The following is a 57,671-nucleotide window of genomic DNA, read 5'->3' on the forward strand; positions in this document are numbered from 1 at the left end:
CCGGCATGAATGAAGTGTGGGATGACTGGGTCGCGCCCGGCCATACGCCGCCACGCGCCACGGTGGAAGCGAAACTGGCCAATCCGGCTTGCTTGGTAGAGATCGTCATCATCGCTGCAGAGCGCTAAGTTATTCAGTTATTCAGCTATTGAGTTGTTAAGTTTATAAGGTATCACATGGTTTCCATCTCGGCCCCGAATAGCGCTACATCGGAACAACTGGTAGAGGGCTTGAGTGCGCCGGACAGCGCGCGCGTGCTGGACGCGCTTGCGTATGCCACCGACGCGTATGGCGACAAGCTGACCTTTGCCGGCCGCTCCGCGCTGGACTTCGCCATCGGCGTGGCCACCACCCTGGCTTTCCTGCGCAGCGATGCGGAAACGCGCATCGCCGGCCTGATGTTCGAGCTGACCCTGCTGGAGCCGGACACCGCGGCCGATATCGAGCCGCGCTTCGGCAAGCAGGTGTGCGACCTGGCCACGGGCGTGCGCCAGCTGATCCGCTTGCGCGCGCTGACCCAGGCGCAGCATGGCGGCAGCGCAGGCCGGGGCAAGAATGCGGCGCAGCAAGCCGTGGCCCAGGTGGAAACCTTGCGCAAGATGCTGCTGGCGATGGCCTCCGACATGCGTGTCGTGCTGGTGCGCCTGGCGGCGTGCGTGACGACCTTGCGCTACTTCGCTGAATTAAAGCTGTTCAACGAAATGACGCGCGAATACGGCAAGGAAACACTGGATCTGTACGCGCCGCTGGCCAACCGCCTCGGCATCTGGCAGCTGAAGTGGGAACTGGAAGACTTGTCGTTCCGCTTCATCGAGCCGGAAGCGTACAAACGCATCGCCAAGATGCTGGAAGAAAAGCGCATGATGCGCGAGGGTTTTGTTTCCTCGGCGATCCTGCGCCTGCAGACGGAACTGGCTTCGGCCGGCATCCAGGCGGAAGTGTTTGGCCGCCCGAAACACATCTACAGCATCTGGAACAAGATGCGCGGCAAGGAACTCGATTTCACGGCCCTGTACGACGTGCGCGCCTTCCGCGTCATCGTTGCCGACGTGAAAACCTGCTACACGGTGCTGGGTGTGGTGCACAATATCTGGACCCCCATTCCGAAGGAATTCGACGATTACATTTCGCGGCCGAAACCCAACGGTTACCAGTCGCTGCACACGGTGGTGACGGCCGAGGATGGCCGGCCGCTGGAAGTGCAAATCCGCACCAATGAAATGCACAGCTTTGCCGAATACGGCGTGGCCGCGCACTGGCGCTACAAGGAAGAGGGCGGCTCGAACTTTGCCGGCCAGAAGTACGATGAAAAGATCGCCTGGCTGCGCCAGTTGCTGGCGTGGAAAACCGAGGTGGCCGACGCCGTCGTGGGCCAGGAAGAAATCCAGCGCGAATGGGTGGAAAAGCTCAAATCCGCCACCCTGGACGACCGCATCTTCGTCATGACGCCGCAGGCGCGGGTGCTGGAATTGCCCGTGGGTGCCACGCCCGTCGATTTTGCGTATCACCTGCACACGGATGTGGGCCACCGCTGCCGCGGCGCCAAGGTCGACGGCATCATGGTGCCCCTGAATACCCAGCTGAAAAACGGCCAGACCTGCGAAATCATCACGGCCAAGGGTGCGCCGGGTACGGCCGGGCCGTCGCGCGACTGGCTCAGCGCCGGCTACGCCGTCAGCACGCGCACGCGCTCGAAAATCCGCGCCTGGTTCCATGCCATCGACATGCAGGAAACCCTGGCCCATGGCCGCGCGCTGGTGGAAAAATCGTTGCAGCGCGAAGGCAAGACGGCCGTCAACCTCGAAGCGCTGGCGCAAAAGCTGGGCTTTGCGAAAGTCGACGAACTGTTCCTGTCCGTGGGCAAGGATGAATTCAGCCTGCGCCACGTGGAGCAGGCGCTGCACGACAATGGCGAAGTGGTGGTGCCAGAAGACGCCGTGCTGGTGGGAAAAAGCCGTGCCTCCAGCGTGGAGCAGGGCGCCAAGTCCGGCGTGCTGGTGGTGGGTACCGAGGGTTTGATGACGGTGCTGGCCAAGTGCTGCAAGCCGGCGCCGCCGGACAGCATCGTGGGCTTCGTCACGCGGGGCAAGGGCGTTTCCATCCACCGCGCCACGTGCAAGAATTTCGAGGAAATGCGCGCCAAGGCGCCCGAGCGCGTGATCTTCACGGAGTGGGGCAGCACGGGCGGCCACGATACCGTGTATCCGGTCGACATTTTCATTCTCGCCGGCGACCGCCAGGGTTTGCTGCGCGACATCTCCGAAATTTTCTCGCGCGAAAAGATCAACGTGATCGGCGTCAACACCCAGAGCGCCAAGGGCCAGGCCCGCATGACCTTTACGGCCGAGATCAGCTCGACGGCGCAGTTGTTAAAAGCCTTGAATGTGATCAAGGATGTCAGTGGCGTGCTGGAGGCACGGCGTAGCTGACGCCTGACCAAACCTACTGCGCGTCGGTATAGGCGGCCTGCGATGCTCACCGTACTAGAGTACGGTTGCGCTTCTCGACCACCTCTACCTTCCGCTCGCTACGGTTTTGTCAGGCGTTGTGACGCTTGTTGAACTTGGTGTTAATGCGTCTTGTCGCCTTCATGCAAGCCCGCCATTGCGGCCGTCTCCGGCTGCAGGGTGATGTGGTCGATACCGTGCTTGCTCAATAACATCTTCTTGATCGCGCGCAAGACCTTCGGCCAATGGTCGAGGTGCTCGATTTCCACGTGGCCGATCAGGGCCGGCTGGCCCGGCGACATGTCCCACACATGCAGGTCGTGCACGGCAATCACGCCGTCCACCTGTTCCACGTCCGTGCCCACGGCGATGTAATCGATATGCATGGGCACGCCTTCCATCAGGAAATGGTAGGACTCGCGCAGCACGCCGAACGTGGATTTCAGGATCAGCAGGGACACGAGCACGGACAGCAGCGGGTCGATCTGCATCCAGCCCGTAAAGTAAATGACGGCGCCGGCGACGATGGCGGCGACGGAACCGAGCAAGTCGCCCATCACGTGCACGAGGGCGGCGCGCGTGTTGACGCTTTGCTTGTCTTTCGACAATACCCACGCCACCACCACATTGATCGCCAGGCCGATGAAGGCGACGATGAAGACCATGCCGCCCTTGACGGGTTGCGGGGAGGAAAAGCGCAGCACGGCTTCATAGCAGATCCAGCCCACCACGCACAGCATGGCCAGGCCGTTGACGAAGGCGGCCAGCGCCTCGGCGCGGCCAAAGCCGAACGAGTGGCGCGGCGAGGGCGGGCGGCGCGCGATCAGTTGCGCCAGCAGGGCCAGGCCCAGCGCGGCCGCGTCCGTGACCATGTGGCCCGCATCGGAAATCAGGGCCAGCGAGTTGGACAGGAAGCCCGCCGCCACCTCGATGCCGGCAAACGACAGGGTCAGGCCCAGCGCCCACGCGAGGATGCTCTGGCTGCGCCCCTCGAACGAATGGGTGTGCTTGGCGTCGCCTTTCAGGTGGGCGTGCAAATGGGTGGCGTCGTGTTCGGTGTGCGTGGGCTGCATGGAATGCTTTGTGGAATTATGTTGCCGTCAGTGTAATTGAAAAGCAACAATATAGTCGGCACGAAAAAAAACCTGCAGGCCCGGAGGGCCGCAGGTTTTTAATGAAGCAGGCAACTTTATTGCGCTGCCGTCTCGCCAAACTTGCCTTCGCGGAAGTCCTGCACGGCCTGGAACACTTCCGCCTGGGTATTCATGACGAACGGGCCGTATTGCGCGATGGGCTCGTTCAAGGGCTGGCCGGCGACGAGAATCACGCGGCCGCCTTGCGGCGCCTCGATGCGCACGCCGTCGCTGCCCGGCGTGTTGGCGAAGATCGCCATGCGCAGGGCGGGCACGGCCTTGCCGTCCACCTGCACTTCGCCGCGGAAGGTGTACAGGAAGGCATTATGGCCTTCCGGCAGCGGCTGCTCGAAGCTGGTGCCCGCCGGCAAGTCGATGTCGAGGTACAGCGGTTCCGTCAGCTCGCGCTGCACGGCGCCCGTCACGCCATGGCTGGCGCCGGCGATCACTTGCACGGTCACGCCCGCGTCTGTCGTGTAGCGGGGGATTTCGCTGCTGTCGAAATCGCGGTACCACGGCGTGCGCATCTTGTCGCGCGCAGGCAGGTTCAGCCACAGCTGAAAACCTTCCATCACGCCTTCTTCCTGTTCCGGCATTTCCGAGTGGATCACGCCGCTGCCGGCCGTCATCCATTGCACGCCGCCCGACGTCAGCAAGCCTTCGTGGCCCGCGCTGTCCTTGTGGCGCATGCGTCCCGTGATCATGTACGAGACCGTTTCAAAGCCCCGGTGCGGATGCTCGGGAAAGCCGGCGATATAGTCGTTCGGCTTGTCGCTGGCAAAGTTATCGAGCATCAAGAACGGGTCGAGACGGCGCTGCAGCTGCTGCGTCAGCACGCGGTTGATCTTCACGCCGGCGCCATCCATGACGGCCTGGCCGGCGATCACGCGCTCGACGGCGCGTGCTTTCGTGACGGTGGTGATGTCGCTCATTGTTCTCTCCTCTAGGCCAGGACGGCGCCAGTGCGCCGTCCCTTTCACTGCTGGGGATTACACCAGGATCGCGTTGATCTCGGCGTCCGCTTGCGCCTGTGCCTTGGCCACGGCTTCCGGGCCCATGCCCATGCCTTCCGAATACACATACTGCACGTCGGTCATGCCCAGGAAGCCGAACATGGTGTTCAGGTAAGGCACCTGGCTGTCGTGCGCGCTGTCGCGGTGCAAGCCGCCGCGGGACAGGCCCACATAGACTTTCTTGCCGGTCAGCAGGCCAACGGGGCCGTTTTCCGTGTACTTGAAGGTGACGTTGGCGCGGGCAATCGCGTCGAACCAGCTTTTCAGTTGCACGGTGATGCCGAAGTTGTACATGGGGGCGCCGATGACGATCACGTCGGCTGCTTGCACTTGCGCAATCAGCGCATCATCGAGGGCGATGCGGGCCGCTTGTTCCGGCGTACGCTTGTCCGCTGGCGTGAACAGCGCTTGCAGGGTCGGCTCGTCGAGCACGGGGTGCGGGGCGGCGGCCAGGTCGCGGCGCACCAGGGCAGCACCCGGGTTGGCGGCTTGTACGCGGGTAACGATGGCGTCAGCCAGGCGGGTCGAGGCGGAACCGGTGCTGCGGGCGCTGGAATTGATTTGCAGGATGTTCATCTTGTTTCTCCGTTGTGAGGTGTCTTGCGATGGATGAACTATAGCAATTCCAAAATTGATGCGGAAGCCGTTAAAATGGATAACATTAGTCCACTAATGGAACAATTGAGTGTAAAGGTCAGTGATGGATATCGATCCCGGAGATTTGCTGCTGTTCGCGCGCGTCGTCGAATGCGGCAGTTTCAGCCGTGCCGCCCAGCGCGTGGACTTGCCCAAGTCGACATTGTCGCGCCGTATCTCGCTGCTGGAAGCGAAATTGGGCGAACGGCTGCTGCTGCGCACCACGCGCAAGCTGGTGTTGACGGAGTTTGGCGCCAGCCTGCTCGAGCATGCGCGCAAGGTGGTCGAGGAAACGGAGGCGGCCGGCGCGCTGGCCCAGCACCGCCAGGCGGGGCCCAGCGGCTTGCTGCGCATTTCCATGCCGGCCGATTTCGGCGATGCGCTGATGCGCCAGGTGCTGGCCGAGTTCGTGCGCCGCTATCCGGCCATCTCGCTGGAACTGGACTTGTCGGCGCGCCGCGTGGATTTGCTGGAAGAAAATTTTGATCTGGCCATCCGCATGGGCAACTTGCCCGATGACGCCAGCCTGGCGGCGCGCCGCGTGGCCTTCAGTACCCTGGCCCTGTATGCCTCGCCGCAATACACGAGCGTGCACGGCTTGCCCGAGCATCCCGACGATCTGTATGGCCACGATTTGCTCAGTCTGCCACGGGCCGTGCATGGCCTCGTGCATTGGACTCTGATCCGCGGCAAGACGACGTGGGAGCGCGACTTGCCCGTGCGCCTGCTGGCGAACTCGCCGGAACTGCTGGTGCGCATGGCCTGCACGGGCGTGGGCATCGCGGCCAGCACGGACCGCTTTGCCAAGGCCTATGTGGCGACGGGGGAACTGGTGCGCGTGCTGCCGGAATGGAGCTTTCCGCTGGTTACGGGCTGGGCCGTGTTTCCCGGCCGGCGATTGATGCCGGCCAAGACGCGCGCGTTTCTGGACTTGATGGAGGAAATGTACCGGACCGACGCGCCCGTATAGGCGCGCGTCGTGCCGCCTTACCTGGGCAGCTTGCCCATGACTTCGCCCAGCTGCACGGGGCCGGCCGGTTGCCAGTTGGCATTGAAATTGACTGTGCCTTGCGGGAACAGCATGACGACGGTGGAGCCCAGCAGGAAGCGGCCCAGCTCTTCGCCTTGCTTGAGCACCACGTTGTCGTTGACATAGCTCCAGTCGCGCACCTGGCCCGTGCGGGGCGGGTTGACGACGCCGTGCCAGACGGTGGCCATGCTGCCGACGATGGTGGCGCCCACCAGGGTCATGACGAAGGGGCCGTTGGCCGTCTCGAACACGCAGACGACGCGCTCGTTGCGGGCGAACAGGCCGGGAATGCCGCGCGCCGTCGTCGGGTTGACGGAAAACAGTTCACCGGGAACATAAATCATGCGCGTCAAGCGGCCATCGCAGGGCATGTGGATGCGGTGGTAGTCGCGCGGGCTCAGGTACAGATTGGCGAAGCTGCCGTGTTCGAACCGGGCCGCCAGGGCCGCATCGCCGCCCACCAGGGCCGTGGTGCTGAAATGGTGGCCCTTGGCCTGGAAGATCTGGTCCTTGTCGATCGTGCCGAACTGGCTGATGCGGCCATCGACGGGGCACACGTAATCGGCCTTGGCCAGCGGACGGGCATCGGGGCGCAGCGCGCGCGTGAAAAAGTCGTTGAAGCTGGCGTAGTGCGTGATGTCCGGGTCCAGCGCCTCATCCATGTTGACGTTGTAGCGGCCGACGAACCAGCGGATCAACCGCGTGGTCATGGCGCCGCCCTTGGCACCGGCGATGCGGCCGGCAAAGTTGGTCAACGCTCCCTTGGGCAGCAGATATTGAGGCAAAACGGCAAGACGGTCAGACACGATGGGAAGCCTTTGACGGGGTGATGGGAATCATGATGAAAACGCATTATAGCGGCGATGTGGCGCGCAATGATATGCGCCGTATGCAAGGGTGCGTATCGCAGTCTGCCACCGAATTTAATTTGCTGTAGGAAATATTTTCAGGAAACTGTGCCAGTCAGAAAAAATTGCAGCACAATACGGCGGCCTGTTTTTTAGCTTTTAGCCATTTTTATTCAGCCAACTTTTTCAGCCAGGTCATGATGCCACGCCGTTGCCTACGCCTTACCGTTCTTTGTTCCGCTATGTTACTCGCCTGGGATGCCCAGGCCCAGCAATCCGAAACGCCAGCCGATACCGATGCTGCCGCTGTTGCCCCTTCTGCGCCGCTGAAGGCCGAAAAGGCCGAGAAGGCCGCCGCGCCCGCCATGCAAAAGGTCGAAGTCAAGGGCAGCGGCTACGATCCCCGCCGCGACGATACGGCCAGCAAGATGATCGTGAGCAGCGAGGAAATCCTCAAGTATGGCGACAGCAATGTCACCGACGTGCTCAAGCGCCTGCCCGGCATTACCGTGTCCGGCGCGGCCGGGCGCTCGGGCGGCGAAATCCGCATGCGGGGCCTGGGCAGCGGCTACACGCAGATTTTGCTCAACGGCGAACGGGCGCCGGCCGGTTTTTCGCTCGACACCCTGTCGCCCGACGTGATCGAGCGCATCGAGATCTTGCACGCGGCCAGCGCCGAGTACAGCACGCAGTCGATCGCCGGCACCATCAACGTGGTGCTGAAAAAGGCCGTGAAAACGGCACAGCGCGAGCTCAAGCTGGGCGTGCAGGGCAGCGACGTGAGCTTTTCGCCCAGCGTCAACGTGCAATTGTCCGACCGCGACGGCAATTTCTCGTATTCGCTGGCCGGCTCGCTGTATCGCTACGACTATCATTACGACAATCCCGGGCTGGAACTGGGCTACGCGCCCGACGGCCGGCAAAACCTGCTGCGCCGTACCAGCGGCACGGGCGATGGCCGCCCGGAAGGCATCAACCTGTCGCCGCGCCTGAACTGGGTGCTGGCCGGCGGCGACAGCCTGACGGCGCAATTCTTCTTCAACGGGGGGCGCTCGAACCACCGCAATATCAGCCGCGCCGAGACGGAACTGGGCTTGCGCCCCGATTACGATACCAACACGGGCAGCTCCAGCAACCACAATGCCTTCGGCCGCAGCGACCTGACGTGGGTGCACAAGCTGGACGGCGGCGCCAGGCTGGAACTGAAAATTGGCGCCTCGGCTGCCCGCAATACCTCCGACAGCCTGCAGCAGGGCTTTATCGATGGCAGCGGCCTGGCGCTCGAACGCAAGGTGGGCGTGAAGGCGACGGAAAACGGCATCAGCTCGACCGGCAAGTATTCCGCGCCCTTGCTGCCCGGCCATGCCTTGTCCATGGGCTGGAATGGCGCCTACACGGAGCGCGAGGAAGCGCGCCGGCAGCGCGAAGCGGCCCTGGACGCGCCGGGCGCGCGTCCGCCCGTCAACAGCGATGAAGGCTTCGACGCCACCATCCAGCGCCTGGCCCTGTACGTGCAGGACGACTGGGAAATCACGCCGCGCTGGTCCATGTATGCGGGCGTGCGCTGGGAAGGCATCGATACGCGCAGCGCGGGCGATACCTACGACGAAGTAAATCAGCGTACCAGCGTGTGGAGCCCGCTGCTGCAAACCCTGTGGAAGTTGCCCGATACCAAGGGCGACCAGGTGCGCCTGGCCTTGACGCGCACCTACAAGGCGCAGCCCACGTCCAGCCTGATTCCGCGCCGTAATACCTCGACCAACAATAGCCAGACGGACCCTGACCGCGAAGGCAATCCGTATCTGAAACCGGAGCTGGCGCTGGGCATCGACGCCTCGTACGAGCATTACTGGGCCGAAGGCGCCTTGCTCAGCGCGCGCGCCTCGGCCCGCCGCATCGATGGCTACACGCGGCAGGGCTTGCTGTTCATCAATGAGCGCTGGGTGTCCACGCCCGTCAACGATGGCCGCGCGAATACGCAGACACTGGAACTGGAAGCGAAGTTCCCGCTGCGCGCCGTGCTGGCCGCGCCCGTGCCGGCCATCGACTTGCGCGCCAGCGTCAGCCGCAACTGGTCGCAGGTGGAGCAGGTGCCGGGGCCGGACAACCGGCTCGACCAGCAAACGCCCGTCAGCGGCAACTTTGGCCTCGACTACAAGACGCCCGATGGCATGCTCACCACGGGCGGCAGCTTCAATTTCCGCAATGGCGGCCCCGTGCGCATCACCGAACGCCAGAGCGCCTACACGTCGCCGCGGCGCGACCTCGACATCTATGCGCTGTGGAAATTCGATGCGAAGAACCAGCTGCGCCTGGCCGTCTCCAACCTGCTGGCGCAGGACTTCGAAAGCACCACCTCGTATGCGGACGCCAGCGGCACGATCATCCGCAACAGTATTTCGCCCAGCTCGCCCCAGGCGCGCGCCACCCTGGAAATGAAGTTCTGACGGCGCTGCCTGCTTGCGGCGTACTTGCCGCTTGCTTGGCACTCTCGTGCTGAAAACCCCGGCCGGCATCCCCGCTGGCCTATAATCTCGGCAATCGCGCGCACGGCCAGTCCGTGCGCGCCACCTTTTACTTTGCCAAGATTGCTTTCCCCATGACGTTTTCCTCCCTCGGCCTGATCGATCCCCTGGTCCGCAAACTTGACGAGCTCGGCTATGCCAAGCCCACGCCCGTGCAGGCGCAAGCGATTCCTGCCGTGCTGGCCGGACGCGACCTGATGGCCGCCGCCCAGACGGGCACGGGCAAGACGGCCGGCTTTGCCGTGCCGCTGCTGCAGCGCCTGACATTGGCTGGCGTGGTGGCGCCCCAGTGCGTGCGCGTGCTGGTGCTGGTGCCCACGCGCGAACTGGCCGAGCAAGTCTATGCCAGCTTCCGCAGCTATGGCGGCAACTTGCCGCTGCGCAGCTTTGTCGCCTATGGCGGCGTGCCCATCGAGCCGCAGATCAGCAAATTGCGCAAGGGCCTCGACGTGCTGGTGGCCACGCCGGGCCGCTTGCTGGACTTGCAGACGCAGGGCGCCGTCAAGTTCGAGCAGGTGCAGACCCTGGTGCTGGATGAAGCGGACCGCATGCTGGACCTGGGCTTCGAGCGCGAACTCGATCTGCTGCTGATGACCATGCCCAAGCAGCGCCAGACCCTGCTGTTCTCGGCCACCTTCTCGGACGCCATCCGCGCCATGGCCAAGACCATGCTGAAGGATCCCGTCTCGGTGGAAGTGAGCGCGCGCAACAGCACGGTCAAGGCCGTGAAGCAGTCGGTGATCGTGTGCGACAAGAAACGCAAGCCGGAACTCTTCCTGCACCTGCTGAAGAAAAAGCGCTGGGGCCAGATCCTGGTCTTCGTCAAGACGCGCAAGGGCGTCGAGCAATTGGTCGCTACCTTGCTGGAGCAGGGCGTGCGCGCCGATTCGATTCACGGCGACAAGACCCAGCCGAACCGTTTGCGCGCGCTGGCCCGCTTCAAATCTGCCGAGGTGCAGGTGCTGGTGGCAACCGACGTGGCCGCCCGTGGCCTGGACATCGATCAACTGCCCGTCGTCGTCAATTTCGACTTGCCCACCGTGGCGGAAGATTATATCCACCGCATCGGCCGCACGGGCCGCGCGGGCGCCTCGGGTGAAGCGATCTCGCTCGTCTGCGCCGACGAGGTGGAACTGCTGTCGGCCGTGGAAGCGCTGACGCGCCAAACCCTCAAACGCAGCGAAGAGCCCGGTTACGAGGCGGAACACCGCGTGCCGGGCACGTCCGCCGGCGGCGCCATCCAGAAAAAGCTCGTCAAGGTGCTGGCGCCGAAGGCGGCCGAACGGGCGAAAAAACGCCGCTTCTACAAGTAAGCGGGGAAGTTGGCCAGGCAGGGCAAGGCGCGCTGCACGGATATGCCATTCGTGCCATCATGCGCCTATGACCTCGATACCTTTGTTCCCGCTCAATACGGTGCTGTATCCCGATGGCTATCTGCCCCTGCAGATCTTCGAGGTACGCTATCTGGACATGATACGCCAGTGCATCATGGGCGAGCAGCCGTTCGGCGTGGTGCAACTGCTGGACGGCGCGGAAGTGCGCAAGCCGGGCCAGCAGGAAACCCTGGCGCCCGTGGGGACGCTGGCGCGTGTCATCGACTGGTCCGCGCCCCTGTCTGGCTTGCTGCAAATCAAATGCATGGGCATGCAGCGCTTCCACATCGTCTCCAGCGGACAGCTCAAGCATGGCTTGTGGATGGCGCAGGTTGAAACCTTGCCGCCCGATAAAGCCATTCCCATCCCGCAAGAGCAGCAAAACGTGGCCGACGCGCTGGGCGCACTGATACGCACCTTGCAGGAGCAAAAGATTCCCCCCGACCAAATGCCCCTGCAAGCCCCATACCGGCTGGACGAATGCGGCTGGGTGGCGAACCGCTGGTGCGAGCTGCTGTCCCTGAACGCCATGCAAAAACAACTCTTGCTGAGCCAGGACAATCCCGTGCTGCGCCTGGAACTGGTGCAGGACATGCTTACGGAAAACGGCTTGCTGGAAGAGTAAAACAGCGGAAGCCGCATGTTTGCACACGGTTCCGTTGTGCAATTGCAATTTCTATTGAGAAATACTTTACGCTTTGCCGCCGCTGGCATAAGATGATGCCCCTGGGCAAGATAGTCCCAGATGACCCTGAGTAACATTCAAGAGCACACGACAATGGCAAAAGTAAGCGCGGAACAGATCAATGCGGCAATGGAAGCGATGGCGGGCGAAGGCCAGGCCATTACGGTGCGCGCCTTGCGCGAACGGCTGGGCAACGGCGCCTGCCTGGGCACCATCAGCAAGCTGCTGCAGCGCCGCAAGGCGGGCGCGCAGCGCCAGATCGCGGCCGCCGCCGAACTGTCGCCCGTGCTGCAGCAAGCCATCCTCGATTATGTAGGACAGGAATTAAGCGCCAGCCACAGCGCGCATGAAGCCGAGATGAACGACAATCAACAGGAATTGATGGACCTGGCCAGCGAGAACGAGCGCCAGCAAGAGTTGCTCGACCTGCAGGCGGGCGAGCTGGAAACCTTGCGCGAAGAACTCGAACGCGAGCGGCAAGTAGCGAACCAGGCCCGCACGGACCTGGCCAAGGCGCAGCTGCGCCTGGAAGGCTTGCCGCGCCTGGAAGAGGCGGCCGAGCAGGCGCGCATGGACCTGGCCAAGGCGCAGTTCAAGCTCGAAGGCATCCCACGCCTGGAAGAGGCTGCCGAAGCGGCGCGCGCCGAATTGATCCAGGCCCAGCTGAAGCTGGAAAGCCTGACGCGCGTGGAAACGGAACTGGCCACGGTGCGCCTGGAACTGGAAGCGGAACGCGAAGAGCTGGGCGAAACGCGCGCCGAGCTGGACGAAGAGCGTACCTTGCGCATCAAGGCGCAGCAGTTCATCGTCGATCCCATCTTCAAAACACCGGTCTGAGGACGCCTGAGCAAACCTGCTGCGCGTCGCGCTTTGCGGCCTGCGATGCTCACCGGCTAGACGCCCCCGGCTCGGCGCTTCCGTACTAAAGTACGGGGGCGCTTCTCGGCCACCTCTACATTCCGCTCGTGACGGTTTTGTCAGGCGTCGATGCGTCGTGGAGTGTCATGCTTTCATGGGGCCCAGTGTTAGACGGCGCACGGAATTGCGATTCAGGGCGCAGCAGAATGGCTGCTGGACCTGGCGCGAAAGGGGCTGGCATGCAGGCCTTGATACTCATCGGTGCTTCCGCGGGCGGCGTGGAAGCGCTGTCTGCCATCTTTGCCGCCTTGCCTGCCAGTCTGCCGGCGCCCGTGCTGGTGGTTGCGCATGTGGGGGCGCGCAAGAGCCTTTTACCCGACATTCTCGGCAAGACTTCCGCCTTGCCCGTGCGCTTTGCCGAAGAGCGCGAACCCGTGCACGCCGGACGCATCCTGCTGGCGCCGCCGGACCGGCACATGCTCGTTGCCAACCTGGCCGGCCGGGCGATGGTCGAACTGACCCGCGGTCCCAAGGAAAACCATACGCGTCCCGCCATCGATCCCCTGTTTCGCAGTGCCGCCGCCGCTTTCGGAGCGAAAGTGGTGGGCGTGATCCTCAGCGGCCACCTCGACGATGGCACGGCGGGCTTGCAGGCCATCAAGGCTTGCGGCGGCAAGGCGCTGGTGCAGGAACCGCAGGACGCGGCGGCGCCGTCGATGCCGCAAAGCGCGATCGACCATGTCGAGGTGGACTGGCGCCTGCCAGCCGCCGAGATCGGCCCAGCCCTGCTGGCGCTGGCCAGCGGCAAGCCGGCGGCGCTCAAGGCAGTACCGCCCCTGCAGCCTGCGCCCCAGTGGATCGCTGTGGAAAACCGTTTTGCCCGTGGAGTGGGGAACATGGAACAACTGGAAAAAATTGCCGCACCATCCACTTTCACCTGTCCTGAATGCCAGGGCACCTTGTGGGAATTGCACGGCCAGCAGCCGCAGCGTTTCCGCTGCCACACAGGCCACAGTTTCACGGCGCACGTGCTCGGCGAGTTACAGCATGACAAGGCGGAAGACGCTATCTGGGCCGCCGTCAGGGCCTTGCAGGAAAAGGAAAAGTTGTACCTGAACCTGGCCGCCAAGGCCCAGGCCTGGCTGCATCCGGGCATGGCCGGCGACTACGCGGAGAAGGCGCGTCAGGCGGGAGAGCAGGCCGAGGTGCTGAAACGGGCCTTGCTGGCTTAAAATGGCGCATTGCCGCGCCATGCCGCGCGGCGTCCGATCGCAAAGAAGGTTTATGTCTGTAGAGAAAAAAGTGCCGCCCCAGCGTGCGGCCAGCCCCATCGTGCCCCGCGCGCTGCCGCCCAGGCCGCCAGCCGAATTCAGCTCGCCCGAAGCGGCCCTGGCGCGCGAACACAAGGATGCGCAGGTGCGCGGTGTCGCGTCCATCGACGCCATGCGCGTAGCCATCAAGCAGGCGGCGCGCGGTTTGCCGACCATCAGCGCCGTGCCGCGCCTGGGCATGCTGGACGCCGCCGCCTTCCGCGCGCGCGCCGCGCAAGGCCTGCCCTTCCTGATGCGGGGGCTGGTGCAGCGCTGGCCCCTGTCTGCGCTGGGGCCCGAGGTCTTGCGCGAGCAGTTCAGCCACGTGCCCGTGCGTGCGCGGGTGGGCGACTACATCAACACGGCGTTTGCGCCCGACCGCGCCATGCAGGACATGTCGATGGGGCAATACCTGGACCTGGTGGAAGGGGGGAACCATGCGTTGCCGCCCTACCTGGGCAACCTGGAATTGCGCGAATTGAACCGCCTGTGCCACTGGCCCACCTATTTCGACAAGATGGGCCCGCCGCGCTTCTGGGTGGGGCCGGCCGGCACGGTCACGCCTTTGCATTGCGATTACGACGACAATATCTTCGCGCAAGTGTGGGGCCGCAAGCGCATCATCCTGTCACCGCCGCACCACGACGCCTTCCTGTATCCCAGCGAGGCGAACGCCATCCTGTTCGGTTCCCCCTTCGACCCGGAAGCGCCCGATTTCGAGCGCTTTCCCCTGGCGCGCCAGGCCAGCATGATCGAATGCATCGTCGAACCGGGCGATATGCTGTACGTGCCCGCCGGCTGGTATCACCAGGTGCGCGCGCTGACGTTCTCGCTGTCCTCGAACCGCTGGGCCAGGGCCGTGCCGTTTGCCCTGCATGGGGATGCGGCGCTGCGGCGCACCGAGGCGCAATCCTAGGGCTCGATGACCTTGCCGTCGGCGCGCAGGCGCTTCGGCCGCCACTCGCTGAGGATGCCCGCGCCAATGATCAGAACCGCGCCCACGATGGCCAGGGCCGGCAGGCGCTCGCCGGCGATGCGCCCGATGACGCCGGCCCACACGGGTTCGCCCGCATAGATCAAGGTGGCTTTCGTCGCGGAAATGCGCTTTTGCGCCCAGTTCATCACATATTGAATCAGTGCGCTGGCGCAGCCCAGCGCCAGCACGCTGAGGATGAAGGTCCGGCTCAGGGCCGGCGGCGCTTCGCCCATCACGGGCATCAGCAGCATGGCGATCAGCGATGCCGTGGCCAGCTGCACGATGGTCACGCGCAGGATGTTCAGCTGCGGCGAGACGCGGCTGATCAGGATGATTTCCAGCGAGATGGCGATGGCGCCCACGGCCGTGATCAGCTCGCCGCTGCCAAATGCCATGCTCAAGCCACCCGTGCCCGTCAGCAGTACCAATCCCGCGAAAGCCAGCGCCACGGCCGCCCACACGGCAGGGCGGGGCCGCTGCTTGAACGCCAGCCATTGCACCAGCGGCACGATGGGCACATAGAAGGCCGTGATGAAGGCCGACTTGCTGCTCGTGATATGCATCAAGCCATAGGTTTGCAGCGCGTAGCCGCCGAAGATGCTCACGCCGATGGCCATGCCCGTGAGTAACTCGGCCTTGCTCAACTGCTTCAGCTGGCCGCGGCAGATCAGGGCGCCGATGCTGGCGGCCACGGCAAAGCGGGCCGCCACGAAGGCCAGCGGACCGCTGGCCGTCACGGCATGTTGCACGACAAGAAAAGTGCCGCCCCAGATGAAGGTGATGGCGATCAGGGCCAGTTCGGGCAGGCCGAGGGCGGGCGGGGGACTTGCGTGTGTTTTCATGGGGCGCTATGCTATGAGCAAAATATTTCCCATCATCATAGGAGCAATATATTGCGCAGTCAAGCCGAGGCCGGTGGTGTGCTGGAACACCTGGCCAAAAATCTGCGGCGCTTGCGCCTGGCCGCCGGCCTCAGCCAGGACGAGCTGGCGCGTCAGTCGGGCCTGAGCCGGCGCATGGTCAACGGCGTGGAGGCGGGCGGCACCAACATCAGCCTGGCCAATCTCGACCACGTGGCGGCCGCGCTGAACGTGGCCTTTGTCGACCTGGTGCAACCGCCGCGGCAGCCGCACGACAGCCTGCGCGTGCTGATGTGGCAAAGCGCATCGCAGGCCAGCCAGGCCGTGCTGCTGGGCGCCGCGCCCGCCAGCCGCCAGGTGGAGCTGTGGTCGTGGACCCTGGCGCCGGGTGAACGCTACGATGCGCAAGCGGACCCGGCCGGATTCAGCGAAATGCTCTACGTGCTGGAAGGCGAGCTGCAGCTGGAGCTGGCGGCCGGGACGAGAACGCTGGCCACGGGCGATTTTTTCGTGTTCAGCAGCGCGCAAGCGTACGCCTACGTGAATGCGGGGGCGTCCGCCTTGCGGTTTACCCGCAACGTGGCCAGCTGAAGGGGGCTACGCCAGGCCGCAGCCGATGAGCAGCAGCATCGGCCGCTCGCGTTCCTCCGCCAGCGCCGGCTGCAGGGCGACCTGGTCATCGCTGGGGCCCCATTCCGCCACGTGCTCCAGCTGGAAACCCGCTTGCAGCAGCGCATTGATGGTCGTGCCCATGGTGCGGTGCTGCTTGATCACGCCGGGCGCCAGCCAGTCCGACACGCGGGGGCCTTGCTGCTGGTAGCTGTCGACGGGCCAGCGCTTGCGGCCTTGCGCATCCGTCAGCCAGCCGGGCTGGCGCGGCGCCATGAAGATCGGGTGCTCGATGGAAAACACCAGCTTGCCGCCCCGTTTCAAGCCATGGCGGATGGCGGCCAGCAAGGCCGCGAAATTGTCGATGTAATGGAATGCCAGCGAGCTGTAGACGAGGTCGTAGCTGGCCGGCGGCAAGGCAAGCTGTTCCAGGTCCATCCTGGCATAGCTGACGGCCGGGTGTTCGCCCATGCCGACTGCCTGCGCCAGCATCTTTTCCGACACGTCCACGCCCACTACCCGGGCCGCGCCCGCCTCCGCAGCCCAGCGGCAGAACCAGCCATAGCCGCAGCCCAGGTCGAGCACGCTTTTGCCGGGTAGCGCAGGCAGCATGGCGCGCAGGGCCGGCCATTCGGGTGCCGCTTCCAGGCCGCCGACGGAGCGGGGCAGCTGGCTGTAGGCCGTGAAGAAGGCGTCGTTGTCGTAGATGTTCTGGGTCATGGCTAGGGTTCCTTGTGGGGCGTGCGCTTGGCGTGGCCGCTGCGTTGCGCCCGGTAAATGCCCGCATGGCCGGAAAACAGGTAAGCCACCACGCAGGCGATGGCCGCATAGACGCCGATCTCGGCGCCGAACAGTTCCATGGCCATCAGGGTCGAAGCGATGGGCGTGTTGGCCGCGCCCGCAAACACGGCAACGAAGCCGATGGCGGCCAGCAGGACGGCGGGCTGGTGCAGCAGCGGTCCCAGCGCGTTGCCCAGGGTCGCGCCGATGAAGAACAATGGCGTCACTTCGCCGCCCTTGAAACCGGTGCCCAGCGAGACGATGGTAAACGCCATCTTGCCCAGGAAATCCCAGGCGGGCAGCGTCCCCTGCAGCGCATCGACGATGCTGGGAATGCCCAGGCCGATGTAGCGATCCGTGCCCAGCAGCCACACGGCGAGGGCGACGACGAGGCCGCCCGCCAGCGGACGCAGGGGAGGGTAGGCGATCCAGCGTTTCATCAGTCCGCTCAAGCCGTGCGTGGCTTGCGCAAACAGTTTCCCCGTCACGCCGAACAGCACGCCTGCGATGACCATCGCGGACAAGGTCCAGGCGGACATGGCGGGAATGCCGGGTACGGCGTAATGCACATGCTGCACGCCCCACAGCAAGCCCACCTGGTCGGCGATGACGGCAGCAGCCAGGCAGGGCAGCATGGCTTCGTAGCGCAGGCGGCCGATGGCCAGCACTTCCAGGCCGAAGATGGCGCCCGCCAGCGGCGTGCCGAAAACGGAAGCAAAGCCGGCGCTGATGCCGGCCATGAGGATGATGCGGCGGTCTTCATTGTCCAGCCGGAATAATTTGGTCAGCTGGTCCGCCAGCGCGCCGCCCATCTGCACGGCCGTGCCTTCGCGCCCGACGGACGCGCCGAACAGGTGCGAGACGACGGTGGCGCCCAGCACCAGCGGCGCCATGCGCAGGGGGATGATTTTCTGCGGATCGTGGATTTCATCGATGAGCAGATTCGCGCCCCCTTCCACGCTATTGCCGTAGCGTAGATACAGCCAGCCGACGGCAAAGCCCGCCACGGGCAGCAGCCAGATCAGCCAGGCGTGCGCCAGGCGGGTCGTGGTCGCCCAGTCGAGGGCGAACAGGAAGCCGGCCGAGGCCGTGCCGGCCAGGACGGCCACGGCAAAGGCGAGCAGCAGCCATTTCAGCAGATGCAGCAATAGATCGGCGAGGGCGGTGAGGCGGGTCATCATGCGTGTCCAGTCGTCTGGTGTGGGCCGAACCTGGACAGGTGGCGGAAGCTGCATAGGCGCCGGGCGCATGCCTGCAACTTTCCGGCTATCCAGGAAAGTGTGCAGGCATCATCAGCCCGAGGGCGGTTCACGCAGAGTTGCGTGGGAGGAATGCCATCTCCGGTGGAAATTCTAGCACTGCCGGGCGATGGGCACTATTGAATTTTAACAATAGCCTTCTACAAGCCCAGTTCGGCCACCAGCGCCTGCCCGATGGCCCGCTGTTCGGCCAGGATGGCGCGCAGGTGGTGGGGGCGCGTCTTGACATTCGTCATGACCACGCGCAGCACGTTGGTAGGACCAGGGTAGCGCGTCGATTCGAGCACCGTGCGCGACACAAAGCTGTGGCCCTGCGCCTTCTGCCGGTTTTGCAGCTTGGCGTTGAGCGTGTTCAGCTGCTTGTTCAGCTCCGTTGCCGCCTCCGCCTGGCCGCCGGCCAGCAAGGCCTCCATGCGCTGGCGCAAATGCGCGGGCACGTAGCGGTAGGTCAGGATGAAGGTGTCCGAGCGCGTGAGCAGTTCGAAATCCTGCTGGTCGGCCAGCAAGTCCTGCAACTGGCCGGACAGGGTGGCCGCCTGTTGCAGCAAGGTGGTGTAGCCGGACACGCCCAGCACCTTGAACGAGGTCCACAGTTTCAGGGCGTCGAAGCGGCGCGAGCCTTCCAGCGAGGTCTGGCCCAGGTCGCCCGAGTTGTCGCGCAAGATGTAGTTGGCGTTGTGTTTCAGCAGGTTCAGGCTGGCGCTGTCCTTGAACAGCACCATGCTTTGCGCCATCGGCACCCACAGCAGTTTATGCCCGTCGATGACGACGGAGTCGGCCAGGGCAATGCCGTCGTACAGCGGGCGGTACTGTTGCGCGATCAGGAGGGCGCCGCCCCAGGCCGCATCCACATGGAACCAGATGCCTTCCCGTGCCGCGATGGCCGCCATGGCGGCCAGCGGGTCGATGGCGCCCGTTTCCGTCGTGCCGGCGATGCCGATCATGGCGACGACTTTGATATTGCGCGATTTCAAGTCGGCAATGGTGGCTTCCAGCGCGGCGACGTCGATGCGGTTGTCGCGGTCGACGGCCACCAGGTGCAGGGCGTTTTCGCCGAGGCCCAGGGTCGCCAGCGCCTTTTTCACGGAATAATGGCTGCGGGCCGAGCCGATCACGGCCAGCCCGGCGTGACCGGATTCTTGCATGGCGGCAAACAGGCCCCGCTTGCGCGTGCCGGGCAATTGGCTTTCCAGCGCCACGGCCAGGGCCGTCAAATTGCCCATGGTGCCGCCGTTGACGACATTGCCCAGTGCGCCGCTGGTGGCGGCCATCGCCTGCGTGTAGACGCTGTCGGCCTGCTGGTAGACCTGGCGGTGCAGCCAGCCCAGGATCTGCTTTTCGATCAGGGTCGACACGTATGCCGTCTCGATCTTGACCTGGTTCTGGTTCAGGGTGGCCGTAAACGCCTCGGCCAGCACGCTGATCCAGGGCAGGGCCTGCGTCATGTGGCCGATGTATTGGGGATGGTTCAGCTGGGCCGTATTGGCCAGCACGGTGGTGTCGAGTTCCTGCAGGAACTCCGCCACGGGCATGCCGTGGGCGGGCAGGCGGGTGTCGGACAGTTGCGTCAGCAGTTCCGCATACGGCGTGTGCGGATACGGCTCGGCGCGCCCGGCGGCCAGCCAGCCGCCCAGCATGCGCAGCGCCTGCTGCAGGGGCGCGGGCGCCTGTTGCAGCGCATCGATGGAAAAATGCTGCTGCAGCAGCTGTTCGATAGGGTTATCGGTCATGGCGCGTTGTCTTCTTTACGGATTGCTGATGCCACGGTGACAAACGAATTGCGCCCAGGCGGAAGCGGGATTTTACCCGACTCCGCCTGGGCGCATCAGTTTGCTATTGCTAGCGGCGGTCAGAAATAGTTGAGACCCAGCGCCGACTTGACTTCATCGGCCGTGCGGGCCGCCACTTCGCGGGCCTTGAACGTGCCTTCCTTGAGCATCTGGATGACCTGGCCCTTGTCCTTGGCGAACTCTTCGCGGCGGGCGCGGATCGGCGCCAGCAATTCCTGCAAGACCACGTCCAGGCGTTTCTTGACGATGCTGTCGCCCAGGCCGCCGCGCACGTAGTGGGCTTTCATCTCGGCCAGCGCCGCTTTTTCCGGATCGAAGGCGTCCAGGTAAGTGAAGGCCACGTTGCCTTCCAGGTGGCCCGGGTCTTCCACGCGCAGGTGCAGCGGGTCCGTGTACACTTTTTTCACGGCAGCCGTGATTTCGGCCGGGGTCGCGCCCAGGTTGATGGTGTTGCCCAGCGACTTGCTCATCTTCGCCTTGCCGTCGATGCCGGGCAGGCGGCCGATGTCCGGCACCAGCGCCTTGCATTCCATCAGCACTTCGCGGTTATACATGCGGTTGAAGCGGCGCACGATTTCATTCGTTTGTTCGATCATCGGGATCTGGTCTTCGCCCACGGGCACCACGCCCGCCTTGAAGGCCGTGATGTCGGCCGCCTGGCTGGCCGGGTAGGTCAGGAAGCCGGCCGGGATATCGCGCTCGAAGCCGCGCAGGCGGATTTCTTCCTTGACGGTGGGGTTGCGTTCGAGGCGGGCCACGGTGACGATGTTCAGGTAGTAAAACGTCAACTCGGCCAGTTCCGGGATTTGCGACTGGATGAACACCGTCGTTTTCGTCGGGTCGATGCCGACGGCCAGGTAGTCGAGCGCCACTTCGACGACGTTGCGGTGCACCTTGTCGATGTCTTCCATATTGTCCGTCAGCGCCTGCGCATCGGCCAGCATGATGAATTGCTTGTAGCTGTTCTGGTAGGCGACGCGGTCGCGCAGGCTGCCTACGAAGTGGCCCAGGTGCAAGGGACCGGTGGGGCGGTCGCCCGTCAGGATCACGGATTGCGAAGCGATGGCGGCAGCCGACAGGGGCGCGGCCGGGGTGTTATCGGTGTCGGGAGTATCTGGGGTATTCGGCAAGCTCATCAAGTTTCCTTTCGAGCCGCCTGCATCGGGGATGAGCGAGGCTGAAGCCTGTGACGCCACCGATCGAGGCGGCGTTGATCATGATCACATCACTATGCAGTGGCCGCGCGGAGTGAGCGGGACCACCAATTCAAGCAGGCGTGTTGTGACGGGATAAATTTCATGGCGTTATGGTTGCAGTTCGCACGCGTTCTGTCAAGTTTGCGCCCGGATTTATCTGCTGCGCTGCGTCAGAGGCTGGCCTTCTGCAGGACTTGCTTTCCGGGTACTATTGCCGTTCGGCCACTTTTGCGTGGCATGAATCCATTGGAGAACAGTATGCGCGTTTCGTCCCCCGTCCGGCTCACCGGCTTGGCTCTTGTTATCAGTTCCCTATTTGCTGCGCCCGTGCTGGCGCAAACGCCGCCCATGACGCCCGATATCGGCGCCAAGCTGGTGATGCCCGACCTGAACGATTACGTCAAGCGCGTGGTGATGATCCCCATGCGCGACGGCGTCAAGCTGTACACGGTGATCGTCGTGCCGAAAGGCGCCCAGAAAGCGCCCATCATGCTCACGCGCACGCCGTACAACGCGGCCCGCCGCGCCCAGCGCGCGGCCAGCCCCAGCATGCTGGCGACCTTGCCGCAGGGCGACGACACCCTGGTCGAGAACGGCTACATCCGCGTGTTCCAGGACGTGCGGGGCAAGCATGGCTCGGAAGGCGACTATGTGATGACGCGCCCCGTGCGCGGGCCCTTGAACCATACCAAGGTGGACAACGTCACCGACGCGTGGGACACGATCGACTGGCTGGTGAAAAACGTGCCGGAAACAAATGGCAAGGTGGGCATGCTGGGTTCCTCGTATGAAGGCCATACGGTGCTGATGGCCCTGGTCGACCCGCATCCGGCCCTGAAGGTGGCCATCCCCATGAGCGCCATGGTCGATGGCTGGCGCGGCGACGACTGGTTCCATAACGGCGCCTTCCGCATGCCCAGCCTGTCCTACCTGGCCTGGCAGACGAGCGCCCGCGGCAGCGCCGAGGCGCCCGCACTGGGCGTGTACGACGAGTACGACGCGTACCTGCGCATCGGCTCGGCCGGCGATTACGCGAAGAAATTCGGCATCGACAAGCTGACCTACACGAAAAAACTGTTCGAGCACCCGGCCTACGACAGTTACTGGCAAGAACAGGCACTCGACAAGATCCTGGCCAAGCGCCCGCTGATCGTGCCCACCATGCACGTGGTGGGGCAGTGGGACCAGGAAGACATCTATGGCCCCTACGCCACCTACGCGGCGATGGAGGGGCGCGACAAGCGCAACAACCTCAATTACCTGGCCATCGGCCCGTGGCGCCATAGCGGCGTCAACTATGACGGTTCCAGCCTGGGCGCCCTGAAGTTTGACGGCGATACGGCGCGCCAGTTCCGCGAAAAAGTCATGCAGCCATTCCTGAATCAATACCTGAAAGATGGCGCGCCGGACGCGAACACGGCGCCCGTGGTGTCGTACCAGAGCGGCACCAACCAGTGGCAGCGCCTGCAGCAATGGCCGCTGGCCTGCGAGACCTGCGACACCAAGCTGACGCCGATCTACCTGCAGGACGGTTCCAAGCTGGGTTTTGCGGCACCATCGGGCGTTGCGGATGCGGCTGAAGGTGCCTTCGATGAGTACGTGGCCGATCCTGCGAAACCCGTGCCCTTCGTGGCGCGTCCCGTGCGCCTCACCGACGCCGACGTGTGGAAGCCATGGCTGGTCAGCGACCAGCGCGGCTATGCGGACCGCACGGACGTGCTCAGCTACGTTTCCGAACCGTTGAAGACGGCCGTGCGCATCGCCGGCGCGCCGATGGTCAACCTGTTCGCCGCCACCAGCGGCACGGACGCCGACTGGGTGGTGAAACTGATCGACGTGTATCCGGACGAAGTGCCGTCGCAGCCGGCCATGGGCGGCTACCAGCTGGGCGTGGCGATGGATATCTTCCGCGGCCGCTACCGCGACAGCTTCGAGCACCCGACGCCGATACCGGCTGGCAAGGTGGAGCGCTACCGCTTCGCCTTGCCGAACGCCAACCACGTCTTCCTGCCCGGCCACCGCATCGCCGTGCAAGTGCAGTCGAGCTGGTTCCCCCTGTACGACCGCAATCCGCAAATTTACGTGCCGAACATCTTCCTGGCCGACCCCGGCCATTATAGAAAGGCGACGCAGCGCGTGTACCACGCGGCAGGGGCTGCCAGCGCCATCGAGTTGCCGATAGCGCCGCTCGACGCGCGCTAAGCGATTCGCATCAGGATGGCTCCCGCCGCGATCAGGCCGATGGCCAGGTAGCGGCGGGGGCTGATTTTTTCGCGCAGGAACAGGGCGGCGATGGCGATGGCGAACAGAATCGACGTCTCGCGCAGGGCGGCGATGGCAGCCACGGGCGCCTGCGTCATGGCCCACAGGGCCAGGCCATACGACGCCAGGGTGCCGAAGCCGCCAACGGCGGCCAGGCGCCATTGCGTTTGCGCATAGGCAAGCAGGTCGGCGGGGCGGCGCAATGCCGTCCACAGCAGCAGTCCCGCGCCGTTCAATACAAAAATCCACATGGTGTAGGCGGCCGGCGCGCCGGACAGGCGCACGCCGATGCCATCGATCAGGGTATAGCTGGCAATGACGCAGGCGTTGCCCAGTGCAAAGGCGGTGGCGCGTCCCGTGTTTCTCGGCAGGCTGCCGATGGCGGGCGTGCGCGCGGCAACATACAGGCCGAAGATGCCCGCGCAGATGCAGGCGACGGCGCCCATCTGCATGAAAGAAAGCCGTTCGCCGATCAGCGGCCAGCTGGCCAGCGCCACGAGCAACGGTGCGCTGCCGCGCATCAGGGGATAGGCGTGGCTCATGTCGCCCGCCTTGTAGGCGGCTGCCAGCAGCGAGTAATAGGCCAGCTGCGCCACGGCCGAGGCGGCCAGGTAGGGCCAGCTGGCGGGCGCCGGCGCAGGCACGAAGGGCAGCACGGCCAGCGAGATCAGGGCGGCGCCCGCGGACACCAGCACCGTGCTGAGAAAGGTATCCTTGCCCGACTTGACGATGGCATTCCAGCTGGCGTGCAGGAGGGCGGCAAACAGGACGACGGCGACGACAGAACCGGACATGCCAGCCTTAGCGGGGGCGTATGCTGAGCGACAGCAGTTCCTGGCGGTGATGGCGCTGGAAGGCGTCCATCAGGGAGCCCGAGCGGCCCGCCTTTTCCAGCAGGTCGCGCAAGGTCGTCTGGTCTTCCGCCGTCAGCGACTTGCGCGACAGGTAGATGCCGCTCATGCCCCACGGTAATTCCGGCAGCGCTTCCAGGCGCAGGCGGTCGGCCAGGCCATATACGCGCGCATCGTTTTGCGCCACGCCGGCCAGGATGGTGGGCGCCATGATGGTGGCGTCGATGAAGCCGCTCTGCATCAGGCGCGCCACGGACAGCGCATCGACTTCGTAGAACAGGCGTCCCTGGCTGCTCAGTTCCTTTGCCAGCGCCTGGTACGGTGCGCCATAGTCGTAGCCGCGCACCAGCGCCACGCGCAGTTCGCGCCGCTCGATCAGTTCCTGCATGGTGTTGATGGGCGCGCGCGCGCCCTGCAGCGAGATCAGCAGGGGGCGGCTGCCCAGCATGGGGATGAACAGGCCATGCTGGTCGCGCCGCAAGGTGCTGCTGGCCGGCATCAGCAAGTCCGCCTTGCCCGCCTCGAACATCGCTTCCAGGCGGGCGCGCGGCACGGCCGTGAAGATGAAATTGCAGCCCAGGCGCGTGCCCATGCTGCGCAGCAGGTCGGGATAGATGCCGCCGATGCTGGCGCCATTGACCACCACGCTGGCGCCGATGGCCGAGACGGGCACCTGGATGTCGCGCGAGCATTGCGCACCGGCCAGCGACGGCAGCGCCAGCACCAGCACGGCCACGGTTCGTCGCCAGGCGCTGGAATAAAAGTCAGTCATACCCATCCTTGCTCACCATCGAATGCCGGGCGTCGGTAACGCGCGGTTGATTATCCCATTCTCGCTTATTTATTTCCCAAATGCAATATTATCCCGCAGACTACTTTGTGGTGGAAACCGCAAGTCTTGCCTGGCGTTGTGCCTTGAAGTAGCGCCAGGCCACCACGATGCCCAGAGCTTGCATGATGGCGCACAGATAGAAGGTACTGCCGATGCGCCAGTCCTGCGGCGGCAAATGGCTCACTTCACCGAGGATCATGCTGCCCAGCAAGGGCATGATGATGATGCCCAGGCTGCTGATCGATTGCAGCGAGCCCATCAGTTCTCCCTGTTCGCCGGCGTTGGACGATTTCGAGATGATGCCTTGCAGGGCCGGGCCCGCGGCAAAGGCCAGCAGGTTGCACAGGATCAGCGCATACATCATCCAGCCCTGCGTGGCCAGGCCGTACAGCAGGTAGGTGAGGGCGCCCGAGGCCATGCCCAGCAGCGACAGGCGCACTTCGCCGAAGCGCTTGATGAGTATGCCCAGCAAGCCCGCCTGTACCACGGCCGCGCACAGGCCCACGCAGAACAGGGCGATGCCGTTCTGGCGCGGCGTCCAGTCGAAGCGGAAATGCGTGTACAGCACCCAGGTGGTGTTGAGCATCATTTGCGCAAACGTCATCAGGCCGAAGGCCAGCACGAGGCCGCGGATGTCCACGCGGCGCACCAGCTTGAGCAGGGCGGCAAGCGGATTGATGCGGGCCAGGGTGAACGGCGCGCGGGGACCCGGCTGCAGCGACTCGGGCACGAAGAAATAGCCGTAGATGAAATTGGCCGCCGACAGGCCGGCCGCCACGTAAAACGGCAGGTGCAGGTTGATCTCGCCCAGCAGGCCGCCCAGCATGGGGCCGCAAATGAAGCCCAGGCCGAAGGCGGCGCCGATCTTGCCGAAACTCTTGGCGCGGTTGTCGGGCGTGGAAACGTCGGAAGCATAGGCGGACGCCACCGACATGCTGGCCGACGAGACCCCGCCGATGATGCGGCCGATGAACAGGCAGGCCAAATTGGGCGCCCAGCCCGTGGCGAGAAAGTTGATGCCCATGCCGGCCATCGAGTACAGCAGCACGGGACGGCGTCCCACGCGGTCGCTGATGGCGCCCAGCATGGGCATGAAGATGAACTGCAGCAAGCCGAAGACGGCCGCCATGATGCCGTACCAGAACGCTTGCTGATCCTTGCCGCTGACAAAGTCGCCGATCAGGATGGGCAGCACGGGCACCACGAGGCCGATACCCAGCATGTCGATGAAGACGCAGACGAGGATGAAATTGAGGTTGCCGGCACGGGCGGGCGCGGCGGGGGACGACGGTGAATGGCTGTCGGGGCTGGTTTTATCGGACATGCATGCTTTCGGCGCGCACTCCGCGCCGCCGTGCGGCGTGCGGAGTTCAGTTGTTGGCGTTGCGCCGGCGCGTTGCAGGTTCCTGCCGACGCCACGGCGTGATAGCTGAGCCTTGTATTATAGACAGCATGGGCGGTGCTGGCTATCGCCACCCATGCTAGCCGGCAATTCCCCATTCCTGGGCGAAGGCGGCGCGGAAATCCGTCAGCACGGCCAGCCGCTGTTCGGCCAGCCGGCGGCCCGCCGCCGTCTGCATCTTGCCGGGCAGTTTGTCCAGCTTGGTGACGATATGGTCGAGCGCGTACGCCTTGTCGTTCAGTTCTCGATGCCGGGCCAGCGGGTCCGTGCCATGGGCCAGCGCACTGTCCATGCGCGCCGCCGTATAGAACAGGCGCGCCAGTCCCACGGCGCCCAGCGCGTCGATGCGGTCGGCATCCTGCACGATCTGCGCTTCGAGCGTGTGCGGCGGCAGGTCGGCGGAAAAACTGTGCGTCTCGATGGCGTGGGCCACGCCGGCCAGTTTTTCTGCCGGGAAATCCAGCTCCGCCAGCTGGCGGCACGCCAGCACTGCCGCCTGGCGCGAGGCCAGGTGGCGCTCGGGATGGTTTTTCGGCAAGTTCACCAGGTCGTGCAGATAGCAGGCGGCCATCACGGTGAGGGCGTCCGCCTGCGCATGCTCTTGCAGCAGGACACAGGCATTGCGCCAGACGCGCTGCAGGTGGTTGATGTCGTGGGCGCTGTCGTCGCCCAGGCCGGCCGTGGCCAGCGCCAGCAGGCGTGGTTGCCATTGGGAAAGCAAAGAATGCATGTTCACAGTCGTAAAAAGCAGGGGCCGCCAGTGTGGCATAAAACGCCGCTGCGCATGCATCCATTGCTTTAAGCACTTGCTTTTTTATTTACTTCTAAGCAGAATGCGCGCCTTGGCATTTTGTTGCCTATAAGATATTTTTGAAAAATAATAATTCCACATTGCAAAGGATAATCAATGTCCCGTTATTGGCTGATAGCCGGTTTGTATCTTGCCTGCGGCCACGCAGCTTCCTGGGCCCAGGAGGCTCCCCGCTATACCTTGAGCGAGGATATGGCGGAGACCGGCACCATCATCAAGCGCAAAGGTGTCAAGGGCAGCATTCCCGTGAATTACAGCTATGCGCAACTGAGCGAGGAACAGAAGCTGAGCGTGCGAGACCAGTATGAGGGTTTGCCGGCCGCTGACGAGCCTCCCTATCCGATCAAGGGCACGGAGCCGTTCCTGCGCGAGGTGTATGCGGCGCAGCGCATCTTGCAAGTACGGGGCAAGCTGGTGCTGGCGGTGCAGGTCAATAGCAAGGGGGAGGGCAAGGAAGTGGCCATCTTCGAGTCGCCGGACGACAAGATGGCGAACTTTGCCGCAGCTGCCGCGATCAAGCAGCGCTACAAGCCGGGACTGTGCAGCGGTGTGCCTTGCAGCATGGATTTTGTCTATACAGTGTCGTTCAATCTGCCGTCGGAAGAGGATGGCGGGGCGAAATCGACACAATAGCGGCACAATAACGGCTGGTATCCAGGCGTGATGCTTTTGCGACAAAGTCAGATAATCGTGATCTCGCGGAAAGAACGATGCTCTTTTTTAGTGCACTGAAAATTTACATGCGGTAACATTGCCGCATTGCAATTTCAGTGCATTATTTAATAAATTCCATATGGGCGCCCAAAGGCCGGTGAGAGGCGCGTCCTGCGACATTCCTAAAGGATTATCATGAACACCATTTCCAGCGACACTGGCGCAACCGTTGCCAAGGCTGCCGAATACCTGGCTTTTACCCTGGGCCAGGAAGAGTATGGCATCGACATCCAGAAAGTCAGCGAAATCCGCAGTTATGAAACGCCGACCCGCATCGCCAACGCGCCCGAGTTCGTCAAGGGCGTGGTCAACCTGCGCGGCATCATCGTGCCGATCGTCGACATGCGCATCAAGTTCAACCTGGGCACGCCCAGCTACGACCAGTTTACCGTCGTCATCATCCTCAATATCGGCAACCGCGTGGTGGGCATGGTCGTCGACCGCGTCTCCGACGTCACCACCTTGCTGCCGGAACAGATCAAGCCGGCGCCGGACATGGGCCGCTCGATCGACACGGAATACGTGATCGGCCTGGGCACCATCGACGAGCGCATGCTGATCCTCGTCGATATCGACCAGCTGATGTCCAGCGCCGACATGGGTTTGATTGAAAAACTGGCTGCTTAAATTCTTGCTGAAGGTCAGTTAGGTCATGTTTGTAGGAAACAATTGACCTCAAGCATTGTTTGCTTTTTCTGCAAGGCGCACGCTAGCGCATTTCCTGGCGCACGGTTCAGTCGAACCGTGCGCCAGTTTCACTTCAGTTTCACTTGTTACGCCCGTTTCGCCACGTCAGCCAGCCAGCGCCCGCCCATAGCGGGAGCGCCGGCCGGCCGCCACGCCGGCATCCGGGTTTTTAGGATAGTCACATGAATGTATTACGCAACGTCAGCATCGGTGTCCGCCTGGGACTCGGTTTTGCCGTGATTTTGCTGTTTTCCATGCTCATTACAGGCATCAGCGTCTGGCGCCTGCACGACGTGGCCAGCGCCACGCGCGTCATGATGGAGCAGCCGCTGGCCAAGGAGCGCTATATTTCCGACTGGTATGGCCGCATCGACAGCGCCGTGCGCCGCACCATCGCGATTGCCCGCAGCAGCGACACTTCGCTCAGCAGTTATTTCGCCGAAGAATCGAAAGTCTCGTCGGCCAGCTCCGCCGAGCTGCAAAAGAAGATCGAGGCATTGATCGACAAGCCCGAGGAAAAAACCATGTTCGCGGGCTTGCTGGAACAGCGCAAGGTGTACATCGGTTCGCGCGACCAGGTCTACAAGCTGAAGGGCGAATCGCAGGTCGACGCGGCCAACGAGGTGTTTGAAAAGACCTTCGTGCCGGCCGCCGCCAAGTACCAGAAGATGGTCTCGGACTTGCTGGAACACCAGCGCGCCACGATCGACACGACGGCGCGCGAGATCGACGCCGTCGCCAGCACCAGCCGCAACCTGATGCTGGTGCTGGCGGCGCTGGCGCTGGCCTTTGGCGTCGTCTGCGCCTGGGTCTTGACGACGGGCATTGTGCGCCCCCTGCGCACGGCCGTGGAAATTGCCCGCAAGGTGGCCGACGGCGACCTGACGGCGCAGATCGATGCCAGTGCCAGGGATGAGACGGGGCAACTGCTGCTGGCCCTGAAGGACATGAACACCAGCCTGCTCAACATCGTCGGCGAAGTGCGCAGCGGCACGGACAGCATCGCCACGTCCTCGACGGAAATTGCCGCCGGTAACCAGGACCTGTCTTCCCGCACGGAAGAGCAGGCCGGTTCGCTGGAAGAGACGGCGTCGTCGATGGAAGAGCTGACCAGCACCGTGAAACAGAATGCGGACAATGCGCGCCAGGCGAACCAGTTGGCGGCTTCGGCGGCGCAAGTGGCCGTCAAGGGCGGCGAAGTGGTGGCGCAGGTGGTGGGCACGATGGAATCGATCAATGCCTCGTCGAACAAGATCGTCGACATCATCAGTGTGATCGACGGGATCGCCTTCCAGACGAATATCCTGGCCCTGAATGCGGCCGTGGAAGCGGCGCGCGCGGGCGAGCAGGGCCGCGGCTTTGCCGTGGTGGCGTCCGAGGTGCGCAACCTGGCCCAGCGCTCCGCTTCGGCGGCGAAGGAGATCAAGACCCTGATCGGCGCCTCGGTCGAGCAGGTCAACGCGGGCAGCATGCTGGTGGCGCAAGCCGGTTCGACCATGAACGACATCGTCGACAGCGTGCAGCGCGTGAGCGACATCATCACGGAAATCACGGCAGCCAGCAGCGAGCAAAGCGTGGGCATCGACGAGATCAACCGGGCCATCGGCCAGATGGATGCCGTCACGCAGCAAAATGCGGCGCTGGTGGAAGAATCGGCGGCCGCCGCCGAATCGATGCAGCACCAGGCGCACAACCTGGCGCAAGTGGTCAGCGTGTTCAAACTGACTGGCCAGCAGGCCGGCGCCGGCGGCGTGCATGGCGTAAAGCCGGCGATGCAACGCCCGGCAGCGCCGCAGACTGCCTTGCGCATCGGCACCCGCTGATGCCGCCGCGGCTGCCGTGGGCAGCCGCTGTCCTCCCTTTCGCTGTTCCCTTTTTATATAGTCTGGTTCCGCTTTTTTAGGATATTCACATGAATTTGTTAAGAAACGTCAGTATTGGTGTGCGCCTCGGCCTGGGTTTTGCCGTGATTTTGCTGTTTTCCATGCTGATCACGGGCATCAGCGTGTGGCGTCTGCATGACGTGGCCATGGCCACGCGCAGCATGATGGAACTGCCGCTGGCCAAGGAGCGCTATATTTCCGACTGGTATGCGAAGATCGACAGTGGCGTGCGCCGCACCACGGCCATCGCGCGCAGCAGCGACACGACCCTGGGCGCGTATTTCGCGGAAGAAGCGAAACAGTCGTCCGTGGTATCGGGCGAGCTGCAAAAGAAAATCGAAGCGCTGATTTCCAGTCCGGAAGAAAAGGAACTGTTCCGCCTGGTGAGCGAACAGCGCAAGGTCTACCTCGATTCGCGCGCGCAAGTGTCGAAGCTGAAGGCGGATGGGCAGGAAGCGGAGGCGGAAAAGGCGTTCCAGGGCATCTTCGTGCCCGGTTCGACCCAATACCTGAAAGTGGTCAACGACATGCTGCAGCACCAGCGCGCCAGCATCGACGCCACGGCGCGCGAGATCGATGATGTCGCCAAGACCAGCCGCAACCTGCTGCTGACCCTGGCCACCCTGGCGCTGGGCTTTGGCGTCGTCTGCGCCTGGCTGTTGACGACAGGCATCGTGCGCCCCCTGCGCACGGCCGTGGAAATTGCCCGCAAGGTGGCCGATGGCGACCTGACGGCGCAGATCGATGCCAGCGCCAGGGATGAGACGGGGCAACTGCTGCTGGCCCTGAAGGACATGAACACCAGCCTGCTCAACATCGTCAGCGAAGTGCGCACGGGGACGGACAGCATCGCCACGTCCTCGACGGAAATTGCAGCCGGTAACCAGGACCTGTCTTCCCGCACGGAAGAGCAGGCCGGTTCGCTGGAAGAGACGGCGTCGTCGATGGAAGAGCTGACCAGCACTGTGAAACAGAATGCGGACAATGCGCGCCAGGCGAACCAGTTGGCGGCTTCGGCGGCGCAAGTGGCCGTCAAGGGCGGCGAAGTGGTGGCGCAGGTGGTGGGCACGATGGAATCGATCAATGCCTCGTCGAACAAGATCGTCGACATCATCAGTGTGATCGACGGCATCGCCTTCCAGACGAATATCCTGGCCCTGAATGCGGCCGTGGAAGCGGCGCGCGCGGGCGAGCAGGGCCGCGGCTTTGCCGTGGTGGCGTCCGAGGTGCGCAACCTGGCCCAGCGTTCGGCCAGCGCGGCGAAGGAGATCAAGACCCTGATCGGCGCCTCGGTCGAGCAGGTCAACGCGGGCAGCATGCTGGTGGCGCAAGCCGGTTCGACCATGAACGACATCGTCGACAGCGTGCAGCGCGTGAGCGACATCATCACGGAAATCACGGCGGCCAGCAGCGAGCAAAGCGTGGGCATCGACGAGATCAACCGGGCCATCGGCCAGATGGATGCCGTCACGCAGCAAAATGCGGCGCTGGTGGAAGAATCGGCGGCCGCCGCCGAATCGATGCAGCACCAGGCGCACAACCTGGCGCAAGTGGTCAGCGTGTTCAAACTGACTGGCCAGCAGGCCGGCGCCGGCGGCTTGAAGGCGGTGAGCGGCGGCAAGCGCCCGGCGGCCAAGGCGCCGCAAGAGCCATTGCAGATCGGCCGCGCCGCTTGATCGGCATCCGCGTTTTTTTTGCCGCTATTTAGTGAGTAGAGTGCTCTCTATTTTTGAGAGTACTTCTTCATTAAGCTGACCTTTTAGCCCAAGTTTCAGGGCAAATAGTCTGAGCAAAAAAAAATTCAAAGTTGAACAAATTTCCCATGATAAGGTCAAATGGTTGTGCTCGGACAGCCAAGATCTTTTTTGGGATCATCTAATGAATCAATTGTTGATATTGGCTCCATATAAATAGTATTGGCATGAAGCCGATTGAGTGAAGCGACTATGAGAAGATGTATGGGTTTGACAGAGTCTGTATGGGGTGAGTTACCCGAGGAAAGGAAAATTTTATGGAAATATTTTTTTCGATGTGTTTCTATTGTGGGAGCACTTTTCGTAACAAAAACTGATAATATCTATTTTGATCTTCTGCTTGGATTTTTTACTGCCGCTTTTCTCATTATAGTAATTGAAACTCAACGTTCTTATAGTCGTCTGAGTCCGAATTTTCGCAAGAAAAATATCCGAATTGCAATCTTTCTGGGTTCTTGGGGAGTCGCAATTTTAGGATTTGCGTTTTTTTTGCAGGCTGCATTTACTGCAATAATTACGGTATTTTATAGTGATGTACTTCCAGCTTTTTACCGCAGTCAAAATGAGTTGACACCAATCGTTACCTTTCTTGTTTTTTTAGTAGCTGCTCCGATCGCCTGTATTCGTATTTTTCGGCAATTGAATTTCAAGGAATTTATTTATACAAATCCACGTAATGGATTAAAAAAAATTCTTATTTATAAAAATTCAAAAGCCACATCCTTTTTTATGTTTGCGTATATGGAGCTTTTTACTTTGATGATTTGTTTTATTTATTCGTCATCTGTTGCGATAATTGCAAAGGTTTTTTTGGATTTGAAAAATTTCGCTGGCGGCAATGTGGGTTGATTCAATTTGGCAATGTATAATGTTTTTCAATCGCCATTTGCGATAATTTATCCGCCTCGCCATTGCGGTGGCGCGGCAGCCAGCACAGCGTTACATCGTGTAATTGTTCCAGCAGGGCCACTACGGTGGCCCTCTGCGTTTCCAGTCCCCTGGCGCCTGCCGCCGTCGTTCCCAATACATCGTTGATCACCACCTGGCTGTCGCCGTACAGCAGCAGCTGCATGGGTGGCGGACGCACGCCGAGTGCCGCCTGCAGCACGGCCGTCAGGGCCGCATATTCCGCTTCGCTGCTGTTGCCATAGCCGGCCGCCTCGCTCACTTCAATGCGTTCGCCATTCGGCCCCAGCAGCAGGGCGCCGATGCCCAGCTTGCCCGGATTCGGGTGGGCGGAACCGTCGAACCAGCCGCGCCACGCCGAAGCGGGGCCCGCCGGCAGGCGCCGGGCCGCTTGCGCCACTTGGCGGTCGCTGATCTTTTGCGCCTTGCGCTGCGCTTCAGCCGCGCGCGCCTGCGCCCGCGACGCCAGCAGGGCGGCAAGGCCCTGCGTGCCGGCCGCCTGTTCCAGTATGCGCTGCAGCGCCGCGTCGCCGGCGATGCCTTCCTGCGCCGCCAGCCGGCGCGCCCGGGTCCGCTCGCCCTTGAACGCGGCCGCCTCCAATGTTGCCGACTCCTCTTGCATGGTGCTTTCCATAATCGTTGTGCCGCGAATCTACGCGAGTGCGGCGCGGACCGCAAGGCGGCCTGAGCCATTTTACGTTGTCCGCTTGCACGATATAACGCGGAGTGATATAGTCTGCGTTATCAAATCAAGGAGAAAAAACATGACACAGCGCGTATTGATCATTGGTGCCGGCTTTGCCGGATTGTGGAGTGCCCTGGCTGCCGTGCGCCGCCTGAAGCTGGAAAACGTTGCGGCCGGCGACATCGAAGTGGCGCTGGTGGCGCCCGAAGCGGTACTGACGATGCGCCCGCGCCTGTACGAGCCGGCGCCCGCCGGCATGGTGGCGCCGCTGCAGCAACTGTTCGACGATACGGGCGTGCGCTTCATCGCGGGCAAGGTCGAGGCCATCCGCAGCGCCAGCGACGAAGTCGACATCGTGGCCGCCGACGGCAGCCGTTCCACCCTGGCCTATGACCGCCTGGTGCTGGCGGCGGGCAGCAGCCTGTTCCGGCCGGAGATTCCGGGTCTGCAAGAATTTGCCTTCAGCACCGACCAGCGCGACGACGCGGTGGCGCTCGATGCGCACCTGCACGGGCTGGCCGCCCGTCCCGCCTCGGCTGCGCGCAATACGGTCATCGTGGCCGGTGGCGGCTTCACGGGCATCGAACTGGCGGCCGAGCTGCCGGCCCGCCTGCGCGCCATCCTGGGGGACGATGCCGATATCAGGGTGATCATCGTCGAGCGGGCGCCCGACATCGGTCCCGACCTGGGGCCGGGACCGCGTCCCGTCATCGAGCAGGCGCTGGCGGAGCTGGGCGTGGAATGCCGGCTCGGTTCAGCCGTCGCCGCCATCGACGCGGACGGCTTGACGACGGCCGATGGCGAGCGCATCGAGGCGGCCACCGTGGTGTGGACGGCGGGCGTGCGGGCCAGCGCGCTGACGGCGCAGATTCCCGGCGACAAGGATGCGGCGGGCCGCCTGCGGGTGGCGAACGACTTGCGCGTGCCGGGCGCAGGCAAGGTCTTTGCCACGGGCGACGCGGCCGTCGCGGCCACGGACGACGATGGCAATCACACACTGATGAGCTGCCAGCACGCCATGTTCCTCGGACGTTCCTCGGGCGACAATGCCGTGGCCGATCTGCTGGGCCTGGCCACGCGACCCTACCGCCAGCCGTATTATGTGACGTGCCTGGACCTGGGCGCGTGGGGAGCCGTCGTCACGCAGGGCTGGGAGCGCAAGGTGTGGATGACGGGCAGCGAAGGCAAGGCCTTGAAGGTGGCGATCAATGGCCGCGTGATCTATCCGCCAGCCGACAGCGCGGCGGCGCTGGCCGCCGCCGATCCCGCGTTCGAGCTGTCGCTGTAGCCTTGCGGCTGCAAACGGGGAGTGCTAAAGTCCCCGTTTTGCAACGGAGGAATGGCATCATGGCACATTATGGAAGCGGCACCGAGTATGGCTTGCATTGCCTGCTGTATCTGGCGCAGCCGCTTGCCGAGCCTGCCAGCAGCCGCGATCTGGCGGAATTGCAGGGCATTTCCGTCTCGTTCCTGGCAAAAATCTTCCCCAAGCTGGAGAAGGCGGGCATCGTGACGGCGTCGGAAGGCATACGCGGCGGCTACCAGCTGGCGCGCCCGGCGGCCGACATCAGCGTGCTCGACGTGGTGGATGCCATCGAAGGTCCGAAACCGCTGTTCGATTGCCAGCAGATCCGCAGCCGCTGCACCCTGTACGAAGGCGAGCCGCCTGGCTGGATGACCAGCGGCGTGTGCGGCATCCACGCCTTGATGCTGCGCGCCGAGAAAAGCATGCGCGCCGAGCTGGCCAGGACCACCCTGGCGGACCTGGCGCAAGGCGTGGGCAGCATGGCGCCGGCCGGCTTTGGCGAGGATCTGCAGGGCTGGTTCAGCGGCCGCGTGCAGGTGCGCAGCGAGGCGCGCATCGCCGCCGTGCGCGGACCGAAGCCGCGCCGCGTCAAGGACGATGCGGGCTGAGACGCCTTTGCAAGGTGCCAAGTCAAAATAATCTCAGGGTTGCAGCAGCACGGTATCGACCAGGCTGCCGATCCAGCACGCCACCAGCACGCCGACGGCCGCCGTCATGGCGGGGCCGTCATGGGCGGACAGGGCGTCGACTTTTTCCACGATCAGCTGCACATCGAGGGGCAGGGCGCCGCTGTCGATCTGTGCCATGATTTGATCCAATCGTGCCATGATCTGGCGCAACACCAGCACCAGCGCGATCAGCGCAGGTACGGCAAACAGGCAGCCGCGCGCCTTGCGTTTCAATAGGAAATGCCCGCTGCCGGGAAAGACCAGCGCCGACAGCAGCAGGGCCTGCGTGCGTTTGGAAAGGGGGCAGCCGCTCATGCGTGCCTTTGTGAGGAGGAAGAGCGGCCCATCATACTATTGCCAGCCGAATTTGCGCAGGTACACGCGTTTCATGAACGTCGTCAGCAGGGTGTAGCACACGAGGATGCCCAGCAGCCAGGGGAAGTAGCCCAGCGGCAAGGCTTGCAGCTTGAAGTAGGTCGCCAGCGGTCCCATCGGCAAAAACACGCCCACGGCCATGATGGCGGTGGTGGCCACCAGCAGGGGCACGGAAGCGATGCTGTCGATGAAGGGCAGCCTGGGCGTGCGGATCAGGTGCACGATCAGGGTTTGCGTCAGCAAGCCCACGACAAACCAGCCGGACTGGAACAGGGTTTGCTGTTCTGGCGTATTCGCGCCGAACACATGCCACATCAGGATAAACGTGCTGATGTCGAAGATCGAGCTGATGGGGCCGAAGAACACCATGAAGCGGCCGATGTCGCGCGGGTTCCAGCTCAGCGGCTTCTGGATCAGTTCAGCGTCGACATTGTCGAACGGAATGGCGATCTGCGACACGTCATACAGCAGGTTTTGCACCAGCAAGTGCAGCGGCAGCATGGGCAGGAACGGCAGGAAGGCGCTGGCCACCAGCACGGAAAACACATTGCCGAAGTTCGAGCTGGCCGTCATGCGGATGTATTTGAGCATGTTGCTGAAGGTGCGGCGGCCTTCCAGCACGCCTTCCTCCAGCACCATCAGGCTCTTTTCCAGCAGGATGATGTCGGCCGCTTCCTTGGCGATATCGACGGCCGAATCGACGGAAATGCCGATGTCGGCCGCGCGCAGGGCGGGCGCGTCGTTGATGCCGTCGCCCATGAAGCCGACGATATGGCCGTTGCCGCGCAGGGCGCGCACGAGGCGCTCCTTGTGCAGCGGGCTGAGCTTGGCAAACACGGTGTTGTCCTCGGCCGCCCTGGCCAGGGTGGCGTCATCCATGTCGTCCAGCTGCGGGCCTTGCAGCACGCCATGCACGGCCAGCCCCACTTCGCGGCAAATCTTCGCCGTCACGAGGTGGTTATCTCCCGTCAACACTTTCACGGTCACGCCATGTTCGGCCAGCGCGCGCAGGGCGGGCGCCGTCGATTCCTTCGGCGGATCGAGGAAGGCAACATAGCCGATCAGGGTCAGCGCCGTTTCATCGGCCACGCCGTACACGGTCTTGTGGGGCGGCACTTCCTTGACGGCCACGGCCACTACCCGTAGACCTTCCGCATTCAGGCCGTGCGTGGTTTCCAGCACCTTGGCCAGCAGGGCCGCATCGAGCGGGATGCTCACGCCGCCGAGGCGCAGATGGCTGCAGGCGGCGAGGATTTCCTCGACGGCGCCCTTGCAGATCAGTTCATGGTGGTCGTCGCGTTCGGAGACGACGACGGACATGCGGCGGCGCACGAAGTCGAACGGGATTTCATCGACTTTCACGTAGTCGCGCGCCAGCTGCATTTCCGTCTGCAGTTCCACATGGTCGAGCACGGCGCGGTCCAGCAGGTTTTTCAAGCCCGTCTGGTAGTGGCTGTTCAGGTAGGCGAACTGCAGCACTTCATCGGATTGCTGGCCGAACACGTCGGTATGGCGCTCGAGCACGATCTTGTCCTGCGTCAAGGTGCCCGTCTTGTCCGTGCACAGCACGTCCATGGCGCCGAAGTTCTGGATGGCATCCAGGCGTTTCACGACGACTTTCTTTTGCGACAGTTTCACGGCGCCCTTGGCCAGGGTGCTGGTGACGATCATGGGCAGCATTTCCGGTGTCAGGCCCACGGCCACGGACAGGGCGAACAGGAACGCTTCCATCCAGTCGCCCTTGGTCCAGCCGTTGATCAGGAAGACCAGCGGCGCCATCACGAGGGCAAAGCGGATCAGCAGCCAGCTGACGCTGTTCACGCCCGCCTCGAAGGCCGTGGGCGTGCGCTCGGTGGCCGTCACGCGCGTGGCGATGGTGCCGAAATACGTGCGGTTGCCCGTGGCCAGGACCAGCGCCGTGGCGGCGCCCGAGATCACGTTGGTGCCCATGAACAGCAAATTGGCCAGCTCCATCGGGTCCTTGCCATGGGCGTCGGCCAGTTCGGCCATCTTTTCCACCGGCAAGGATTCGCCCGTCATGGCGGCCTGGCTGACGAACAGGTCTTTTGCGGACAGCAGGCGGCAATCGGCGGGGATCATGTCGCCGGCGGACAGCACGATGATGTCGCCCTGCACCAGCTGGCGGATGGGCAGCTCGATGCGCTGGCCATTGCGCAGCACGGTGGCCGTATTGCTGACCATGGCTTTCAGGCGCTCGGCGGCGCGGTTCGAGCGGCCTTCCTGCACGAAGCGCAGCAGGGTCGACAAGATCACCATGGTGCCGATGACGATGGTCGCCTTCGGGTCTTCTGTCAGGTAGGAAACAATCGCCAGTACCGTGAGCAGCAGGTTGAACGGATTCTTGTAGCACAGCCACAGGTGCTGGTACCAGGCCAGCGGCTTTTCGTGCTCGACTTCGTTCGGACCCGTCTGCGCGCCGATGACTTGCGCCTCGGCATCGCGCAAGCCTTCGATGCGCGTATGCAGGCGGTTCAGGGCGCTTTCCAGGTCTTCATGGGCGGCCGTCAGCAGCTGGCGCGCCAGGTGGTCGGGCACGGGGCGGGCCGTGCTGTTTTCCAGCGGCATGGCGCGGCGGCGGAAATGGCTGGCCGTATGGCGCTTGCGCAGGAACGATTCGAACAAACGGGTGAAGAGATTCATGCTCTTCCTTTCACGACGAGGTGTTGACGGGCGGCGCAGCCGCAGGCAAGACTTGCGTGCCGCAAGCGTACCATGGGCAGCCATGGTGCTTGAGGGCAATCCGGGTCAGTAGCCGGTCGCGGTCGGAAAGAGGGGGAGAGGCGCGCAGCCGGACTGGCCGCGCGAGACACCGCACCTTGCTTGGCAAGGCACGGAGGAAACGGAGTTCCGTGTTGCTTGCTGTTTAGCTGCCGAGGCAATCACCGATACAAGATCGGCTACTGTCACTAGAACAAGTACCCACGTGGGACTCCGTAAATGAATAATGGGGGCATCTTATGCACGTGCTGCAAGAGTGTCAACTGAAGAAATCTTAGGTTTCCAAAGTGTAATGTGGCTGTTGCAGACCGCATGCTCAGCCAGGCTGCGCGGCCATCGCCAGCGAATCGGACAATATCTGCCACAGCGCCGCGTGGCGCTGCTGCAACGCGGCGCCGCCCGCGTAGATCAGTTCCACGTGCAGGCTGTCGACGATGCCCAGGTAGGCTTGCGCGTACAGTGCGATGTGCTGCAGCGGCAGGGCGGGCGCCAGGCGGCCCAGGCTCTGCACGTAATACTGCTGCAATTGCGCCAGCAAGGCTTCGTAGCCCGTGCCCACTTCCACGCGCAGGGGCGCGGGCGGCAAATAGGCCGTGCGCAGCAGAAAGCGCAGATGGGCGGAATCCGCATAGCGCTGCGCCATGCGGTCGCAGTACAGGGCGCCGGCCAGCTGGCCGCCGGGCGCAGGCAGCGCCGCCTCGTCGGCAAAGCAGCCATCCATGAACGCTTGCTCTTCGGCCAGGGCGTCGGCAAACACGTCGAGGAAGAGGGCGTCCTTGCCGGTAAAGTGCGAATACAGCGACGCCTTGCGCATGCCGGCCTGCTCGGCGATGTCGCTGAGGGACGAGGCATCGTAGCCATGTTCCGAAAAGTGCACGACGGCGACGGCACAGATCTTATCGGCCGAAGCCGAGCGTTTTTTCATCATTGGGGTGATAGTAAGTGAGGCGTCAGTGCGCCCCCAGGCTGGTGGCGGGTGCCGGATGGACGCGCGCAGTTGCCAGGGTCAGCCATGATACCAGCAGGCCGGCCACGGTCAAGAACAGCAGCCAGGGCAGCGGTCCCCGTTCGGACAGGCTGGCCGCCAGCGGCGTGGCCAGCGACGACAAGGTCATCTGGAAGGCGCCCAGCAGCGCGGCCGTGGAACCGAGCGCGCGCTGTTGCGAGCCCATGGCCATGGCCATCAGCGCCGCTTCCGCGATACCCAGGCCGAACAGGGCCACGAACATGCCCGGCACGACGGCGGCGATGCCGGCTCCCGCCCATGCGCCCAGCAGGGCCAGCACGGCGCCGCCCAGCATGGCCATGCTGCCCGCCACGCAGAGGCGCGCCACGCCGTACTGCGCCACCAGGCGGCCGCTGGCCATGGCGCCCAGCAGCACGGCCACGCCCGTGGCGCCGAACACGAGGCCGAAGCTGCCCGCGGACAGGCCGAAATCGCGCTGGTACACGAGCGATGCGCCGCCGATGTAGGCAAACAGGAAGAAGAAGCTGGCCGACAGGGCCAGCGCGGGCAGCAGGAAGGCGCGGTCCAGCGCGATGCGCGCATACGTGCGGTGCATGCCGCGCGGCGAAACCCGCTTGGCTCTGGGCAAGGTCTCCGGCAGGAACAGCGCGCTGTTGAGCAAGGTCACGGCGCCCAGCGCGGCCAGGGCCAGCATCACGGCGCGCCAGCCGTAATGGGCGTCGAGCAGGCCGCCCACGGCGGGCGCCAGCACGGGCGCCAGGCCCACGATGGTCATCAGGAGGGCAAACAGCTGCGCCGCTTTGACGCCATCGGCCACGTCGCGCACCATGCTCATCACGACCACCAGGGTCAGCGCCGCGCCCAGGCCCTGCAGGGTCCGCGCCAGCAGCAGGGTACTCAGCTGGTCCGCCTGCGACGCCCATGCGGCGGCAAGAATGTACACGGCGATGCCGGCCAGCAGCGGACGGCGCCGCCCCAGCATGTCCGTCAGGGGGCCGCACAGCAACTGCCCGCCGCCCAGCGCCAGCAGGAAGACGGTCAGGCTCAGCTGCACGTTCGCATACGAGGTGTGCAGTTCGCGCGCCATGGCCGGCATCGAAGCGAGGTACATGTCGATGCCGGCCGGACCGAGCACGGCCACCAGGGCCAGGGAAGCGGCCAGCCCGAGACTGGCGGCGGGGAGAGGGGTTTGCTGCTGCATTGCGATTCCTTCGTGTCGTCAAAAAACCGGCATGGACACTGCCGTCTTTTTTATTGTACACTGACTACCTACCGATAGGTAGGTTGCTCAATCACTGAAAAGGACGAGGACGATGAAAAAAGAAACCATGACGGGTGCGCCGCACCTGCGGGGAGAGCGGACATGACGGAAGTGGGTATTTCGCTCAGCGGCGTGGCCGTAGCCCTGCTGTTTGCCGCCTGGAGTTCGCACCGCGCCCGCTGCGAGCGGCGCGATGTCGTGTTGCTGACGATGCTGGGCACCGCCCTGGGATTGCCGGGCGCGGCCTTGCTGGCGTTGTAGCGCGGCGCATAAAAAAACGGCAGACCTTGCGGCCTGCCGTTCTGTTTTAACTTAATACTCCCGATTTCTGCCGGAATTTTATTTCTTGATTGCTGAGTTTCGACGCCTGACAAAACCGTAGCGAGCGTCAGTGATTTGTGGCTGAGAAGCGCAACCGTACTCTAGTACGGTGAGCATCGCCGGCCGCAAAGCGCGACGCGCAGTAGGTTTGGTCTGGCGTTATTCCTCTTCGTATGAACTGATCGGCGCGCAGCCGCAGAACAGGTTGCGGTCGCCGTACACGTTGTCGGCGCGGCCGACCGGCGGCCAGTATTTGCGCTGGCGCAGGGAAGCGACAGGGTAGGCCGCGATTTCACGGCTGTACTTGCGTTCCCAGTTGTCCGACATCAATACCTGTGCCGTGTGCGGCGCGTTCCTCAAAGGGTTGTCGTCGCGGTCGAATTCACCGCTGGCGACCTTGGCGATTTCCGCGCGGATGGCGATCATGGCGTCGATGAAGCGGTCGATCTCCACTTTCGATTCGCTTTCCGTCGGCTCGATCATCAGGGTGCCCGGCACGGGGAAGCTCATGGTCGGCGCATGGAAGCCGAAGTCCATCAAGCGCTTGGCCACGTCTTCGTTGCTGATGCCGGTGGCGTCCGTGATCGGGCGCAGGTCCAGGATGCACTCGTGCGCGACCAGGCCATCGTGGCCCGAGTACAGCACCGGGTAGTGCGGCGCCAGGCGGCGCGCGATGTAGTTCGCCGCCAGGATCGCCGTCTCGGTCGCTGCCGTCAATCCTTCCGCGCCCATCATGGCGATGTACATCCACGAAATCGGCAGGATGCTGGCCGAGCCGAATGGCGCGGCGCTGACGGCGCCGATGCCGGCGGCGTCGCGCCGGTAGCCGGTAGAACGCTGGTTCGGCAGGAACTTCGCCAGGTGGGCGCCCACGCCGATCGGGCCCACGCCCGGTCCGCCGCCGCCGTGCGGGATGCAGAAGGTCTTGTGCAGGTTCAGGTGCGACACGTCGCCGCCAAACGAGCCGGGAGCGGCCACGCCGACCAGCGCGTTCATGTTGGCGCCGTCGATGTAGACCTGGCCGCCGTGCGAGTGGATGATCTCGCACAGTTCCTGGATGCCTTCTTCAAACACGCCGTGGGTGGACGGGTAGGTGACCATCACGCAGGCCAGGTTGGCGCTGTGCTTTTCCGCTTTCGCCTTCAGGTCGGCCAGGTCCACGTTGCCGTTGGCGTCGCAGCTGGTGACGACCACCTGCATGCCGACCATGTTGGCCGAGGCGGGGTTGGTGCCGTGCGCCGAGGAAGGAATCAGGCAGATGTTGCGGTGGCCTTCGCCGCGCGACTCGTGATACGCCTTGATCACCAGCAGGCCCGCGTATTCGCCTTGCGAGCCGGCGTTCGGCTGCAGCGAGACGGCCGCGTAGCCCGTCAAGGCGCACAGCATTTCTTCCAGCTGCGCGATCATTTCGCGGTAGCCCACCGTTTGCGCGTCCGGCGCGAACGGGTGGATGTTCGAGAACTCCGGCCAGGTGACGGGAATCATTTCGCTCGTCGCGTTCAGCTTCATGGTGCACGAGCCCAGCGGGATCATGGTGCGGTCCAGCGCCAGGTCCTTGTCGGCCAGGCTGCGCAGGTAGCGCAGCATCTCGTGTTCCGAGTGGTAGCTGTTGAAGACGGGGTGGGTCAGGTAGGCGCTCTCGCGCGCCAGCTGCGCCGGCAGGGCGCTGGTGACGCCCGCTTCCACTGCGTCCAGGTCCGGCGCGGCAGGCGCGTTGGCCAGGCCGTGCGCGAACACCTTCCACAGCAGCGCGATATCGTCGCGCGTGGTGGTTTCGTCCAGCGACACGCCCACGTGGGTGCTGTCGATCTTGCGCAGGTTGACGCCGTGGTGCATGGCCGTCGCGTGCAGCTGCGCCGCATCGGCCACGTTGATGGTCAGGGTGTCGAAGTAGCTCGCGTTGACGACGCCATAGCCCAGGGTCTTCAGGTTGGCGGCCAGCACGCCCGTAAAGCGGTGCACGCGCTGGGCGATCTGCAGCAGGCCGGCAGGGCCGTGGTAGACGGCGTACATGGACGCCATCACGGCCAGCAGCACTTGCGCCGTGCAGATGTTCGACGTCGCTTTTTCGCGGCGGATATGCTGTTCGCGCGTCTGCAGGGCCAGGCGATACGCCTTGTTGCCCTGCGCATCGACGGTCACGCCCACCAGGCGGCCCGACATATTGCGCTTGAATTCATCGCGCGTGGACAGATAGCCTGCGTGCGGACCGCCGAAGCCGAGCGGCACGCCGAAGCGCTGGCTGTTGCCGACGACGACGTCGGCGCCCCATTCGCCCGGAGGCGTGAGCATGGTCAGGGCCAGCAGGTCGGCCGCGACGATGACCATGGCGCCATTCGCGTGCAGCTTTTCCACGCCGGCGCGGTAGTCGCGCACGACGCCGTTCACGCCAGGGTATTGCAGCAGCACGCCGAAGCAGGCGTCCAGCGATTCGATTTCAGCCGGGTCGAAGGTGCGCACTTCGATGCCGATCGGCTGGGCGCGCGTCTGCACCACTTCCAGCGTTTGCGGCAGCACGTCGTTGGCGACATACAGCACGCTCGACTTGGACTTGCCCACGCGCTGGATCAGGGTCATCGCTTCGGCGGCGGCCGTGCCTTCGTCCAGCATCGAGGCGTTCGAGATGCCCATGCCGGTGAGGTCCGTGATCACTTGCTGGAAGTTCAGGATCGCTTCCAGGCGGCCTTGCGAAATCTCTGGCTGGTAAGGCGTGTACGCCGTGTACCAGGCCGGGTTTTCAAAGATGTTGCGCAGTACGACGCCTGGCGTGAAGGTGTTGTAATAGCCCTGGCCGATCAGGGACTTGAGCACCTGGTTCTTGCCGGCGATGGCTTTCAGGCGCGACAGGGCTTCCTGTTCCGGCATCGGCTGCGAGTAGGCACCCAGGGGCAGGGCGCCCTTGTTGCGGATGTTGGCCGGGACCAGGGCGTCAATCAGCGCGGCGCGCGATGGATAGCCGAGGGTCGCCAGCATGGCTTGCTGTTCGCTGGAGGAAGGGCCGATGTGGCGGGCGATGAAGGCATCGCGTGCTTCGAGTTGGGTCAGGCTGGTGCGGGTCATGATATAGAGGCCAAAAAAGACTGAAAAACCGGGAGGCGGCGCGCGGGCGCTGCTGGAAAAAAGCAAACGGGCCGCAAACGCGGCCCGTGAGTCAAACGCGATTACGCGCTGGTGGTGGCGCCATAGGCGGCAGCGTCGAGCAAGCCGTCCAGGGCCGACACGTCGGCTGGCTTGATCTTGAACAGCCAGTTGGCGTAGGCGTCGGCGTTGATCGACTCTGGCGAGTTGACCACGGCGTCGTTGACGGCCACGACTTCGCCGGCGATTGGCGCGTAGATGTCGCTCGCTGCCTTGACCGATTCCACCACGGCGGCGTCGTCGCCGGCGCCGTAGGTGTTGCCCACGGTTGGCAGTTCGACGAAGACGATGTCGCCCAGTGCGTCCTGCGCGTACTCGGTGATGCCGACGGTGATCGTGCCGTCGCCTTCAAGGCGTACCCATTCGTGGGAAGCGGTGTACTTCAGGTCTGCAGGAATGTTCATGTGTGGCTCCAGATGGTAAGTGTTCGTTATTGATTATGGTTGTACGGTCTTGCGGGCGGCTCTAATACGCTTACGCAGCCAGGATTTTACCGTTACGCACGAAAGGCAGCTTGACGACGGAAGCGGCCAGCTGCTTGCCGCGGATTTCCACGTGCACGGTGTCGCCCACGGCGACGCCGTTCGGCACGCGCGCCAGGGCAATCGCTTCCTGCATGGTGGGGCTGAAGGTGCCGCTGGTGATTTCGCCCGTGGCGTCGCTGCCGGCGATGATGACTTTTTGATGGGCGCGCAGCACGCCGCCTTTTTCGCGCAGGATCAGGCCCACGAATTGCGCGTTCTGGCCTTTCGCCAGCAGGGCGGCCTTGCCGATGAAATCGCGTTCGCTGACCAGGTCGATGGTCCACGCCAGGCCCGCGTCGAGCGGGTTGACGTTTTCGTCCATGTCCTGGCCGTACAGATTCATGCCCGCTTCCAGGCGCAGGGTGTCGCGCGCGCCCAGGCCGGCCGGCTTGACGCCGGCGGCGGCCAGCGCGTTCCACAGCGCTTCCACCTGGGTGGCGGCCACGCCGATTTCAAAGCCGTCTTCGCCCGTGTAGCCGGTGCGCGCCAGCATGACTTCGCCAAATGGCGTGTCCTTGACGATGACGACGTTGAACGGCTTGATGGCTTCGGACGCCGCTTGCGTCTGCGGCAGCACCTGCCACACCTTGGCGCGCGCGTTCGGGCCTTGCACGGCTATCAGGGCCATCGGATTGTTGGCATTGCGGCGTTCGGTGATCGTCAGGCCGCTGTTGGTGTTGCTGTTTTGCTGCTGCATCCACGCCACGTCTTTTTCCGCCGTGCCCGCGTTGACGACGAGGCGGAACCAGTTTTCATTGAAGAAGTAGACGATCAGGTCATCGATGACGGTGCCTTCGGCATTCAACATGCACGAATACAGCGCCTTGCCCGACACTTGCAGCTTGTCGACGTTATTGGCCAGCAAGCCGCGCAGGAAGGCGCGCACGTTGGGGCCTTCGATATCGACCACGCACATATGGGACACGTCGAACATGCCGGCATCGCCGCGCACGGCATGGTGCTCTTCGATTTGCGAGCCGTAGTTGACGGGCATGTCCCAGCCGCCGAAATCGACCATGCGGGCGCCAAGGGCACGGTGGGCGTTGTTGAGTGGGGTCGCTTTGAGCGTCATGGATTCCTCGGGACGAAGGTAAAGGGGAAGTTAACAGAACACACAATAGCCAAACACGGCTTTCCGGCGTGATCACTGACCCCCCTGTCCTTTGTACCTGAGAGATTACGGGGGCTTGCCCCGTGCGCCCCTTCGGTGGGCCGCCGGCATATGCCGCGGCCGCTCTCCAGAGTTGAGCTGAAACGTGTCGCCAAAGCAACAGCTTCAGTCCGCCTGATCGGTCCTTTTGCCTGAGAGTTTTTGGGTAGTGCCCCTTCGGCGGCAACGCTGGTTTGCCCTCTCCCGATCAAGTGGGAGGAATATATGCCAGCAGGGTGTTTCTGTCAATCTGAAAAGACATTGCCAAATTGCAGCAAAAGCCCCGGTTTGCGGGGCTGGGAGGGGCGCCGGCCCGCTGCAAAAGGGCGCCTGGCCGTGCGGGAATGCGCTATGATGAAATCCTGGCTTTCTTGCGGGTGCCTGCCATGAACACTACACAAAGCGAGACGCAAAACAACACCGAGCAGCACGGCTACTTTACCCTCTCGGGCGACGTCAACAGCGATATGGTGCGGCGCGTCTTCAACGCCGTGGCCGACATCACGGAAGACAAGCTCACCACCGCGCACATCCTGATCCAGTCCAACGGCGGCTACGTCAGCGACGGCATCTGCCTGTACAACTTCCTGAGTAAGTTGCCACTCGACATCATTACCTATAACGGGGGCGCCGTCGCGTCCATTGCCGTCACCCTGTTCCTGGCGGGGCGGCAGCGCCACGCCAGCGACACGGCCCGTTTCATGGTGCACAAGTCGCATGCGACGGCGTCGCCCGGATCGCGTCCCGATGCGCTCAGCATCATCGTCGAGGGCTTGCGCGCCGACGACATGCGTACCGAGCGCATCCTGCGCGGCCACGTCAGCCTGACGGAAGAGCAGTGGCAGGTGCACGCGTATTCGGACCTGCACCTGACGGCCGACCAGGCGCTGGAGGTGGGCCTGATCGAATCGATCCGCGACTTTGCGCCGCCCAAGGGCAAGCGCCTGACGAATATCTGACCTGTGGCGCGGGCCTGGCGGCGGCCGGGCCGGTGGTGTTGGCGTGGAAAATTTGTAATGGAATGTAATTCTTCGCTGCAGCACAGCAATATCCGCGCGGAACAGGGCCGAGTCGTGGCATAGTGCAAGCTGATCATGAAATAAGTACAGGCGCAATGACTTGGTGGAATGGGATTTCTTTTGCGGCCGATATGTCCGTGATGGGGCCGGCTGGCGTGGCGATTGCCCTGTGGCTGCTCGTCTCGCGCCAGTGGCGCCTGGTGCTCGGCTGGAGCCTGTGGTACGGCGGCGGCCTGGCCCTCGTGGTGCTGTCGAAGCTGGCCTTCATGAGCTGGGGCGTGGGCAGCAGCGCGCTCGATTTCACGGGCTTCAGCGGCCATGCCATGCGGGCCGGCGCCGTGTTTCCCGTTCTCATGTACGTGTTGCTGCAGCGGGCCCCGCCGCGCTGGCGCCATGCCGGCGTGCTCGTGGGCGTGGCCTTTGCCGTGCTGGTGGCCATTTCGCGCGTGGTCGTGCATGCGCACAGCGTCTCGGAAGCCGTCAGCGGCTGCGTGCTGGGCCTGGCGCTGGCGCTGGGCTTCATGTGGAATGCCCGCGGCGCCGTGAATTTTGCCGTCAGCCATGCGCTGGCCCTGGCCAGCCTGGTGCTGATGGTGGCGCTGAGCTTCAAGGCCGAGCCCATGCCGACCGAGCAGTGGCTGCAAAAACTGGCCATGCTGCTGTCCGGCCATGAACGCGTTTTTTCCCGCGACGACTGGAAACTGGCGCAGGATGGCCGCCCAGCCCGTTAAGGTGGTGCTGGCTGGCACTGGATGCTGCTGTTTTTTGGCCAGAAAAGCATCAGGAAATGGTATGATGAGCCACTCTCTGCGGTGAGTGGCCAGGCCGCCGCCGCAATGGTGATCATGGTGCCCCTTGCGGCCATGAACTGAATATGAACCGGGTTCACCCATAAAACAACCGCCAGCATAGGCCAGGAACTCTAAAACACGTGCGTCTCTCTTCCATCAAGTTGTCGGGATTTAAGTCTTTCGTCGATCCCACCAATTTCCAGGTGCCAGGCCAGCTCGTGGGCGTGGTCGGGCCGAATGGCTGCGGCAAGTCGAACATCATCGACGCCGTGCGCTGGGTGCTGGGCGAATCGAAAGCGTCGGAGTTGCGCGGCGAGTCCATGCAGGACGTCATTTTCAACGGTTCCACGCACCGCAAGCCCGCCGGCCGCGCTTCCGTGGAGCTGGTGTTCGACAATAACGATGGCAAGGCGTCCGGCCAGTGGAGCCAGTACGCCGAGATCGCCGTCAAGCGCACCCTGACGCGCGACGGCACCTCCACCTACTACATCAACGGCCAGCCCGTGCGCCGGCGCGACATCCAGGACATCTTCCTCGGCACGGGCCTGGGTCCGCGCGCCTACGCCATCATCGGCCAGGGCATGATTTCGCGCATCATCGAATCGCGCCCCGAGGAATTGCGCGTCTTCCTGGAAGAGGCGGCGGGCGTGTCGAAATACAAGGAACGCCGCCGCGAGACGGAAAACCGCCTGCAGGACACGCGCGAAAACCTGTTGCGCGTGGAAGATATCTTGCGCGAACTCAATGCCAACCTGGAAAAGCTGGAAGCGCAGGCGGCCGTCGCCACCCGTTTCCACGCCTTGCAGGCGGACCAGGAAGAAAAACAGAAACTGTTGTGGCTGCTGCGCAAGAACGAGGCGCAAAACGAGCAGACGCGCTATTTCCGCGAAGTGGAACAGGCGCAGACGGACTTGGAAGAGCAGACGGCCAAGCTGCGCAACGTGGAACTGACCCTGGAGCAGATGCGCCAGGCGCACTTTGCCGTGGGCGACCGCCTGCATACGGCGCAGGGCCATCTGTACCAGACGAATGCGGAAATCGGCAGCCTGGAAGCGCAGATCAAGTTCGTCATCGAATCGCGCGCGCGCCTGCAGGCGCAGCTGGCCACCCTGACGGCCCAGCGCGACCAGTGGAACAGCCAGGGCGGCGAATACCAGGAACAGATCGAAGAGGCGGAATTCCACCTCGAAGAACTGGCCGCCAAGGTGGAACAGTCGCAAATGATGGCCGAGCAGAAGGGCGAGCAATTGCCCGAGCTGGACGCCGCCTGGCGCGCCGCGCAGAACAAGAGCACGGAATCGCGCGCGCGGATTATGCAGGCCCAGCAGCAGCTGGAACTGGAGTCGGCGCACCAGCGCAACGCTTCCAACATCCTGGCCAGCCTGTCGACGCGCCGCGAGCGCCTGCAGCAGGAAAAGAACAGCCTCAGCCTGCCCGACAGCAGCCACCTGGAAAACCTGAAGCTTCAATTGGAAGAAAAGCAGCAAACCCTGGAAGAGCAGGGCTTCTACCTGGAAGAAGCGCTGGAGCAGCAGCCCAAGCTGGAGCAGGAGCGGGCCGAGGCGCAGGCGCAAGTCAATGCCGAAACGGCCGCCAATGCCCAGCTGGAAGCGCGTCTTTCCGCTTTGAAACAATTGCAGGAACGGGTACAGACCCAGGGCAAGGTCCAGCCGTGGTTAAAGAAGCACGAGCTCGACACCTTGCCGCGCCTGTGGCAAAAGCTGCAGATCGAAGCGGGCTGGGAAGCGGCCATGGAATCGATCCTGCGCGAGCGCACGTCGGCCCTGCAACTGTCGAACATCGACTGGGCCAAGGCCTTCTTTGCCGACTCCCCGCCCGCCAAGCTGGCCCTGTATGCGCCCTCGACCGTGGCGCCGCTGCCCCTGCCGGAAGTGGCGGGCCTGAAACCGTTCCTGAACTTGCTGAAACTCAACGATCCGGGCTTGCGCGGCTTGCTGCAGGACTGGCTGTACAACGCCTACGCCGTGGAAGACGCGGCCGAAGCGCTGGCCGAGCGGGCGAAATTGCCGCCGGGCGGCTATTTCGTCACGCGGGCCGGTCACGTGGTCACGGCCACCAGCGTGCGCTTCTATGCGGCCGACTCGGAGCAGGAAGGCATGCTGGGCCGCCAGCAGGAAATCGACAATATCGGCAAGCAGTTGCGCGCCCAGCAATTGCTGGCCGAAGAGGCGCGCGCCCGTTCCGTGCGGGCCGACGCGGCCGTCGCCACCCTGACGCGCAACCTGTCCGACTTGCGCCTGCGCATACAACAGCTGACCTCGTCCGTGCATACCTTGCAGCTGGACGTGGTGAAACTGTCGGAAGTCGAAGCGCGCTTCAACCAGCGCAGCACGCAGATCGGCGCCGACCTGGCCGAGATCGCCGCGCAGGAAGCGGAACAGATGCAGACCAAGCTGGAATCTGAAGAAAAATTCGAACAGCTGGACATGGAACTGGGCAACTTGCAGGAAGCGCACGAAGACGGCCATACGGACTTCCTGCAGAAGGAACAACGCCTGGCCGAAGCGCGCGAAGCCTTGCGCGACCTGGAGCGGGCCGCCAAGGATACGGAATACGCGGAAAAAGCCCACCGGGCGAAGATCGAGGAATTGCGCCGCAACATCGCCACGGCCAGTACGCAGGCCCAGCAGGTGACGGCCAGCCTGCAGGCGGGCGAACTGGAACTGGCGAATCTGGAAAGCGGCGCGGCCGCCGACGGCTTGCAGGACTTGCTCGAGCGCCGCACCACGCAGGAGCGGGCGCTGGCGGACGCGCGCCATGAACTGGACCAGATCACGCAGCAGCTGCGCCTGTCCGAGGATGCGCGCACGCAGTCGGAACGCAGCCTGCAGCCGCAGCGCGACAAGATCATGGAAATGCAGCTCAAGGAACAGGCCGCGCGCCTGAACCAGGAGCAATTCGCCCAGCAGCTGCTGGAATCGGGCGCCGACGAGGCGGCCCTGACGGAAAAACTGCACCCGGACATGCGTCCATCGTATCTGCAGGGCGAAGTGACGCGGCTGACGAACGCCATCACGTCGCTGGGCGCCGTCAACCTGGCCGCGCTGGACGAACTGGCGCAGGCTTCCGAGCGCAAGAATTTCCTCGATGCGCAGAATGCCGACCTGACGGAAGCGATCAACACCCTGGAAGACGCGATCCACAAGATCGACAAGGAAACGCGCGACTTGCTGCAAGACACGTTCGACAAGGTCAACCACCACTTTTCCGAGCTGTTCCCCATCCTGTTCGGCGGCGGCCAGGCCAGGCTGACCATGACGGGCGACGAGATTCTCGATTCCGGTGTACAAGTCATGGCGCAGCCTCCCGGCAAGAAAAATGCCACCATCCACCTGTTATCGGGTGGAGAGAAGGCGCTGACCGCGACCGCATTGGTGTTTTCCATGTTCCGCCTGAATCCGGCGCCGTTCTGCCTGCTCGACGAAGTCGATGCACCGCTGGACGATTCGAACACGGAACGCTTTTGCCGCATGGTCAAGCGCATGTCCGACCAGACCCAATTCCTTTTCATTTCGCATAACAAGATTGCGATGGAAATGGCCCATCAATTGATCGGTGTGACGATGCAGGAGCAGGGCGTATCGCGCATCGTGGCGGTGGACATGGAGTCCGCCGCAAATTTTGCTACCGAGGCACAAGCAGCATGACAGACTTACAAATTACCTTGTTCGGCGCCGGCGGCGTCTTTATCGTCGGTGTTTTCTCGTACAACAAATGGCAGGAATACAAGGCCAAGAAAAGCGTGGAACGGGCCTTTTCCACCGACCACGACGATGTGCTGATGCGCGAGGGCGACGCCCCCGTGGCCGACGTCCAGGAACCCGTCTTGCGCCAGGAGCCGCGCTTCGACGCCGCGCCTGCCGCCAAGGCCGAGCCCTCGTTCGGCGCGCCGCCAGCGGCGCCCGTGCCCGACGCTCCCGTGCATGCGGAACCGTCTCTGGGCGATGCGGTGGCGCAAGCCGTTCCCGCCGCCGTCCCTGCCGCACCCGCGCAGGAAGAAGTCAGCGCGGCCAGCGAGCAGGCGACCAGCCTGGTCGACCCGCTGATCGATTGCCTGCTGCCCCTGTCGCTGGAAGCGCCCGTGCGCGGCGACAAGATCCTGCCCGTGCTGCAAACCCTGCGCCTGGTGGGCAACAAGCCCGTGCATTTCATCGGCTTGCACGTGAATGGCGACTGGGAACCGATCACGCATGGCGGTGTCTACACCAAGATGCAGGGCGGCGTGCAGCTGGCCAGCCGCAGCACGGCCCTGAATGAACTGGAATACTCGGAACTGGTCACGCGTTTGCGCGGCGTGGCCGACGAGATCGGCGCCGAGCCGGAAGTGCCCGACATGATGGAAGTGATGGCCGAAGCGCGCAATCTGCACCGCTTTGTAGCCGGCCACGATGCCCAGCTGGGCGTCAACCTGCACACGAATGGCGCGCCGTGGGCCATTTCCACCTTGCTGTTCGCGCTGGAAAAGCAGGGCTTCGACGTGCGTCCCGATGGCCGTTTCGTCATGCCGGACGGCGACGGCAGCTATCTGTTCTCGCTGTCGACGAATGTCACCCTGGCCGAGGAAACCACGCCCCGCCTGACCCTGCTGCTGGACGTGCCTTGCGTGGCGCCCGCGCGCGACGGCTTCGGCGCCATGGTTGCCTGCGCCAAGGCGCTGGTGGGCCGCCTCGACGCCACCATCGTCGACGATTACAACCAGCCCCTGTCGGACGCGGCGCTGGCCGAGATCGCCGGCCAGGTGCAAGAGTTTTACCAGGAAATGGACGCGGCCGACATTCCGGCCGGCTCCACCCGCGCCCTGCGTTTATTTAGCTGAAGAATCCCGCAACAATGACTGATCCGATCAACCAGGACGCCGCCCAGCGCGTCCTGGCACTCACTGCCGAACTCAATCGGCATCTGCACGCCTACCACGTGCTCGACAATCCCACCATTCCCGACGCCGAGTACGACCAGCTGTTCGTCGAACTGCAGGCGCTGGAAGCGGCCCATCCGGACTTGCGCACGCCCGATTCACCCACCTTGCGCGTGGGCGCGGCGCCCTTGCCGCAATTCGAGCAAGTCGTGCACACGGTGCCGATGTTGTCCCTGAATAATGGTTTCACCGATGACGACATCGTCAACTTCGACCGCCGCGTGCGCGAAGGCCTGGATCTTGACGGTGTGGAAGTCGACTACGCTGCCGAAGTGAAATTCGACGGCCTGGCCATCAACCTGCGCTATGAGCACGGCCTGTTCGTGCAGGCCGCCACGCGGGGCGACGGCGCCACGGGCGAAGACGTGACGGCAAATATCCGCACCATCGCCGGCATCCCGCTGCGCCTGCAGGGTGACAGGATGCCGGCCTTGCTCGACGTGCGGGGCGAAGTGATGATGTTCAAGGCGGACTTTGCCCGCCTGAACGAACGCCAGCGCGAAGCGGGGCACAAGGAATTCGCCAATCCCCGCAACGCGGCGGCCGGCAGCCTGCGCCAGCTCGATTCGCGCATCACGGCGCAGCGCAAGCTGCGCTTCTACGCATATGGCATCGGCGCCCTCGATGGCGCCGCCATGCCCGTGTCGCATTCGGCCTTGCTGGACTGGTACGACACCCTGGGCATTCCCGTCTCCAAGGAGCGCAAGGTGGTGCAGGGCGCGCAGGGCTTGCTCGACTACTATGCGGACATCGGCGCGCGCCGTCCCGCCTTGCCGTATGAAATCGATGGCGTCGTCTACAAGGTGAACGCGACGGAAGACCAGCAGGAGCTGGGCTTTGTCTCGCGCGCGCCCCGCTTTGCGCTGGCGCACAAGTTCCCCGCCGAAGAAGCGCTGACGGTGGTGCTGGACATCGACATTCAGGTGGGCCGCACGGGCGCCATGACGCCCGTGGCGCGCCTGGCGCCCGTGTCCGTGGGCGGCGTGACGGTGACCAACGCCACCTTGCACAATGAAGACGAGGTGCTGCGCAAGGATGTGCGCGTGGGCGATACCGTCGTCGTGCGGCGCGCCGGCGACGTGATTCCCGAGGTGCTGTCCGTGGTGCTGGAAAAGCGTCCGGAACCGGCGCCACTGCCGTTCAAGATGCGGGAAAGCTGCCCCGTGTGCGGCTCGCACGTGGTGCGCGAAGAGGGCGAGGCGATTGCCCGCTGCTCGGGCGGCCTGTTCTGCTCGGCCCAGCGCAAGGAAGCGTTCCGCCATTTCGCGGGCCGGCGCATGATGGATATCGAAGGCCTGGGCGAACGGTATATCGACACCCTGGTCGAACTGGAATACGTGCATGGCCTGGCGGACCTGTACAGCCTGACCCTGGATAAATTGCTGGAAATGAAGCTGCGCGCCGACGAGCGCGATGGTTCGACGCCGGAAACAGTGCAACAAGGCAAGATTCCTACCAAATGGGCGGAAAACTTGCTGGCCGGCATAGAAGCAAGCAAGCGCCCGCCGCTGGAGCGCTTCCTGTTTGCGCTGGGCATCCGCCACGTGGGCGAATCGACGGCCAAGACCCTGGCCGAATGGCTGGGCAGCTTGGACCATGTGCGCCGGGCACCGGCAGCCTTGCTGCGCGTGCTGCCCGATATCGGCGGCACGGTGGCCGTATCGATCGCCGATTTCTTTGCCGAGGAAAAGAATCAGCAAGCGCTGCAGGCCTTGCTTGTCGCGGGTGTCACGCCGCAGGGCGAACACGCGCCCAGCGCCAAGCTGCGCGCGCAGCTGGAGCAGGCCAAGCTGCTGGCGGCCATCGGCATTCCCAAGCTGACGGAGCCGCGCAGCAAGCAGCTGGTGGAGCGGGGCGTGACCCTGGCCAGCCTGGCCGCGCAGGGCGCCAGCTTCCATGCGGGCTTGCCCGCTGCCGTGGCCGAGTCGCTGGCGCAATGGCTGGCCGACGAGAACAATCTCAGGCTGCTTGCCCAACTGGACGCCCTGCGCGATGAATTGCTGTCACAATTGCCTGAAATGCCAGCCGCCGGCGGCAAGCTGGACGGCAAAACCTTCGTCCTGACGGGCACCTTGCCGAATATGAGCCGCGACGAGGCGGCAGAGCTGATCGAGGCGGCCGGCGGCAAGGTCAGCGGGTCGGTGTCAAAGAAGACAGGATATGTCGTGGCCGGCTCGGACGCCGGCAGCAAGCTGGCCAAGGCCCAGGAACTGGGCGTGGCCATACTCGACGAGGCTGGTTTGCTGGCCTTGCTTGCGCAGGATTAATCATTCGAAATATTACAGAAGACCCATGAAAAAAATCAGAAAAGCAGTCTTTCCCGTCGCCGGCCTGGGCAGCCGTTTTTTGCCTGCGACCAAGGCGCAGCCGAAAGAAATGTTGCCCATCGTCGATAAGCCGCTGATCCAGTATGCCGTGGAAGAAGCGGTGGCGGCAGGTATCACGGAAATGATCTTCATCACGGGGCGCAACAAGCGCGCCATCGAAGACCATTTCGATACGGCGTATGAGCTGGAGTCGGAGCTGGAAGCGGCCGGCAAGCGCCAGTTGCTCGACATGGTGCAAAACGTCATTCCCAAGCATATCAATTGCATTTACATCCGCCAGTCGGCACCGCTGGGCCTGGGGCATGCCGTGCTGTGCGCCCGTCCCGTGATCGGCGACGAGCCGTTTGCCGTCTTGCTGGCCGACGATTTCATGGATGTGGAAGAGGGGGTGCGCCCCGTGCTGGCGCAGATGACCGATGTCTTCCAGTATGAAAATTGCTCGCTGCTGGCCGTGCAGGACGTGCCGCGCGCGGAAACCAAGCAGTACGGTATTGTGTCGGCAAAGAATTATCAACCGGATCTGGAACTGGTCTCGGCCATCGTGGAAAAGCCGGCGCCCGAAGAGGCGCCATCGACCTTGGCCGTAGTGGGACGGTATGTGCTGACCAGCCGCATCTTCGGCCACCTGGAACACCTGGGCACGGGCGCGGGCGGCGAAATCCAGTTGACGGACGGTATCGCCGCCCTGATGCGCGAAGAGCGCGTGCTGGCCTACCGCTACCAGGGGCAGCGCTATGATTGCGGCTCCAAGCTTGGTTATCTGAAGGCAAGCACGGCGATGGGCATGAAACATGCGGAAACGGGCGCTGCCTTCCGTACTTATCTGCAAGAACTGCAATCGACACTGGACGCAAAATGACGGTACGCGAGATTCTGAAGATGGGCGATCCGCGCCTGCTGCGCATGGCCGAGCCCGTGCGTGACTTCGATACGCCCGAATTGCACGCCTTGATCGCCGACATGTTCGACACCATGCATGCAGCCAATGGCGCGGGCCTGGCGGCGCCGCAGATCGGCGTCAACCTGCAACTGGTGATCTACGGCTTCAAGCAGAATCTGCGCTACCCCGATGCGCCGCAAGTGCCGGAAACCGTGCTGATCAACCCTGTGCTGACACCTTTGTCGGAGCGCAAGGAAGAGGGTTTCGAGGGCTGCCTGTCCGTGCCTGGCCTGCGCGGCAGCGTGCCGCGCTGGAGCGAGCTGCACTATGAAGGCGTGGACCAGTTCGGCCAGCCCATCAGCCGCGACTGCGACGGCTTCCATGCCCGCGTGGTGCAGCATGAAGTGGACCACCTGCACGGCATTTTGTATCCGATGCGTATCGTTGATTTTACGCAATTCGGTTATACGGAAGTGATGTTTCCTGATTTGGATCCCAACGACGACGATTGATCGCTGCGTCACCTGGGGTCTGACCCGGCGGGTCAGACCCCAAATGTTGCCGGCGATAGCAGTGAACGAGTACAAAAAATGGCCGCGCAGCATCAGCTGGCGGCCATTTTTCATGCGTGAAGGGACGCTAGCGTACCTTGCGGCTGCTGCCCAGGTTGTCGAGCAGCATCTTCAACTCATCCTGCATGGCCTCCGTCAGGTTCAGGAAGCGGCAGCCGATCTGCACCTGCTCGCCCAGCAGGAAGGAGCGGAAGGTGCGCGACAGGCGGATCTCCAGGTCGGCGATCATGACCTTGTCCGGTCCCAGTTCCAGGCGCACGCGCGACAGCTTGCGCCCCACGTACAGGCCCACCGTGTCGCGCGGGTGGGCGCGCATGCCGATGCCGCCGGCCGAGAAATCGTACAGCTGCAATTCATACGGCCGGCCCTCGAGCACGAAGGCAGCCAGGTAGTACACGCCCAGCGGCGTTTCCAGGCGCGCCGATTCGCGCCGTTCCAGCACCAGGCAATGACTGGGGAAGTTGGTCAGGTAGACGTTGGGCCGCTCGGGATACGCTTCCCATTCGCCATTGATCGTAAATTGCAACTTGGCGCTTTGCACCCACGACACAAACGTGGCGCCCCCTTCGGGCAGGGTGGCGC

At 63.6% G+C, this 57,671-nt stretch carries 48 protein-coding genes and 3 riboswitches (2 of these 51 cut by a window edge); of the genes, 26 read left to right on the forward strand and 22 right to left on the reverse strand.

What is annotated here, in order from left to right; genetic code table 11:
* Together GCN74_RS02970 and GCN74_RS02975 are read left to right on the forward strand one after the other, a co-directional pair.
* Positions 1-128, forward strand: the 3' portion of a protein-coding gene (locus GCN74_RS02970) for a RidA family protein (protein WP_152255283.1). Its footprint begins 223 nt before the window's first position; 128 of the gene's 351 nt are visible here — the last part of the coding sequence; the start codon falls outside the window, past its left edge; it ends in the stop codon at positions 126-128.
* 48 nt (positions 129-176) lie between these two features.
* Positions 177-2,429: a RelA/SpoT family protein gene (locus GCN74_RS02975; RefSeq protein ID WP_152255284.1), complete on the forward strand. Its 2,253-nt coding sequence runs from the start codon at positions 177-179 to the stop codon at positions 2,427-2,429.
* 140 nt (positions 2,430-2,569) lie between these two features.
* Here GCN74_RS02975 and GCN74_RS02980 read toward each other — a convergent pair whose 3' ends face one another.
* The 3 genes from GCN74_RS02980 to GCN74_RS02990 all read right to left on the reverse strand — a co-directional run bounded on the left by GCN74_RS02980 (position 2,570) and on the right by GCN74_RS02990 (position 5,169).
* A complete protein-coding gene (locus GCN74_RS02980; RefSeq protein ID WP_152255285.1) occupies positions 2,570-3,520 on the reverse strand; it encodes a cation diffusion facilitator family transporter in 951 nt (316 codons plus the stop codon).
* Positions 3,521-3,636: 116 nt separating this feature from the next.
* Positions 3,637-4,512, reverse strand: coding sequence for a pirin family protein (locus GCN74_RS02985; RefSeq protein ID WP_152255286.1), 876 nt, complete (start codon positions 4,510-4,512; stop codon positions 3,637-3,639).
* A 57-nt stretch (positions 4,513-4,569) separates the two neighbouring features.
* Positions 4,570-5,169, reverse strand: a complete 600-nt coding sequence (locus GCN74_RS02990; protein ID WP_152255287.1) for an FMN-dependent NADH-azoreductase — start codon at positions 5,167-5,169, stop codon at positions 4,570-4,572.
* Between the two features lie 124 nt (positions 5,170-5,293).
* Here GCN74_RS02990 and GCN74_RS02995 point away from each other — a divergent pair, with 124 nt between their 5' ends.
* Positions 5,294-6,199, forward strand: coding sequence for a LysR family transcriptional regulator (locus GCN74_RS02995; protein WP_152255288.1), 906 nt, complete (start codon positions 5,294-5,296; stop codon positions 6,197-6,199).
* Positions 6,200-6,216: 17 nt separating this feature from the next.
* On the opposite strand, the gene asd is transcribed toward GCN74_RS02995, so the two are convergent.
* Positions 6,217-7,065 carry an archaetidylserine decarboxylase gene (gene asd, locus GCN74_RS03000; RefSeq protein WP_152255289.1) on the reverse strand — a complete coding sequence of 283 codons (849 nt, stop codon included), beginning with the start codon at positions 7,063-7,065 and terminating at the stop codon, positions 6,217-6,219.
* A gap of 284 nt (positions 7,066-7,349) precedes the next feature.
* On the opposite strand from asd, the gene GCN74_RS03005 reads away from it, so the two are divergent.
* The 6 genes from GCN74_RS03005 to GCN74_RS03030 all read left to right on the forward strand — a co-directional run bounded on the left by GCN74_RS03005 (position 7,350) and on the right by GCN74_RS03030 (position 14,774).
* The gene (locus tag GCN74_RS03005) at positions 7,350-9,554 is read left to right on the forward strand and encodes a TonB-dependent receptor plug domain-containing protein (protein ID WP_226938840.1); all 2,205 of its coding nucleotides are present in this window, start codon (positions 7,350-7,352) and stop codon (positions 9,552-9,554) included.
* A 152-nt stretch (positions 9,555-9,706) separates the two neighbouring features.
* Positions 9,707-10,945 carry a DEAD/DEAH box helicase gene (locus GCN74_RS03010; protein WP_152255291.1) on the forward strand — a complete coding sequence of 413 codons (1,239 nt, stop codon included), beginning with the start codon at positions 9,707-9,709 and terminating at the stop codon, positions 10,943-10,945.
* Between the two features lie 67 nt (positions 10,946-11,012).
* Positions 11,013-11,630 (forward strand): LON peptidase substrate-binding domain-containing protein, encoded by a 618-nt coding sequence (locus GCN74_RS03015; protein WP_152255292.1) that lies wholly within the window; start codon positions 11,013-11,015, stop codon positions 11,628-11,630.
* Positions 11,631-11,783: 153 nt separating this feature from the next.
* On the forward strand, positions 11,784-12,527 hold the full coding sequence (locus tag GCN74_RS03020) for a DNA-binding protein (RefSeq protein ID WP_152255293.1): 744 nt from the start codon (positions 11,784-11,786) through the stop codon (positions 12,525-12,527).
* Between the two features lie 260 nt (positions 12,528-12,787).
* Complete coding sequence (locus tag GCN74_RS03025; RefSeq protein WP_152255294.1) at positions 12,788-13,780, forward strand: chemotaxis protein CheB; 993 nt, start codon at positions 12,788-12,790, stop codon at positions 13,778-13,780.
* A gap of 52 nt (positions 13,781-13,832) precedes the next feature.
* Positions 13,833-14,774, forward strand: coding sequence for a cupin-like domain-containing protein (locus tag GCN74_RS03030; protein ID WP_152255295.1), 942 nt, complete (start codon positions 13,833-13,835; stop codon positions 14,772-14,774).
* On the opposite strand, the gene GCN74_RS03035 is transcribed toward GCN74_RS03030, so the two are convergent.
* Positions 14,771-15,676 (reverse strand): DMT family transporter, encoded by a 906-nt coding sequence (locus GCN74_RS03035; protein WP_152255296.1) that lies wholly within the window; start codon positions 15,674-15,676, stop codon positions 14,771-14,773. The two genes, GCN74_RS03030 and GCN74_RS03035, sit on opposite strands and share 4 nt — an antisense overlap.
* Before the next feature lie 51 nt (positions 15,677-15,727).
* On the opposite strand from GCN74_RS03035, the gene GCN74_RS03040 reads away from it, so the two are divergent.
* Complete coding sequence (locus GCN74_RS03040) at positions 15,728-16,285, forward strand: helix-turn-helix domain-containing protein (RefSeq protein WP_152255297.1); 558 nt, start codon at positions 15,728-15,730, stop codon at positions 16,283-16,285.
* Between the two features lie 6 nt (positions 16,286-16,291).
* Here GCN74_RS03040 and GCN74_RS03045 read toward each other — a convergent pair whose 3' ends face one another.
* From GCN74_RS03045 to trpS, 4 genes are all read right to left on the reverse strand, one after another.
* A complete protein-coding gene (locus tag GCN74_RS03045; RefSeq protein WP_152255298.1) occupies positions 16,292-17,023 on the reverse strand; it encodes a class I SAM-dependent methyltransferase in 732 nt (243 codons plus the stop codon).
* Positions 17,024-17,025: 2 nt separating this feature from the next.
* A complete protein-coding gene (locus GCN74_RS03050) occupies positions 17,026-18,261 on the reverse strand; it encodes a voltage-gated chloride channel family protein (RefSeq protein WP_152255384.1) in 1,236 nt (411 codons plus the stop codon).
* Between the two features lie 98 nt (positions 18,262-18,359).
* A riboswitch (Fluoride riboswitch) is annotated at positions 18,360-18,434 on the reverse strand.
* Positions 18,435-18,482: 48 nt separating this feature from the next.
* Positions 18,483-20,072 (reverse strand): pyridoxal-dependent decarboxylase, encoded by a 1,590-nt coding sequence (locus GCN74_RS03055; protein WP_152255299.1) that lies wholly within the window; start codon positions 20,070-20,072, stop codon positions 18,483-18,485.
* A gap of 119 nt (positions 20,073-20,191) precedes the next feature.
* Positions 20,192-21,268 (reverse strand): tryptophan--tRNA ligase, encoded by a 1,077-nt coding sequence (gene trpS / locus GCN74_RS03060; RefSeq protein ID WP_226938841.1) that lies wholly within the window; start codon positions 21,266-21,268, stop codon positions 20,192-20,194.
* Between the two features lie 351 nt (positions 21,269-21,619).
* On the opposite strand from trpS, the gene GCN74_RS03065 reads away from it, so the two are divergent.
* Positions 21,620-23,530, forward strand: coding sequence for a CocE/NonD family hydrolase (locus GCN74_RS03065; protein ID WP_226938842.1), 1,911 nt, complete (start codon positions 21,620-21,622; stop codon positions 23,528-23,530).
* On the opposite strand, the gene GCN74_RS03070 is transcribed toward GCN74_RS03065, so the two are convergent.
* From GCN74_RS03070 to GCN74_RS03085, 4 genes are all read right to left on the reverse strand, one after another.
* Positions 23,527-24,384, reverse strand: a complete 858-nt coding sequence (locus GCN74_RS03070) for a DMT family transporter (protein ID WP_152255301.1) — start codon at positions 24,382-24,384, stop codon at positions 23,527-23,529. The genes GCN74_RS03065 and GCN74_RS03070 overlap by 4 nt on opposite strands.
* Positions 24,385-24,391: 7 nt before the next feature.
* Positions 24,392-25,213 (reverse strand): substrate-binding periplasmic protein, encoded by an 822-nt coding sequence (locus GCN74_RS03075; protein WP_152255302.1) that lies wholly within the window; start codon positions 25,211-25,213, stop codon positions 24,392-24,394.
* A gap of 100 nt (positions 25,214-25,313) precedes the next feature.
* Positions 25,314-26,597, reverse strand: a complete 1,284-nt coding sequence (locus tag GCN74_RS03080; protein WP_152255303.1) for a TCR/Tet family MFS transporter — start codon at positions 26,595-26,597, stop codon at positions 25,314-25,316.
* Positions 26,598-26,754: 157 nt separating this feature from the next.
* Positions 26,755-27,405: an HD domain-containing protein gene (locus GCN74_RS03085; RefSeq protein WP_152255304.1), complete on the reverse strand. Its 651-nt coding sequence runs from the start codon at positions 27,403-27,405 to the stop codon at positions 26,755-26,757.
* Between the two features lie 177 nt (positions 27,406-27,582).
* Here GCN74_RS03085 and GCN74_RS03090 point away from each other — a divergent pair, with 177 nt between their 5' ends.
* The 5 genes from GCN74_RS03090 (at position 27,583) to GCN74_RS03110 (ending at position 33,373) form a co-directional block, all read left to right on the forward strand.
* Entirely contained in the window at positions 27,583-28,119 is a 537-nt protein-coding gene (locus GCN74_RS03090; RefSeq protein WP_152255305.1) for a hypothetical protein, read from the forward strand.
* A 216-nt stretch (positions 28,120-28,335) separates the two neighbouring features.
* Positions 28,336-28,827, forward strand: a complete 492-nt coding sequence (locus GCN74_RS03095) for a chemotaxis protein CheW (protein ID WP_152255306.1) — start codon at positions 28,336-28,338, stop codon at positions 28,825-28,827.
* Between the two features lie 242 nt (positions 28,828-29,069).
* Complete coding sequence (locus GCN74_RS03100) at positions 29,070-30,710, forward strand: methyl-accepting chemotaxis protein (protein ID WP_152255307.1); 1,641 nt, start codon at positions 29,070-29,072, stop codon at positions 30,708-30,710.
* Positions 30,711-30,799: 89 nt separating this feature from the next.
* Entirely contained in the window at positions 30,800-32,446 is a 1,647-nt protein-coding gene (locus GCN74_RS03105) for a methyl-accepting chemotaxis protein (RefSeq protein ID WP_152255308.1), read from the forward strand.
* Between the two features lie 282 nt (positions 32,447-32,728).
* A complete protein-coding gene (locus GCN74_RS03110; protein WP_152255309.1) occupies positions 32,729-33,373 on the forward strand; it encodes a hypothetical protein in 645 nt (214 codons plus the stop codon).
* 1 nt (position 33,374) lies between these two features.
* On the opposite strand, the gene GCN74_RS03115 is transcribed toward GCN74_RS03110, so the two are convergent.
* Positions 33,375-34,052, reverse strand: a complete 678-nt coding sequence (locus tag GCN74_RS03115) for a ribonuclease HI family protein (protein WP_226938843.1) — start codon at positions 34,050-34,052, stop codon at positions 33,375-33,377.
* A 142-nt stretch (positions 34,053-34,194) separates the two neighbouring features.
* On the opposite strand from GCN74_RS03115, the gene GCN74_RS03120 reads away from it, so the two are divergent.
* Together GCN74_RS03120 and GCN74_RS03125 are read left to right on the forward strand one after the other, a co-directional pair.
* Positions 34,195-35,403 carry an NAD(P)/FAD-dependent oxidoreductase gene (locus GCN74_RS03120; RefSeq protein WP_152255311.1) on the forward strand — a complete coding sequence of 403 codons (1,209 nt, stop codon included), beginning with the start codon at positions 34,195-34,197 and terminating at the stop codon, positions 35,401-35,403.
* 59 nt (positions 35,404-35,462) lie between these two features.
* A complete protein-coding gene (locus GCN74_RS03125) occupies positions 35,463-36,029 on the forward strand; it encodes an RrF2 family transcriptional regulator (RefSeq protein ID WP_152255312.1) in 567 nt (188 codons plus the stop codon).
* 33 nt (positions 36,030-36,062) lie between these two features.
* On the opposite strand, the gene GCN74_RS03130 is transcribed toward GCN74_RS03125, so the two are convergent.
* From GCN74_RS03130 to GCN74_RS03145, 4 genes are all read right to left on the reverse strand, one after another.
* On the reverse strand, positions 36,063-36,404 hold the full coding sequence (locus GCN74_RS03130; RefSeq protein WP_152255313.1) for a DUF6677 family protein: 342 nt from the start codon (positions 36,402-36,404) through the stop codon (positions 36,063-36,065).
* Positions 36,405-36,440: 36 nt separating this feature from the next.
* A complete protein-coding gene (gene mgtA, locus GCN74_RS03135) occupies positions 36,441-39,125 on the reverse strand; it encodes a magnesium-translocating P-type ATPase (protein ID WP_152255314.1) in 2,685 nt (894 codons plus the stop codon).
* A 394-nt stretch (positions 39,126-39,519) separates the two neighbouring features.
* Entirely contained in the window at positions 39,520-40,128 is a 609-nt protein-coding gene (locus GCN74_RS03140) for a TetR/AcrR family transcriptional regulator (RefSeq protein ID WP_226938844.1), read from the reverse strand.
* Between the two features lie 25 nt (positions 40,129-40,153).
* Complete coding sequence (locus GCN74_RS03145; protein ID WP_152255316.1) at positions 40,154-41,371, reverse strand: Bcr/CflA family efflux MFS transporter; 1,218 nt, start codon at positions 41,369-41,371, stop codon at positions 40,154-40,156.
* A gap of 162 nt (positions 41,372-41,533) precedes the next feature.
* On the opposite strand from GCN74_RS03145, the gene GCN74_RS28635 reads away from it, so the two are divergent.
* Positions 41,534-41,692 carry a hypothetical protein gene (locus GCN74_RS28635; protein WP_171985004.1) on the forward strand — a complete coding sequence of 53 codons (159 nt, stop codon included), beginning with the start codon at positions 41,534-41,536 and terminating at the stop codon, positions 41,690-41,692.
* 219 nt (positions 41,693-41,911) lie between these two features.
* Here GCN74_RS28635 and gcvP read toward each other — a convergent pair whose 3' ends face one another.
* From gcvP to gcvT, 3 genes are all read right to left on the reverse strand, one after another.
* Positions 41,912-44,812 (reverse strand): aminomethyl-transferring glycine dehydrogenase, encoded by a 2,901-nt coding sequence (gene gcvP / locus GCN74_RS03150; protein ID WP_152255317.1) that lies wholly within the window; start codon positions 44,810-44,812, stop codon positions 41,912-41,914.
* 101 nt (positions 44,813-44,913) lie between these two features.
* Positions 44,914-45,294, reverse strand: coding sequence for a glycine cleavage system protein GcvH (gcvH, locus tag GCN74_RS03155; protein ID WP_152255318.1), 381 nt, complete (start codon positions 45,292-45,294; stop codon positions 44,914-44,916).
* A 70-nt stretch (positions 45,295-45,364) separates the two neighbouring features.
* Entirely contained in the window at positions 45,365-46,486 is a 1,122-nt protein-coding gene (gcvT, locus tag GCN74_RS03160; RefSeq protein ID WP_152255319.1) for a glycine cleavage system aminomethyltransferase GcvT, read from the reverse strand.
* A 74-nt stretch (positions 46,487-46,560) separates the two neighbouring features.
* Positions 46,561-46,666, reverse strand: a riboswitch (glycine riboswitch).
* Between the two features lie 28 nt (positions 46,667-46,694).
* A riboswitch (glycine riboswitch) is annotated at positions 46,695-46,781 on the reverse strand.
* Positions 46,782-46,950: 169 nt separating this feature from the next.
* Between gcvT and GCN74_RS03165 the strand changes: the two genes are divergently transcribed.
* The 7 genes from GCN74_RS03165 to def all read left to right on the forward strand — a co-directional run bounded on the left by GCN74_RS03165 (position 46,951) and on the right by def (position 57,029).
* On the forward strand, positions 46,951-47,523 hold the full coding sequence (locus GCN74_RS03165; protein WP_226938845.1) for an ATP-dependent Clp protease proteolytic subunit: 573 nt from the start codon (positions 46,951-46,953) through the stop codon (positions 47,521-47,523).
* Between the two features lie 155 nt (positions 47,524-47,678).
* Complete coding sequence (locus tag GCN74_RS03170) at positions 47,679-48,314, forward strand: phosphatase PAP2 family protein (protein ID WP_226938846.1); 636 nt, start codon at positions 47,679-47,681, stop codon at positions 48,312-48,314.
* A 200-nt stretch (positions 48,315-48,514) separates the two neighbouring features.
* Positions 48,515-52,042, forward strand: a complete 3,528-nt coding sequence (smc, locus tag GCN74_RS03175) for a chromosome segregation protein SMC (protein WP_152255321.1) — start codon at positions 48,515-48,517, stop codon at positions 52,040-52,042.
* The gene (locus tag GCN74_RS03180; protein WP_152255322.1) at positions 52,039-53,211 is read left to right on the forward strand and encodes a cell division protein ZipA C-terminal FtsZ-binding domain-containing protein; all 1,173 of its coding nucleotides are present in this window, start codon (positions 52,039-52,041) and stop codon (positions 53,209-53,211) included. The genes smc and GCN74_RS03180 overlap by 4 nt, the downstream gene beginning before the upstream one ends.
* A gap of 14 nt (positions 53,212-53,225) precedes the next feature.
* Positions 53,226-55,577 (forward strand): NAD-dependent DNA ligase LigA, encoded by a 2,352-nt coding sequence (gene ligA, locus GCN74_RS03185; protein ID WP_152255323.1) that lies wholly within the window; start codon positions 53,226-53,228, stop codon positions 55,575-55,577.
* Between the two features lie 25 nt (positions 55,578-55,602).
* Positions 55,603-56,496 carry a UTP--glucose-1-phosphate uridylyltransferase GalU gene (gene galU, locus GCN74_RS03190; protein ID WP_152255324.1) on the forward strand — a complete coding sequence of 298 codons (894 nt, stop codon included), beginning with the start codon at positions 55,603-55,605 and terminating at the stop codon, positions 56,494-56,496.
* A complete protein-coding gene (gene def, locus GCN74_RS03195; RefSeq protein WP_152255325.1) occupies positions 56,493-57,029 on the forward strand; it encodes a peptide deformylase in 537 nt (178 codons plus the stop codon). Before galU ends, def begins: the two co-directional genes overlap by 4 nt.
* A gap of 127 nt (positions 57,030-57,156) precedes the next feature.
* Here def and GCN74_RS03200 read toward each other — a convergent pair whose 3' ends face one another.
* Positions 57,157-57,671, reverse strand: partial view of a flagellar brake protein gene (locus tag GCN74_RS03200; RefSeq protein ID WP_152255326.1) — the 3' portion only. 250 nt of this gene lie beyond the right edge of the window; only the last 515 of its 765 coding nucleotides appear in the window; its start codon lies beyond the right edge, outside the window; its stop codon occupies positions 57,157-57,159.

This window comes from Janthinobacterium sp. FT14W (genome assembly GCF_009208755.1).
GTDB classification, from domain to species: Bacteria; Pseudomonadota; Gammaproteobacteria; order Burkholderiales; family Burkholderiaceae_D; genus Janthinobacterium; species Janthinobacterium violaceinigrum.

Bases quoted from the DNA above. Each gene is read 5' to 3' on its own strand.
- GCN74_RS28635 (WP_171985004.1), top strand. From the start codon at position 41,534: ATGACGGAAGTGGGTATTTCGCTCAGCGGCGTGGCCGTAGCCCTGCTG.
- GCN74_RS03005 (WP_226938840.1), top strand. From the start codon at position 7,350: ATGTTACTCGCCTGGGATGCCCAGGCCCAGCAATCCGAAACGCCAGCC.
- GCN74_RS03090 (WP_152255305.1), top strand. From the start codon at position 27,583: ATGTCCCGTTATTGGCTGATAGCCGGTTTGTATCTTGCCTGCGGCCAC.
- def (WP_152255325.1), top strand. From the start codon at position 56,493: ATGACGGTACGCGAGATTCTGAAGATGGGCGATCCGCGCCTGCTGCGC.
- GCN74_RS02975 (WP_152255284.1), top strand. From the start codon at position 177: ATGGTTTCCATCTCGGCCCCGAATAGCGCTACATCGGAACAACTGGTA.
- GCN74_RS03025 (WP_152255294.1), top strand. From the start codon at position 12,788: ATGCAGGCCTTGATACTCATCGGTGCTTCCGCGGGCGGCGTGGAAGCG.
- GCN74_RS03035 (WP_152255296.1), bottom strand. From the start codon at position 15,676: ATGAAAACACACGCAAGTCCCCCGCCCGCCCTCGGCCTGCCCGAACTG.
- galU (WP_152255324.1), top strand. From the start codon at position 55,603: ATGAAAAAAATCAGAAAAGCAGTCTTTCCCGTCGCCGGCCTGGGCAGC.
- GCN74_RS03110 (WP_152255309.1), top strand. From the start codon at position 32,729: ATGGGTTTGACAGAGTCTGTATGGGGTGAGTTACCCGAGGAAAGGAAA.
- GCN74_RS03085 (WP_152255304.1), bottom strand. From the start codon at position 27,405: ATGCATTCTTTGCTTTCCCAATGGCAACCACGCCTGCTGGCGCTGGCC.
- GCN74_RS03080 (WP_152255303.1), bottom strand. From the start codon at position 26,597: ATGTCCGATAAAACCAGCCCCGACAGCCATTCACCGTCGTCCCCCGCC.
- GCN74_RS03145 (WP_152255316.1), bottom strand. From the start codon at position 41,371: ATGCAGCAGCAAACCCCTCTCCCCGCCGCCAGTCTCGGGCTGGCCGCT.
- mgtA (WP_152255314.1), bottom strand. From the start codon at position 39,125: ATGAATCTCTTCACCCGTTTGTTCGAATCGTTCCTGCGCAAGCGCCAT.
- GCN74_RS03010 (WP_152255291.1), top strand. From the start codon at position 9,707: ATGACGTTTTCCTCCCTCGGCCTGATCGATCCCCTGGTCCGCAAACTT.
- GCN74_RS02990 (WP_152255287.1), bottom strand. From the start codon at position 5,169: ATGAACATCCTGCAAATCAATTCCAGCGCCCGCAGCACCGGTTCCGCC.
- GCN74_RS03170 (WP_226938846.1), top strand. From the start codon at position 47,679: ATGACTTGGTGGAATGGGATTTCTTTTGCGGCCGATATGTCCGTGATG.
- GCN74_RS03115 (WP_226938843.1), bottom strand. From the start codon at position 34,052: ATGCAAGAGGAGTCGGCAACATTGGAGGCGGCCGCGTTCAAGGGCGAG.
- ligA (WP_152255323.1), top strand. From the start codon at position 53,226: ATGACTGATCCGATCAACCAGGACGCCGCCCAGCGCGTCCTGGCACTC.
- GCN74_RS03120 (WP_152255311.1), top strand. From the start codon at position 34,195: ATGACACAGCGCGTATTGATCATTGGTGCCGGCTTTGCCGGATTGTGG.
- GCN74_RS02980 (WP_152255285.1), bottom strand. From the start codon at position 3,520: ATGCAGCCCACGCACACCGAACACGACGCCACCCATTTGCACGCCCAC.
- GCN74_RS03075 (WP_152255302.1), bottom strand. From the start codon at position 25,213: ATGACTGACTTTTATTCCAGCGCCTGGCGACGAACCGTGGCCGTGCTG.
- GCN74_RS03045 (WP_152255298.1), bottom strand. From the start codon at position 17,023: ATGACCCAGAACATCTACGACAACGACGCCTTCTTCACGGCCTACAGC.
- gcvH (WP_152255318.1), bottom strand. From the start codon at position 45,294: ATGAACATTCCTGCAGACCTGAAGTACACCGCTTCCCACGAATGGGTA.
- GCN74_RS03140 (WP_226938844.1), bottom strand. From the start codon at position 40,128: ATGAAAAAACGCTCGGCTTCGGCCGATAAGATCTGTGCCGTCGCCGTC.
- GCN74_RS03020 (WP_152255293.1), top strand. From the start codon at position 11,784: ATGGCAAAAGTAAGCGCGGAACAGATCAATGCGGCAATGGAAGCGATG.
- gcvP (WP_152255317.1), bottom strand. From the start codon at position 44,812: ATGACCCGCACCAGCCTGACCCAACTCGAAGCACGCGATGCCTTCATC.
- GCN74_RS03130 (WP_152255313.1), bottom strand. From the start codon at position 36,404: ATGAGCGGCTGCCCCCTTTCCAAACGCACGCAGGCCCTGCTGCTGTCG.
- GCN74_RS03125 (WP_152255312.1), top strand. From the start codon at position 35,463: ATGGCACATTATGGAAGCGGCACCGAGTATGGCTTGCATTGCCTGCTG.
- GCN74_RS03100 (WP_152255307.1), top strand. From the start codon at position 29,070: ATGAATGTATTACGCAACGTCAGCATCGGTGTCCGCCTGGGACTCGGT.
- GCN74_RS03015 (WP_152255292.1), top strand. From the start codon at position 11,013: ATGACCTCGATACCTTTGTTCCCGCTCAATACGGTGCTGTATCCCGAT.
- GCN74_RS03165 (WP_226938845.1), top strand. From the start codon at position 46,951: ATGAACACTACACAAAGCGAGACGCAAAACAACACCGAGCAGCACGGC.
- GCN74_RS03095 (WP_152255306.1), top strand. From the start codon at position 28,336: ATGAACACCATTTCCAGCGACACTGGCGCAACCGTTGCCAAGGCTGCC.
- gcvT (WP_152255319.1), bottom strand. From the start codon at position 46,486: ATGACGCTCAAAGCGACCCCACTCAACAACGCCCACCGTGCCCTTGGC.
- GCN74_RS02995 (WP_152255288.1), top strand. From the start codon at position 5,294: ATGGATATCGATCCCGGAGATTTGCTGCTGTTCGCGCGCGTCGTCGAA.
- GCN74_RS03180 (WP_152255322.1), top strand. From the start codon at position 52,039: ATGACAGACTTACAAATTACCTTGTTCGGCGCCGGCGGCGTCTTTATC.
- GCN74_RS03070 (WP_152255301.1), bottom strand. From the start codon at position 24,384: ATGTCCGGTTCTGTCGTCGCCGTCGTCCTGTTTGCCGCCCTCCTGCAC.
- trpS (WP_226938841.1), bottom strand. From the start codon at position 21,268: ATGAGCTTGCCGAATACCCCAGATACTCCCGACACCGATAACACCCCG.
- GCN74_RS03105 (WP_152255308.1), top strand. From the start codon at position 30,800: ATGAATTTGTTAAGAAACGTCAGTATTGGTGTGCGCCTCGGCCTGGGT.
- GCN74_RS02985 (WP_152255286.1), bottom strand. From the start codon at position 4,512: ATGAGCGACATCACCACCGTCACGAAAGCACGCGCCGTCGAGCGCGTG.
- GCN74_RS03030 (WP_152255295.1), top strand. From the start codon at position 13,833: ATGTCTGTAGAGAAAAAAGTGCCGCCCCAGCGTGCGGCCAGCCCCATC.
- GCN74_RS03055 (WP_152255299.1), bottom strand. From the start codon at position 20,072: ATGACCGATAACCCTATCGAACAGCTGCTGCAGCAGCATTTTTCCATC.
- GCN74_RS03050 (WP_152255384.1), bottom strand. From the start codon at position 18,261: ATGACCCGCCTCACCGCCCTCGCCGATCTATTGCTGCATCTGCTGAAA.